The 57,246-nt window shown below is 56.6% G+C and carries 54 protein-coding genes and 1 riboswitch (1 of these 55 only partly in view); of the genes, 41 read left to right on the forward strand and 13 right to left on the reverse strand.

Annotated features, from left to right (window positions below):
* The 12 genes from dnaA (at nt 1) to EQM14_RS00060 (ending at nt 13,922) form a co-directional block, all read left to right on the forward strand.
* Nucleotides 1–1,314, forward strand: coding sequence for a chromosomal replication initiator protein DnaA (gene dnaA, locus EQM14_RS00005; protein ID WP_128741023.1), 1,314 nt, complete (start codon nt 1–3; stop codon nt 1,312–1,314).
* 306 nt (nt 1,315–1,620) lie between these two features.
* Nucleotides 1,621–2,730, forward strand: coding sequence for a DNA polymerase III subunit beta (gene dnaN, locus EQM14_RS00010; RefSeq protein WP_128741024.1), 1,110 nt, complete (start codon nt 1,621–1,623; stop codon nt 2,728–2,730).
* 12 nt (nt 2,731–2,742) lie between these two features.
* Nucleotides 2,743–2,961 (forward strand): RNA-binding S4 domain-containing protein, encoded by a 219-nt coding sequence (locus tag EQM14_RS00015; RefSeq protein WP_128741025.1) that lies wholly within the window; start codon nt 2,743–2,745, stop codon nt 2,959–2,961.
* On the forward strand, nt 2,958–4,034 hold the full coding sequence (gene recF / locus EQM14_RS00020) for a DNA replication/repair protein RecF (RefSeq protein WP_128741026.1): 1,077 nt from the start codon (nt 2,958–2,960) through the stop codon (nt 4,032–4,034). Before EQM14_RS00015 ends, recF begins: the two co-directional genes overlap by 4 nt.
* A 36-nt stretch (nt 4,035–4,070) precedes the next feature.
* Nucleotides 4,071–4,340 carry an extracellular matrix regulator RemB gene (remB, locus tag EQM14_RS00025; RefSeq protein WP_128741027.1) on the forward strand — a complete coding sequence of 90 codons (270 nt, stop codon included), beginning with the start codon at nt 4,071–4,073 and terminating at the stop codon, nt 4,338–4,340.
* Between the two features lie 12 nt (nt 4,341–4,352).
* Entirely contained in the window at nt 4,353–4,733 is a 381-nt protein-coding gene (locus EQM14_RS00030; protein ID WP_128741028.1) for a hypothetical protein, read from the forward strand.
* 15 nt (nt 4,734–4,748) lie between these two features.
* Nucleotides 4,749–5,048, forward strand: a complete 300-nt coding sequence (locus EQM14_RS00035) for a hypothetical protein (protein WP_128741029.1) — start codon at nt 4,749–4,751, stop codon at nt 5,046–5,048.
* Nucleotides 5,049–5,153: 105 nt separating this feature from the next.
* Nucleotides 5,154–7,094, forward strand: coding sequence for a DNA topoisomerase (ATP-hydrolyzing) subunit B (gene gyrB / locus EQM14_RS00040; RefSeq protein WP_128741030.1), 1,941 nt, complete (start codon nt 5,154–5,156; stop codon nt 7,092–7,094).
* Nucleotides 7,095–7,433: 339 nt separating this feature from the next.
* Nucleotides 7,434–8,066, forward strand: coding sequence for a hypothetical protein (locus EQM14_RS00045; RefSeq protein ID WP_128741031.1), 633 nt, complete (start codon nt 7,434–7,436; stop codon nt 8,064–8,066).
* A gap of 57 nt (nt 8,067–8,123) precedes the next feature.
* A complete protein-coding gene (gene gyrA / locus EQM14_RS00050; protein WP_128741032.1) occupies nt 8,124–10,667 on the forward strand; it encodes a DNA gyrase subunit A in 2,544 nt (847 codons plus the stop codon).
* Between the two features lie 13 nt (nt 10,668–10,680).
* Nucleotides 10,681–11,334, forward strand: coding sequence for a lysozyme inhibitor LprI family protein (locus EQM14_RS00055; RefSeq protein WP_128741033.1), 654 nt, complete (start codon nt 10,681–10,683; stop codon nt 11,332–11,334).
* 2,042 nt (nt 11,335–13,376) lie between these two features.
* Nucleotides 13,377–13,922 (forward strand): NUDIX hydrolase, encoded by a 546-nt coding sequence (locus EQM14_RS00060; protein ID WP_128741034.1) that lies wholly within the window; start codon nt 13,377–13,379, stop codon nt 13,920–13,922.
* Nucleotides 13,923–14,116: 194 nt separating this feature from the next.
* Here EQM14_RS00060 and EQM14_RS00065 read toward each other — a convergent pair whose 3' ends face one another.
* Entirely contained in the window at nt 14,117–15,391 is a 1,275-nt protein-coding gene (locus EQM14_RS00065; protein ID WP_128741035.1) for a DUF1015 domain-containing protein, read from the reverse strand.
* A gap of 660 nt (nt 15,392–16,051) precedes the next feature.
* On the opposite strand from EQM14_RS00065, the gene EQM14_RS00070 reads away from it, so the two are divergent.
* From EQM14_RS00070 to EQM14_RS00105, 8 genes are all read left to right on the forward strand, one after another.
* A complete protein-coding gene (locus EQM14_RS00070; protein ID WP_243112564.1) occupies nt 16,052–17,026 on the forward strand; it encodes an ABC transporter ATP-binding protein in 975 nt (324 codons plus the stop codon).
* Complete coding sequence (locus EQM14_RS00075) at nt 17,023–17,727, forward strand: ABC transporter permease (RefSeq protein WP_128741036.1); 705 nt, start codon at nt 17,023–17,025, stop codon at nt 17,725–17,727. Before EQM14_RS00070 ends, EQM14_RS00075 begins: the two co-directional genes overlap by 4 nt.
* A gap of 15 nt (nt 17,728–17,742) precedes the next feature.
* Complete coding sequence (locus EQM14_RS00080; protein ID WP_128741037.1) at nt 17,743–19,470, forward strand: Gldg family protein; 1,728 nt, start codon at nt 17,743–17,745, stop codon at nt 19,468–19,470.
* 2 nt (nt 19,471–19,472) lie between these two features.
* On the forward strand, nt 19,473–20,918 hold the full coding sequence (locus EQM14_RS00085; protein WP_128741038.1) for a DUF4340 domain-containing protein: 1,446 nt from the start codon (nt 19,473–19,475) through the stop codon (nt 20,916–20,918).
* A 107-nt stretch (nt 20,919–21,025) separates the two neighbouring features.
* On the forward strand, nt 21,026–21,706 hold the full coding sequence (locus EQM14_RS00090) for a SurA N-terminal domain-containing protein (protein WP_128741039.1): 681 nt from the start codon (nt 21,026–21,028) through the stop codon (nt 21,704–21,706).
* A gap of 25 nt (nt 21,707–21,731) precedes the next feature.
* The gene (locus EQM14_RS00095) at nt 21,732–22,094 is read left to right on the forward strand and encodes a VOC family protein (protein WP_128741040.1); all 363 of its coding nucleotides are present in this window, start codon (nt 21,732–21,734) and stop codon (nt 22,092–22,094) included.
* A 152-nt stretch (nt 22,095–22,246) separates the two neighbouring features.
* On the forward strand, nt 22,247–22,729 hold the full coding sequence (locus tag EQM14_RS00100; protein WP_128741041.1) for a DUF6323 family protein: 483 nt from the start codon (nt 22,247–22,249) through the stop codon (nt 22,727–22,729).
* Nucleotides 22,722–23,417, forward strand: coding sequence for a DUF6179 domain-containing protein (locus EQM14_RS00105; RefSeq protein ID WP_128741042.1), 696 nt, complete (start codon nt 22,722–22,724; stop codon nt 23,415–23,417). The genes EQM14_RS00100 and EQM14_RS00105 overlap by 8 nt, the downstream gene beginning before the upstream one ends.
* Here EQM14_RS00105 and EQM14_RS00110 read toward each other — a convergent pair.
* Nucleotides 23,407–24,138: a hypothetical protein gene (locus EQM14_RS00110; RefSeq protein WP_243112565.1), complete on the reverse strand. Its 732-nt coding sequence runs from the start codon at nt 24,136–24,138 to the stop codon at nt 23,407–23,409. The two genes, EQM14_RS00105 and EQM14_RS00110, sit on opposite strands and share 11 nt — an antisense overlap.
* Nucleotides 24,139–24,353: 215 nt before the next feature.
* Between EQM14_RS00110 and EQM14_RS00115 the strand changes: the two genes are divergently transcribed.
* Entirely contained in the window at nt 24,354–24,812 is a 459-nt protein-coding gene (locus EQM14_RS00115; protein ID WP_128741043.1) for a DUF2975 domain-containing protein, read from the forward strand.
* A 10-nt stretch (nt 24,813–24,822) separates the two neighbouring features.
* On the forward strand, nt 24,823–25,032 hold the full coding sequence (locus tag EQM14_RS00120; protein ID WP_128741044.1) for a helix-turn-helix domain-containing protein: 210 nt from the start codon (nt 24,823–24,825) through the stop codon (nt 25,030–25,032).
* Between the two features lie 128 nt (nt 25,033–25,160).
* Here the strand turns inward: EQM14_RS00120 and rbr are convergent, their stop codons facing one another.
* The 4 genes from rbr to EQM14_RS00140 form a co-directional block, all read right to left on the reverse strand.
* Nucleotides 25,161–25,700 (reverse strand): rubrerythrin, encoded by a 540-nt coding sequence (gene rbr / locus EQM14_RS00125; RefSeq protein WP_128741045.1) that lies wholly within the window; start codon nt 25,698–25,700, stop codon nt 25,161–25,163.
* A 360-nt stretch (nt 25,701–26,060) separates the two neighbouring features.
* Nucleotides 26,061–27,155 carry a redox-regulated ATPase YchF gene (ychF, locus tag EQM14_RS00130; protein ID WP_128741046.1) on the reverse strand — a complete coding sequence of 365 codons (1,095 nt, stop codon included), beginning with the start codon at nt 27,153–27,155 and terminating at the stop codon, nt 26,061–26,063.
* Nucleotides 27,156–27,174: 19 nt separating this feature from the next.
* Entirely contained in the window at nt 27,175–27,807 is a 633-nt protein-coding gene (locus tag EQM14_RS00135; RefSeq protein WP_128741047.1) for an O-methyltransferase, read from the reverse strand.
* Between the two features lie 1,618 nt (nt 27,808–29,425).
* Complete coding sequence (locus tag EQM14_RS00140) at nt 29,426–31,621, reverse strand: Tex family protein (RefSeq protein WP_128741048.1); 2,196 nt, start codon at nt 31,619–31,621, stop codon at nt 29,426–29,428.
* Between the two features lie 140 nt (nt 31,622–31,761).
* Between EQM14_RS00140 and EQM14_RS00145 the strand changes: the two genes are divergently transcribed.
* Entirely contained in the window at nt 31,762–32,166 is a 405-nt protein-coding gene (locus tag EQM14_RS00145; RefSeq protein ID WP_128741049.1) for a VOC family protein, read from the forward strand.
* Here the strand turns inward: EQM14_RS00145 and EQM14_RS00150 are convergent.
* Complete coding sequence (locus EQM14_RS00150) at nt 32,154–32,936, reverse strand: heparan-alpha-glucosaminide N-acetyltransferase (protein ID WP_128741050.1); 783 nt, start codon at nt 32,934–32,936, stop codon at nt 32,154–32,156. The two genes, EQM14_RS00145 and EQM14_RS00150, sit on opposite strands and share 13 nt — an antisense overlap.
* A gap of 146 nt (nt 32,937–33,082) precedes the next feature.
* Here EQM14_RS00150 and EQM14_RS00155 point away from each other — a divergent pair, with 146 nt between their 5' ends.
* From EQM14_RS00155 to EQM14_RS00175, 5 genes are all read left to right on the forward strand, one after another.
* The gene (locus EQM14_RS00155; RefSeq protein WP_128741051.1) at nt 33,083–33,475 is read left to right on the forward strand and encodes a thioesterase family protein; all 393 of its coding nucleotides are present in this window, start codon (nt 33,083–33,085) and stop codon (nt 33,473–33,475) included.
* Nucleotides 33,472–34,131: an HAD-IA family hydrolase gene (locus EQM14_RS00160; RefSeq protein ID WP_128741052.1), complete on the forward strand. Its 660-nt coding sequence runs from the start codon at nt 33,472–33,474 to the stop codon at nt 34,129–34,131. The genes EQM14_RS00155 and EQM14_RS00160 overlap by 4 nt, the downstream gene beginning before the upstream one ends.
* 25 nt (nt 34,132–34,156) lie before the next feature.
* Nucleotides 34,157–34,268: riboswitch (TPP riboswitch) on the forward strand.
* A gap of 68 nt (nt 34,269–34,336) precedes the next feature.
* On the forward strand, nt 34,337–34,909 hold the full coding sequence (locus EQM14_RS00165; RefSeq protein WP_128741053.1) for an energy-coupled thiamine transporter ThiT: 573 nt from the start codon (nt 34,337–34,339) through the stop codon (nt 34,907–34,909).
* Nucleotides 34,910–35,309: 400 nt separating this feature from the next.
* Nucleotides 35,310–35,837 carry an ECF transporter S component gene (locus EQM14_RS00170; RefSeq protein WP_128741054.1) on the forward strand — a complete coding sequence of 176 codons (528 nt, stop codon included), beginning with the start codon at nt 35,310–35,312 and terminating at the stop codon, nt 35,835–35,837.
* Nucleotides 35,838–35,845: 8 nt separating this feature from the next.
* Nucleotides 35,846–36,442, forward strand: a complete 597-nt coding sequence (locus EQM14_RS00175; protein ID WP_243112716.1) for a class I SAM-dependent methyltransferase — start codon at nt 35,846–35,848, stop codon at nt 36,440–36,442.
* Between the two features lie 1,318 nt (nt 36,443–37,760).
* Here EQM14_RS00175 and EQM14_RS00180 read toward each other — a convergent pair.
* The gene (locus EQM14_RS00180; protein WP_128741056.1) at nt 37,761–38,726 is read right to left on the reverse strand and encodes an IS30 family transposase; all 966 of its coding nucleotides are present in this window, start codon (nt 38,724–38,726) and stop codon (nt 37,761–37,763) included.
* 500 nt (nt 38,727–39,226) lie between these two features.
* Between EQM14_RS00180 and EQM14_RS00185 the strand changes: the two genes are divergently transcribed.
* A complete protein-coding gene (locus tag EQM14_RS00185) occupies nt 39,227–40,072 on the forward strand; it encodes a deoxyribonuclease IV (protein ID WP_128741057.1) in 846 nt (281 codons plus the stop codon).
* A gap of 34 nt (nt 40,073–40,106) precedes the next feature.
* Here the strand turns inward: EQM14_RS00185 and EQM14_RS00190 are convergent, their stop codons facing one another.
* Together EQM14_RS00190 and EQM14_RS00195 are read right to left on the reverse strand one after the other, a co-directional pair.
* The gene (locus tag EQM14_RS00190) at nt 40,107–40,613 is read right to left on the reverse strand and encodes a hypothetical protein (protein ID WP_128741058.1); all 507 of its coding nucleotides are present in this window, start codon (nt 40,611–40,613) and stop codon (nt 40,107–40,109) included.
* A 93-nt stretch (nt 40,614–40,706) separates the two neighbouring features.
* Nucleotides 40,707–40,976 (reverse strand): hypothetical protein, encoded by a 270-nt coding sequence (locus EQM14_RS00195; RefSeq protein ID WP_128741059.1) that lies wholly within the window; start codon nt 40,974–40,976, stop codon nt 40,707–40,709.
* 335 nt (nt 40,977–41,311) lie between these two features.
* Between EQM14_RS00195 and EQM14_RS00200 the strand changes: the two genes are divergently transcribed.
* The 12 genes from EQM14_RS00200 to EQM14_RS00255 all read left to right on the forward strand — a co-directional run bounded on the left by EQM14_RS00200 (nt 41,312) and on the right by EQM14_RS00255 (nt 54,552).
* Complete coding sequence (locus EQM14_RS00200; RefSeq protein WP_128741060.1) at nt 41,312–41,680, forward strand: DUF2089 domain-containing protein; 369 nt, start codon at nt 41,312–41,314, stop codon at nt 41,678–41,680.
* 29 nt (nt 41,681–41,709) lie between these two features.
* Entirely contained in the window at nt 41,710–42,153 is a 444-nt protein-coding gene (locus EQM14_RS00205) for an SHOCT-like domain-containing protein (RefSeq protein ID WP_128741061.1), read from the forward strand.
* Nucleotides 42,143–42,463, forward strand: coding sequence for a hypothetical protein (locus EQM14_RS00210; RefSeq protein WP_128741062.1), 321 nt, complete (start codon nt 42,143–42,145; stop codon nt 42,461–42,463). Before EQM14_RS00205 ends, EQM14_RS00210 begins: the two co-directional genes overlap by 11 nt.
* A 22-nt stretch (nt 42,464–42,485) precedes the next feature.
* Nucleotides 42,486–42,839, forward strand: a complete 354-nt coding sequence (locus EQM14_RS00215; RefSeq protein WP_164918891.1) for a phage holin family protein — start codon at nt 42,486–42,488, stop codon at nt 42,837–42,839.
* Nucleotides 42,840–43,033: 194 nt separating this feature from the next.
* Entirely contained in the window at nt 43,034–44,287 is a 1,254-nt protein-coding gene (locus tag EQM14_RS00220) for an MFS transporter (protein ID WP_128741064.1), read from the forward strand.
* 146 nt (nt 44,288–44,433) lie between these two features.
* Entirely contained in the window at nt 44,434–45,078 is a 645-nt protein-coding gene (locus EQM14_RS00225) for a TVP38/TMEM64 family protein (RefSeq protein ID WP_164918892.1), read from the forward strand.
* 818 nt (nt 45,079–45,896) lie between these two features.
* Nucleotides 45,897–47,525, forward strand: coding sequence for a biosynthetic-type acetolactate synthase large subunit (gene ilvB, locus EQM14_RS00230; protein ID WP_128741066.1), 1,629 nt, complete (start codon nt 45,897–45,899; stop codon nt 47,523–47,525).
* Between the two features lie 14 nt (nt 47,526–47,539).
* Complete coding sequence (gene ilvN, locus EQM14_RS00235) at nt 47,540–48,040, forward strand: acetolactate synthase small subunit (protein WP_128741067.1); 501 nt, start codon at nt 47,540–47,542, stop codon at nt 48,038–48,040.
* Between the two features lie 75 nt (nt 48,041–48,115).
* Nucleotides 48,116–49,117, forward strand: coding sequence for a ketol-acid reductoisomerase (ilvC, locus tag EQM14_RS00240; protein ID WP_128741068.1), 1,002 nt, complete (start codon nt 48,116–48,118; stop codon nt 49,115–49,117).
* A 1,685-nt stretch (nt 49,118–50,802) separates the two neighbouring features.
* On the forward strand, nt 50,803–51,768 hold the full coding sequence (locus EQM14_RS00245) for an IS30 family transposase (RefSeq protein ID WP_128741069.1): 966 nt from the start codon (nt 50,803–50,805) through the stop codon (nt 51,766–51,768).
* Between the two features lie 194 nt (nt 51,769–51,962).
* Nucleotides 51,963–52,796 carry a serine hydrolase gene (locus EQM14_RS00250; protein ID WP_128741070.1) on the forward strand — a complete coding sequence of 278 codons (834 nt, stop codon included), beginning with the start codon at nt 51,963–51,965 and terminating at the stop codon, nt 52,794–52,796.
* A 160-nt stretch (nt 52,797–52,956) separates the two neighbouring features.
* Nucleotides 52,957–54,552 (forward strand): ABC transporter substrate-binding protein, encoded by a 1,596-nt coding sequence (locus EQM14_RS00255; RefSeq protein WP_128741071.1) that lies wholly within the window; start codon nt 52,957–52,959, stop codon nt 54,550–54,552.
* 243 nt (nt 54,553–54,795) lie between these two features.
* On the opposite strand, the gene EQM14_RS00260 is transcribed toward EQM14_RS00255, so the two are convergent.
* The 3 genes in view from EQM14_RS00260 to EQM14_RS00270 are tightly spaced (at most 57 nt apart) and all read right to left on the reverse strand, a layout consistent with a single transcriptional unit that may run on beyond the window.
* Nucleotides 54,796–55,701 carry a glycine betaine ABC transporter substrate-binding protein gene (locus EQM14_RS00260; RefSeq protein WP_128741072.1) on the reverse strand — a complete coding sequence of 302 codons (906 nt, stop codon included), beginning with the start codon at nt 55,699–55,701 and terminating at the stop codon, nt 54,796–54,798.
* 57 nt (nt 55,702–55,758) lie between these two features.
* Nucleotides 55,759–56,601 carry an ABC transporter permease gene (locus EQM14_RS00265; RefSeq protein ID WP_128741073.1) on the reverse strand — a complete coding sequence of 281 codons (843 nt, stop codon included), beginning with the start codon at nt 56,599–56,601 and terminating at the stop codon, nt 55,759–55,761.
* Nucleotides 56,594–57,246, reverse strand: the 3' portion of a protein-coding gene (locus EQM14_RS00270; RefSeq protein ID WP_128741074.1) for a quaternary amine ABC transporter ATP-binding protein. The gene runs 550 nt beyond the window's last position; only the last 653 of its 1,203 coding nucleotides appear in the window; its start codon lies beyond the right edge, outside the window — the gene reads right to left on this strand; its stop codon occupies nt 56,594–56,596. The genes EQM14_RS00265 and EQM14_RS00270 overlap by 8 nt, the downstream gene beginning before the upstream one ends.

The following is a 57,246-nucleotide window of genomic DNA, read 5'->3' on the forward strand; positions in this document are numbered from 1 at the left end:
ATGGAATCGTTCACCGAGGTTTGGAACCTCGTCTGCGAGTACTGCAAAAGTAAAATAACGGAAATCGCATTTTCCACCTGGATCAGCAGGATTGAGCCCGTCACGCTCGATTTTACCGACGGGGTCGCGGTTCTGAGGGTGCCGAACGAACTGCACCGCCAGACGGTTCTCCATTATTATAACGCAATTCTGGAAGAAGCATTCAGGCAAATTTTCAGCCGCGAGATCCAGATCCGCGTCTGTGTCCCCGGAGAAATGGAAAGCGACGCAAAAAAGGAGGAACTGGCTGAGAACGAGGACAACTATGAATTCACCTTCGACACCTACATTGTGGGGCCGTCGAACAAATTCGCGCACGCGGCCTCCATGGCGGTCGCCAGCAAACCGGCCAGCCTGTACAATCCTCTTTTCATCTATGGAAACTCGGGTCTTGGAAAAACGCATCTGCTCTACGCGATCCGCAATGAGATCGGCAACACCAACCCCGCCATGAAGATCGTCTACATCAAAGGGGACGAATTCACCAACGAGCTGATTGAGGCCATCCGCCGGGGCACGACCGGCGAATTTCATCAGCGCTACCGGAAAGCGGACGTGCTTCTTGTAGACGACATCCAGTTTATCGCGGGCAAAGATTCCACGCAGGAAGAATTTTTTCACACCTTCAATACGCTTTACGAGGCGAAAAAACAGATCGTCCTGACCTCCGACCGGCCTCCGAAGGATATCAAGACTCTGGAGGAACGCCTTCTGACCCGGTTCGAATGGGGCCTGACCGCCGATATTCAGCCGCCGGATTTTGAAACGCGGATTGCCATTATTAAAAGAAAAGCGGAATTGCTGAAGATCACCCTGCCGGACAACGTCGTGGAATACATTGCGAACCGGCTGAAAAACAACATCCGCCAGCTGGAAGGCGCCGTCAAAAAAATGAAGGCGTACTCCCTTCTAAATGGGGAAACCATGAACATACAGACGGCTCAGGCCGCCATCAGCGACATCATCAACAACGACCAGCCCACCCCCTTCACCGTCGAGAAAATCATCGACGAAGTCGCGCGTACATTCGGGACAACCGGCGACGACATCCGTTCCTCCAAACGCAGCGCAAACATTTCCGGCGCCAGGCAGATGGCCATGTACGTCGTGCGGGAAATCACGCAGATGCCTATGACCTCAATCGGAAAGGAATTCGGAGGGCGTGACCACTCCACCGTCGTCTACGCAATCCAGCAGGTCGAGAAAAATATTTCCCGCGACGCTAAAATAAAGGCGACGGCAGAGGATATCATCAAAAACATCCGGGACCGTTGAATCGTGAAGAACCGATTCAACATTCCACAAAGCGGAGGAAAACTGTTCTTTTCCAAATTCAAAGTCCCTTCCGGATTTTAAACTTCTTTTCAACATTTCCCACAGAGTTTTCAACAGCATGTTAAATCCTCAAAAAAAATACATACTGTTAACAAATTTCCAACAGAAGAAAAAGAAAAACAAAAAGCTGAAAAAACCAGTATCCATGCGGATTTTCCAATAATTTCAACTTTTCAGCGCATACTACTCCTATTACTGAAAAAATCCATTTCTATCCATTCATATAAGGAAATGAGCGGTGAGATCATGAAAATAACCTGCGACAAGCAAAAGCTGAACGAAGCCGTGTTGAATATCCAAAGGGCGGTCTCCTCCAAATCTTCCATCCCTGCCCTGGAAGGAATTCTGATCCAGGCCAAGGACAACACCGTACAGCTCTGCGGCTACGATCTGGAGCTTGGCATCACAACTTACTTTGACTGCAATACCGAAGAAAACGGAAGCATCGTCCTGAGCGCCAGACTCCTCAGCGAAATCGTCCGCCGCCTCCCGGCGGCAACCGTCACCATCATGACGGATGAAAAACAAATGACAACCATCCAAAGCGGAGAAACCGAATACTCCATCGTCGGAATCCCCGCTCAGGAATACCCCGAACTCCCGGCCGTCGGCGGAGAAAACACCTTGAAAGTACAAAGCGGCATCCTGCGTAGCATGATTCGCCAAACCCTGTTCGCCGTGGCGGAAAACGACGCGAAACCAATCCACACCGGAACTCTGTTCGAACTGGAAACCGACTGCCTCCGGCTCGTTTCCGTCGACGGTTACCGGCTCGCCATCAGGGAAGAACCGATCAAATGCGAATCAAAAACAAATTTCGTCGTTCCGGGCAAGACACTCGGAGAAGTTTTAAAACTGCTTGGCGACGACGACAACGAAGTGGAACTTCAAATCGGCAGGCGCCACATTTTGTTCAGCATTCAAAACTACACAGTCATTTCACGGCTCCTGGAAGGCGAATTTCTCGATTATCGCGCCGCGGTGCCAAACGAATGCTCAACGGAGCTGAAGGTCTCGACGCAAAGTTTCATCAGCAGCGTGGAACGTGTTTCCCTTCTGATCACCGACCGGCTGAAAAGCCCGGTGCGGTGCATATTCGAAGAAAATGAGATCCGCGTTTCCTGCTCGACGGCAATCGGCCGCGCGAACGACAAACTCGATGCACAGATCACAGGCAGTTCGCTGGAAATGGGATTTAACAACCGCTTTCTTCTCGACGCGCTGCGCAACACGGAATGCGACGAGGTCCGTGTCCAGCTGAACGGACCTCTCAGTCCCATGCGGATTCTCCCCCGGGAAGGGAATGCGTTTTTGTTTCTCGTGCTTCCAGTCCGCCTGAAAAATACCGGAGAATGAAGGCTCGATAGGATGAAAGAAGAAAAGATCATCATACGGACGGAATTTATCCGGCTCGACTCTTTTCTAAAGCTGGCGGGAGCCTTTGAAACCGGCGGGCAGGCCAAATACGCCGTTCAAAGCGGTCAGGTGCTGGTAAACGGAGAGGTCTGCACCATGCGCGGGAAAAAAATGAGGCCCGGTGACCGCGCCCAGGTCGGGCAATCCGTTTATGAGGTATGCTCCCCGTGAAAGTTCAGCGGCTCTCATGGAAGAATTTCCGAAATCTCCCGGCCGGCGAATTTGATCCCTGCGGCGAAGTCAATGTGATTTTTGGGCAAAACGCGCAGGGAAAAACCAATCTCCTGGAAGCGATGTGGCTTTTTACCGGAGAGCGGTCTTTCCGCTCTGCGAAGGATGCCGAGCTGGTCCTCCGAGAAGAACCGTCGGCCCGGCTGAAGATGGATTTTTACAGTGAAGGGCGGGAGCAGACCGCGCAGATCACGGTGGCGGACGGCCGCCGCTCTGCGGAACTCAACGGTGTGCCGAAGGGAGCGTGTTCCGCCCTGACCGGAAAATTCTGTGCGGTCGTTTTTTCACCGGAACATCTTGCGCTGGTCCGCGGCGGCCCGGCCCTGCGCAGAAGCTTCGTCGATTCCGCTCTCTGCCAGATAAAACCGGGCTATGTGTCGCTTCTTTCCGGTTACAACCGCACGCTGTTCCAGCGCAATGCGCTGCTGAAAGATATTCCGCGCCACGCGGAGCTGATGGATACTCTGTCCATCTGGGACGACAGGCTCTGTCAGTTTGGGGAAAGGATCGTTCGCCAGAGGACGGCGTATCTCGACGCACTCGCCTCCCCCGCCGCCGGGTTCTATTCCGGAATCAGCGCGGACCGGGAAACCTTGTCGCTCCGCTATCTCAAAAGCGCGGATGATCTTCGGCAGACGCTCTCCGACAGCCGACGGGAAGACCTTTTGAACGGGCACACCGGAGCCGGTCCCCACAGGGACGACGTTGAAATTACCGTCGACGGGATGAGCGCGCGGGCCTACGCCTCTCAGGGACAGAAGCGCAGCGCCGTTCTCGCGCTGAAGCTGGCGGAGGCGGAACTGCTCAACCGCATGAACGGTGAAAGGCCGGTTGTTTTTCTCGACGATGTCATGAGCGAACTGGACTCTCAGCGGCAGGATTATCTTCTGAACCACCTTTCGGAATTTCAGGTTTTTCTGACATGCTGTGAACCCGGCGCGGCGCGGCTGATGAAAAGCGGAGCTCTGTTTCAGATGGAAAACGGCGTGCTTTCCGTCCGGCAACCGCTCTGAGACCGATCATTTTTCCAATGGGAAAGGAATCACGCCATGTATCTTCATTTAGGACAGGACACCGTAGTTCTCATGAAAAATATCATCGGAATTTTTGACATGGAGACATCGACGATTTCCAGAACAACGCGCGACACGCTCGCGGCGGCGCAGAAATCCGGAAATGTTGTGAATGTTTCGATGGAAATGCCGAAATCCTTCGTCCTTTGCAGAGAAGGGAATAAAACGACGTTCTATATTACGCAGATTTCATCTTCAACGCTGCTAAAACGAACCGGATTCACCGATGAAATTTCAAATCTTTAAAAAGGAGTCCACATGAAGAAGTTTCGAAAACCGCGCTGTCCTCACTGCGGGGATAAAATAGGTCTCGCAAACGCCTGGGTTTTGAAAACCCAGGGCGAATATCTCTGTCCCAAGTGCGGCGGTGTCTCTAATATCGTGCTGGACAGGCTTCTCTATTTGTTCGCGTTTCTCGCCATATTGGTCAGCGGCGTTTTTTTTACATTGGGGTTTGTCGGACTGCTGCCGCTGGATATCTGGCTGATTCTGTTGGTTCTGCTTCCGTTTCTGCTGTTTTATCTGATGTCTGTTTTTCTTGTGCGCCTGAGGAAACCCGCCGTGCGGAAACGTCCGGCTCCCCCCGGCACAGTCCACAAGCCGGACAGAAGAACGGGCGCCGCCGCGCATTGGCGCTAGAAAGAAGAAACCGAAATGCTGAAACTTCCCCTGTGCCCCTATTGCGGCGCGAGATTTCTCTATCCGGAGGTCAAAAAGTCGCGGAATAAAAAAAGCGGGGTCTGCCCGAACTGCGGTAAGACCTTCCGTATTTACAGCCGGACCGGCCGGGCTGTTTTGTACGCCCTATCCTCGTTTTTTTTGGTCGGGCTCGATTTTTTTCTGCTGACGATTCCCGCCATGAATTTGACGTTTCTTCTGGCAGTGACCGCGGCGGGGGTAGCGGGAATCAGGCTTCTGAATCCCTATACCGTCCGATACGGGCCGGATGCGTAGCGCCTTTTTCGCGTCTGCGGCGAACGTGGCTGAGAAATAAGGACGGCTGCCGTGCGTTAGAAAATTTTAAATGATACGATTTGTAGATCAACTGGAGGGTTCAACTTGGAGTTTGGCAAGGTCACACAGACGAACAGCGAATACGACGAAAGTGAAATACAGGTTCTGGAAGGACTGGAAGCCGTCCGGAAACGCCCCGGCATGTATATCGGCTCCACCGGGCCGCGCGGACTGCATCATCTGGTTTACGAGATTGTGGACAACGCGATCGACGAAGCTCTCGCGGGCTACTGCGACAAAATCGAAGTGGGAATCCTTCCCGGAGACGTGATCTGTGTCACCGATAATGGGCGCGGCATTCCTGTCGGCATCCATCACCAGGTCGGCATCCCGACCGTCACAGTTGTCTACACTATGCTGCACGCGGGCGGAAAATTCGGAGGAGGAGGATACAAGGTCTCCGGCGGGCTGCACGGCGTCGGCGCGAGCGTCGTCAACGCGCTTTCCGAGTGGCTGGAAGTTGAAGTTTTCAAGGACGGGGTCGTCTATTTTCAGCGGTTTGAGCGGGGAAAACCGGTCACGGAGCTGGAGCAGCGGGGAAAAACAGATAAAGTCGGCACTCGCGTCCGCTTTCAGGCGGACCCTGAAATTTTCAGGGAAACCACGGCTTATGATTATGAAACGCTGCAGACCCGGCTGAGGGAACAGGCGTTTTTAAACGCGGGGGTCCGCATTGTCCTGGCGGATGAACGGAACCCGGAGAACCGCCGCGAAGACGATTTTCACTACGAGGGCGGAATCAGCAGCTTTGTCGAATACATCAACAAAAAAAAAGCGGTCGAGGTCATCCATCCGGACGTCATTTATTTTTCCGCGATCGCGCCGGATGAATCCGCGACGGCGGAAGTCGCCATGCAGTACAACGATTCTTACAACGAGCTGATGCTTTCGTTCGCGAACGATATCCACACGACCGACGGCGGTACGCACGAGGACGGCTTCCGCCGCGCCCTGACGCGCGTGATGAACGATTACGGACGGAAATTCAATATTTTAAAAGAGAGCGACAAGAACCTTTCCGGCGATGACTTCCGCGAAGGGCTTACCGTCATTATCAGCGTCAAGCTGCGGGAAGCTCAGTTCGAGGGCCAGACCAAGGCGCGCCTTGGCAACACCGAGATCGGGACGCTGGTCAACTCGATGGTTTCGGAAAAGCTGTCGGTTTATCTGGAAGAGAATCCCGCCGCGGCGCGCGCGATTTTCGACAAGGCGATGGCGGCTTCCCACGCGCGAGAAGCTGCGCGGAAGGCGCGCGACATGGTGCGGCGCAAGTCCGCGCTGGAGAACGCTTCCCTTCCCGGCAAACTGGCCGACTGCCAGAGCCGGAACCCGGATGAAACCGAGATCTACATCGTCGAAGGCGATTCGGCGGGCGGTTCCGCGAAGGGAGGGCGCGACCGCCGGTATCAGGCGATTCTTCCCCTTTGGGGAAAGATGCTGAATGTGGAAAAAGCCAGGCTAGACAAAGTTTACGGCAACGAAAAGCTGATGCCGATCGTCACCGCGCTCGGCTGCGGCATCGGTGAGGAATTCGACCTGAACAAACTGCGCTACGGCAAAATCATCATCATGGCCGATGCCGATGTCGACGGTTCCCACATCCGCACACTGCTTTTGACGTTCTTTTTCCGGTTTATGAAGCCGCTGGTGGAAGAGGGCCATGTCTACCTTGCGCAGCCGCCGCTTTACCGCCTGACCAAAACAAAAAAGCACTATTATGCCTACACGGACAAAGAACGCGACCAGCTGATGAAGGAATTCATCTCCGGATATGATATTCAGCGGTATAAAGGCCTGGGCGAAATGGACCCGGAACAGCTTTGGGAGACCACGATGAATCCGGAAACCCGGATGATGCTGCGTGTGGAGGTGGAGGACGCAGCCGCCGCGGATGAGGCGTTCACCATCCTGATGGGCGATAAGGTTGAGCCGCGCCGGGAATTTATCGAGCAGAACGCGAAATATGTACAGAACCTCGATGTCTGAGCAGGGCCGCGGGATTTCCCGCGCGGCGTGTCCCCTGTCAGGGGAATGCTGCGAAGCGGCAAAGGGTGCGGCCGCCCACAGCGAGAGCCGCGCCGGAAATTTATCGAGCAGAACGCAAAATATGTACAGAACCTCGATGTATGACACAAAGGTTCACGCAAGCTAAATGTGTGGATACGCGGAGCGTTGAAACGGCGGATGCCGCAGATGCCGCGATATCTGACAAAGTTTGCGGAAGCGCTGCGGTATTGTAAATTCTGAAGAGAAGATGAAATTTTTAGATTGATGCGTCCGACATGATATGTGAAACAGCGGATGTGCAGAAGGAGTTTAACAGAGATGACCAGCCGTTCTACTGAAAACGAAAAAAATTCCAAACCTCCGGAACCGGAAGATTCCGGACCTCCTCAGCCGGATTTTCAGGAATCCAAGCTGGTGCCGGATGAGAGCGAAGCCTATGAGGAACAGCAGACCGGAATCGAGCTTTCCTATGTTTTGAAGAAAGAGGAAGTCTATGAATGTCTGAGATACTCCAGCCGTCTGCACAGAAATCGAAAGACCTTCGTTCTGGCAATGTCCGGCTCGGCGGCTTTGGCGGTCCTCTTTCTGGCCGCCGGCGCCTTTACATACCGCGGTTTCTACTATTTCTGCGCGGCTCTGTGCGCGGCTGTTATCATTGTGCTCGGAGTTTTTCCTTACAGAAAAAACGTGCTCCGGGCGCGGGAGGCCGCAGACGGGAATACGGTCCGAATGACGGTTTATCCGGATCGGATCGAGGTTGACCAAGAGGGCGGACTGTGGGAGATTCCGATGGACGGAACCGCCGGATTTGTACAGATCAAGGATCTTTTTGTGCTGTATGCGGCGGAAAAGATGCTGATGATCCCCGTGCGCTGCATCAAACCCCGCATTCTGCCGGACGTTCAGGCCATGATCGTGGCGGGAACCAGACCGAAGAAGCTGAAATTGTAAACAGGCGGCGCACGCTGAGCGCCGGACGCAACAAAATTGCAGGAGGAAGCCCCTGAAATGGATGAAATAGAAGAAAATAACAGAATTGTCAATGTGGACCTTGAAAAGGAAATGAAGAAATCGTTTCTCGATTATTCCATGTCCGTCATTGTTTCCCGCGCTCTTCCGGATGTGCGCGACGGGCTCAAGCCGGTCCACAGAAGAATCCTCTACACCATGTTTCAAAACGGCCTGATGCCGGACCGGGCTTACCGGAAGTGCGCCGATACCGTCGGCTCCGTTTTGGGCAGCTACCACCCGCACGGCGACGCTTCGGTCTACGACGCGCTGGTCCGCCTGGCGCAGGATTTTTCCATGCGCTATATGCTGGTGGACGGCCACGGCAACTTCGGCTCCGTCGACGGGGACCCGCCCGCGGCTTACCGTTACACCGAAGCGCGCATGAGCAAGATCGCGCTGGAAATGCTTCAGGATATCGACAAGGAAACCGTCGATTTCCAGCCGAACTACGACGACCGCCTGAAAGAACCCGTCGTTTTGCCGAGCCATTTTCCGAATCTTCTGGTCAACGGCTCGACCGGCATCGCCGTCGGCATGGCGACCAACATCCCGCCGCACAACATGCGGGAGGTCATCGACGGCGTCTGCACCCTGATCGACAACCGCGGCGCGACGCTGGACGACCTGATGCAGAGCATCAAGGGCCCGGATTTCCCGACCGGCGGCATCATCATGGGCCGCAGCGGGATCCGCGCCGCCTATGGCACGGGCCGGGGCCGGATCATCGTGCGCGCCCGCGCGGAGATCGAGGAGGAAAAGAACGGCCGTTTCAACATCATCGTGACCGAACTGCCCTACCAGGTCAACAAGGCGAGGCTGATCGAATCCATCGCCGACCTGGTGAAGGAGAAGCGGATCGAGGGCATTTCCAATATCGAGGACCATTCCGACCGCGAGGGAATGCATATCGTCGTCACGGTCAAGCGCGACGCTTCCCCACAGATTGTTTTGAATCAGCTTTATTCCTTCACACAGATGCAGTCCACGTTCGGCGTGAACATGCTCGCGATCGTCGACGGCGAGCCGAAGACGCTGACGCTTCGGGAGCTGCTGCTCGAATACCTGAAATTCCAGGAGGACGTTGTCCGCAGGCGCACGCAGTTCGACCTGAGAAAGGCACAGGAGCGCGCCCATATTCTGGAGGGCCTCAAAATCGCGGTCGACAACATCGACGAGGTCATCCACATCATCCGATCCTCCAAAGCCATTCCGGAAGCGCGCGCCCGCCTGACCGAGCGCTTCGGCCTCGACGACGTGCAGACGCAGGCCATCGTTCAGATGCCGCTCGGCCGCCTGACCGGGCTCGAACGGCAGAAGCTGGAGGACGAGCTTGCCGCCCTGCTGGTTAAAATCACCGATTACGAGGATATTCTCGCACATGAGGAGCGCGTGCTCGCCATCGTCCGGGAGGAAGCCACCGCCGTGCGCGACAAATTCGGCGACGAGCGCCGCACGGAAATCGCGGCGGTCACGGGCGAGGTCGATATCGAGGACCTGATCCCCGATGAGGAATGCATGCTGACCATGACCAGCTTCGGCTATGTCAAGCGCCAGAAGACGGACATCTACCGCACGCAGCGGCGCGGCGGCCGCGGCGTTTCCGGCATGACGCGGCGCGAGGAAGACGCGGCGACGGATATGTTCGTGATCGGTTCGCACGATTATGTGATGTTCTTTACAAACCTCGGGCGCGTCTACCGCCTGAAATGCTATGAGATTCCGGAGGGAGCGAGAACCTCCAAGGGAATCAATATCGCGAACCTGCTGCCCATCGCGCAGGAGGAAAAGGTCACCTCGATGATCCGCGTGCCGGAATTCGACGAGGAGAGCTTCCTCGTCATGGTGACGAGGAACGGGATCATCAAGCGCACGGCGCTTTCCGCCTACGATACCGCGCGCAAGGGCGGCGTCATCGCGATCGACCTGGACGAGGGGGACGAGCTTTCCTGGGTCCGCATGACGAGCGGCGGGGACGATCTTCTTGTCGCGACAAAACAGGGCATGGCGATCCGGTTCAATGAGCAGGACGCCCGCGCCATGGGCCGCGCGACCCGCGGCGTCAAGGCGATTTCGCTCTCGGAGGGCGACTGCGTCGTCGGCATGGTGGTGCTGGTTCCAGGCACGCTGGTGCTGACGGTTTCCGAAACCGGATTCGGCCGCCTGTCCCCGGAAAGCGATTACCGGTCCCAGTTCCGCGGCGGCAAAGGGCTGCTGAACTACCACACGGAGCACTACGGAGATGTGGCGGCGATCCAATCGGCCGGCCTCAGCGACGATGTCATTCTGATTTCCTCCGACGGGATCATCATCCGCATTCTCGCGGAGTCGATCCGCCAGTGCCAGCGCCCGAGCAAGGGCGTCCTGCTGATGCGCCTGACCGAGGACAGCCGCGTCGTCACGGTGGCCTGCACCGCGCACGACGACGAGGAGGAAGCGGAAGAAGCTCTGGACGACGGAAGCGCGGACGAGGGTTCCGACGACGCTTCGGAGGAATCGGAAGAAGAGGGACAACCGGAAAACGGTCCGGAAGAGGAAAAATAAAGGAGGACCGCAGATGAAACACAATCTGCCCGTATCCATTTTCGCGGGGGCATTGGCGCTGGCTGTCCTGCTGCCGGGCTGCTCCCTGTTCCACAAATCCCAGCAGACTTCCGCGACGCCGGAAAGCTCGCCGTCTTCCCTGTCATCTTTCCCGGCTTCCTCCCTGCCCGATTCGTCGAGCGAAGACCCGGTCTCCGGGCACGTCGTAACACCCAACGAGCCGGCGGATTCCCAGCCGGGACGCGTGCTGACCATCACGACCGACAGCGAGGCGTTCAACCAGAAATTCGCGGGCAACCCGGTCGACAAAGCCTATATCAAAGAGTCGGACCAGGCTGTTTCCACCGTCGACATGGTCAACGTATCGCGGAAATACGCCGGGCTGTGGCAGAAAGAAATCGACCATGCGTGGAGCGGGCTTCAAAAGAAAATGAGCGCGGATTCCAGCGGCAAGCCCGCCGAGCTGAAAGCGGAACAGCAGAAGTGGGAGGACGGGAAAGACGCCGCGCTGAAAAAGATCACCAGCAGCGCTCTCTCCGCGGGAGGCAGCATGGCGGAGGTCAACGCGGCTTCTCAGGAGATGGACTTTTACCGCAGCCGCGCGGCGCAGCTCTACCGCGAGCTTTACAATTACGATAAAAATTATTCCTACGCTTTTACAGGCTGAGCGGCGTATCGCTGCATCTACGCCCCGCCGTTCAGAAAGGCAAAAATTTGTTTGCTTTGTTTGGCGGGACGGAGGTTTAATACTCCCGAAAGCTGAAGCCGGGAACGCCGTAGGCCCGGACCATCCGGTCAGGACGGCCCGCAGATTGGAACGGCAAAAATCCGCTTGTTTCGTTTTGCGGGACAGAGTGGAAATCCTCCCGGAAGCCAAAGCCGGGAACGCCGTAGGCGCGAAAGACACTGTGTGTCCGGCCTGAGGACAAGCATTTGTACTTTGTATTGTCTTGAAATAATTCAACGTATTGTTATAAAAAAATCGGGAGCGAAGCGCCGTTCAGGCTAAACGCTCCGTTCCCTGTTTTGCCGGCGGAATTTCTCACTGCGCCGGGTATGGTTGGGTTTTCTTTTGTCCGCATTCTTCTCTCACAAAATTCATTCCGCCGGCGGGCGGCGTGACGCCGCACCCAACGGCCCACCGGTCAGCTGACTGTGAAACGGTCGGCTGAGACGGGTGGGACGGAGGGAAGAAACTCCCGGCAAGCGGAAATCGCGTCCGCCGTTGGCACGTTCGTCCAATGGACCGGCGGGTCCGCGCAAGGGCTTTGCCTTTGGGAGATTCCCCAGACCGTCCTGCCAAACGAAGCCGAAACATTTCACTGTTCTGTATGGCAGGCCGTAGATGCAACGGTACGTTGCCCGCAAGGCAACAAAAAGCGCCGGTACGGAATTTGATCATTCCATACACCGGCGCACGCGCAAATACAGGAGGAAAAGGAGGATCGTCCTTCCCCCCTCTGTACAAAAACAGAAAAAGCAAGTATAATAGGTCCTGCAATGCGCGGTGAATTCCGTGGTATATGGAGGTTGGTTCTCCGTATGCAGGAGGCGGGTGCTTTCGACACCTTGCCTCTGCATTGCACTCTTTATTTACCTTGCAAATCTATTATAATCCTATATTTACCAAAATTCAACTAGTAATCTTTATCTTGATATTTTATGTTTAGGTTTAAGGCCCGGTCCTCTTAACCCAAAATTTATCTTAAGGCCGGATTCCTATGGGCCTATGGACCGGTTCCCCTTATCCCAAATCTCATCTAATTTTCTTTCTTTGTGCTCAGGCCGCGCGGGGACGCACAGCGTCTTACTCGCCTACGGCGGATCATGACTAAGGATAGTAGTCAGAAGCAGTCTTGCACTCACCTTTGGTTTTCACTCAGCGAACTCTGAGTGGAAAACATGCATGCAGGCTCAGCCTGCCCGAAAGGAAGCAAAGTACGGGTGGGGGCAGCGTGCCGCTGCATCTACGATTCACGTTCCCGGAGCGGCGAAAAACAGGGAAGCAACGATGCTTTTTCAGCCGTGTATGCCGTAGGCGCGTCCGGACCGGATGGTCCCCCTAACACCCCCCGGGAGCCGTCAAAAAGATTTTTTCTGTTCTTCTAACAACAGCTTTTCATGGACGACGGGGGCTGAAGAGCCGAAGCCACAGGGTATATAAAAGGAAGCCGAAAATTTTCAGTAAATGATTTTTTCTCACTCAGCTAAAAACCGGGAACGTTCAATGAGAAGAACTCGCCTGATAACAGAACCGTTTTGCATGACAGGTGCCGGGGGGTGTTGGGGGGAACGTTTAGGTGCCCCTCCCGTTGGGAAGTTGAAGTTCTTCGTCTTTGTTTTTCCTGATGCTTCGACCGGGGGACCAAAGTTGAGAGGTCAATTCAACAACTCTGTTTCTTCTTTTCAAGGCCGCGTAGCGTGTAAGACGCTTTGCGTCCGTCTGATTACGAAAGTACGGGCCCGCGCGGCCTGAGCGCAAAGAAAAAGGGATAGAAGAAATTTCGGTTAAGCGGCACTTGCCACAGGTAAAGAAAATAAGAGAAATTTAGTATTAAGAGTCGCCGGGCATCAGGCCCGAAAAAACAGACCCGCGCGGCCTGAGCGCAGAAATAAATAAATTGAACCAGAGTAACGCAGGTCAAAAACGTTTGAAATACATATAGAAATATGATTTTATAAAAATACTGTTTGTAAGGCTGGTACAAAATGAAACTGACCGAAAAGACACTGGATCAAAACTACATTTACCGCGGCAAAATCCTGGATCTCCATGTGGACAAAGCGGAGCTGATCAGCGGGCGCGTCGTAACGCGCGAATGTGTCGACCACCGAGGCGGCGTGAGCGTCGCGGCCCTGACGGATCAAAATGAAATGCTGTTTGTCCGACAGTACCGCTACCCCTACCATGAGGTGGTTCTGGAGGCCCCTGCCGGGAAGCTCGAAAAAGGAGAGGACCCTTTCGAGGCCGCAAAGCGCGAGCAGCGCGAGGAAACCGGGACAACCGGCAGGAACTACCTGGATCTCGGCAGGATGTACCCCTCCCCCGGCTACACCAACGAGGTGATCCACCTTTACGCCTGCCGCATCGAATCCAGCGGGGACCTGAGCCTCGACGAAGGGGAGTTTCTGGAAGTCAAAAAAATTCCTTTGAAGAAAGCCGCACAAATGGTGCTGGACGGCGAGATTCCGGACGCAAAAACCCAGGTGCTGATTTTGAAGACCATTCAAATGGTGAAAAACGGAAAAATATGATACAATATGTATTATAATTTTAGATATTGACGATAAGTTTATTTTCACATCGATCATTCGAAAGGTTTTCAACATTTTTTTCGCTTTCTGTTGAAAAAAATGCGGGAATTTCCGCCGGAAATCAAAAGGCCCGCCCTCCGCGTGACGCGAAAGGCAGGTCTGTGCCGCAGGCGCATTCCGGATAAAATGTCCGTTCAGCCGATCTGGTTCATCACAAGGCCAGTGATCAGCTTTGGATAAAAATAGGTGGATTTCTGAGGCATCTTTTCCCCTGCCGCGGCCACGTCGCGGATTTCCCGCACGCGCGTCGGGTTCAGGAGGAACGCGCACCGGCTTTCGCCTTTTTGCACGGAGGCGACGGCCTCCTCCATCGAGCGGGTGTAGGCGAGGTTTTTCTGGTTTGCCATGTTTTCCCGGTCGATGCCAAGCAGACGCTCCAGAATCAGCGAGTGCAGAACGGAGACGTCAAGCCCGCGGTATGCCTCGCTTTTTTCCGGCAGAAGCTCCGCCATGACGGAATTGTCCTTCAGGATCAGCAGGGTCCACTCCTCCCCGCCGCAGTAACAGGCGAACGCTTTTTTTCCCTGCCGGTACAGCGCGTCGAGGTTTGCGGAGATTTCGCCGAGCGGAGAACGCGGAATCACGTCGAAATAGGCTTTGCAGGCAGAAAGGAGGCGCTCCGCGCTGAATTCCGTCAGGCCGCGCACCATGCGGTGAGTCGGGAATACGACCAGCCCGTCGTTTTCCATGTCGACCAGCATCATCATGACATAGTCTTCGCCTCCGGCCGCTTCGCCCTGTCCGCGGAGGGCGTTGCGGTAGTTGAGGGCGGTTTCGTAGCGGTGATGTCCGTCCGCGATATAGAGCTTCCGGTCCGCGAAGTCTTCGCAGACCGCCCGGATGGCGACGGGATCGTTGACCAGCCACATCCGGTGGGTCACGCCGGCGCCGTCGCGGAACTCGTAGCGCGGCTCCCCGGAGGAAAGCGCGTCGATCCGGCCGCGGGTGGTTTGACTTTCGTCATTGTAAAGCGAATAGATCTGGCTGAAGTTGCAGCCCGTCGCGCTCATCAGGTTGAAACGGTCCTGTTTTGCCTTGGAAAGGGTTTCCTCGTGCGGAAGGATGATCCCCTTTGAAAATTCCTCCAGCCTGACAAGACAGACGATCCCCTTGATCTTTTTGGTTTGTCCATAGGCCGTGAATTCCTCTTCGTAAAGATACAGGCCGGGGTCGGTGTCGCGGCGGAGAATCCCGTCTGAAATCCAGCTTTTCAGGGTCTGTCCCGCCTCGGCGTAGGGGTCTTCCCCCTCCCTCGGCAGCTCCAGGCGGATGACGTTGTAGGGATTTTCCAGGAGAAGCGCCCGGCGTTCCTCCTCGCTGATGATGTCGTAGGGCGGGCAGGTCAGGGAGGAAACAGCGCCCGCTTTGTCCGCGAAGCGCAGGGCGCGGAAAGGTTTGATTTCAGCCATTGCAAAGTCTCCTTGCCATTTTATTTTTTATCGCATTACGACCGTTTTTGACAGCATACCACAGCGTCTTTCTTACCTATGGCGATCCCGGCTTTCGTTTTCGGGAGTTTCCGGTCTCTGTCCCGCCCGCCTCAATCGGCTTTTTACCGACTGCCGGCTGGCGGCCGGCCTGACCGGATGGTCCGTGCCTATGGCGATCCCGGCTTTCGTTTTCGGGAGTTTCCGGCCTCTGTCCCGCCCGTCTCAGCCGGCTTTTTACCGACTGCCGGCTGGTGCCGGCCTGACCGGATGGTCCGTGCCTATGGCGATCCCGGCTTTCGTTTTCGGGAGTTTCCGGTCTCTGTTCCGCCCGTCTCAGCCGGCTTTTTACCGACTGCCGGCTGGCGGGCCGGCCCGACCGGATGGTCCGGTAAGCTATAATGGGGCACATGCGAGTTACGCGCTGAAAATCAGATGCGTTCCAAGTCGTGGACGCCGTAGGCGCGAAGATGCAGCGGTACGCTGCCGGTATGCTGTTATTATACCGGAACGCCGTTTTGATGTCAAAGACGGAATGTTTATAAAAAAACAAGGAATAATTTAAAAAATGTTTACATTTCTCTAATTTCAGATTGCTAGAATGAAAAAGTACGTTTGATATGATGCAACAGGAGGGACATAATGATGATTGAGGTTCAAAACCTCACGAAACGCTACGGGGAGAACATAGCCCTGAGCAACATCAGTTTTTCCGTCGGGGAGAACACCGTCATCGGTTTTCTCGGCCCGAACGGCGCCGGAAAGTCGACGGCCATGAATATCATCACCGGTTACCTTTCCGCCAGCTCCGGCTCGGTCAAGGTGGGCGGGTTCGACACGGTGGACCAGCCGAACGAGGCAAAAAAGCTGATCGGCTACCTGCCGGAGATGCCGCCGCTTTATCCGGACATGACGGTAAGGGAATACCTGAATTTCGTCTATGAGCTGAAAAAAGTGACCCTGCCCCGGGAAAAGCACCTCCGTGAAATTTGCGCGCTGGTGAAAATTCTGGATGTCAGCAAGCGGCTGATCGGCAACCTTTCGAAAGGCTACCGGCAGCGCGTCGGCCTTGCCCAGGCCCTGATCGGAAACCCTCCTGTTCTGATACTGGACGAGCCGACCGTCGGACTGGACCCCAAGCAGATCATCGAAGTGAGGAACCTCATCAAGGGCCTCGGAAAGAACCACACTGTCATCCTCAGCTCTCACATCCTTCCGGAGATCCAGGCGGTCGCGGACCGCATTCTCGTCGTGAACCGCGGCAAGCTAGTCGCGGACGGAACGCCGTTTGAGCTGGAGCACAGCATGTCGGCGGAGCACCATCTTTCAGTCCGCATGGAAGGGGCGTCCGGGGAGATTGAGAAAGCCCTGAACGGCATGAAATTTGTGGAGGGCGTCCGGAATTTCGGCGAAAAGGAACCGGGCGTGTGGGAATATGAGATCTCAGTCAAGGAAGGCGAAGACCTGCGCAGGCCGCTGTTCGCGCTGGCGGCAAAGCGGAACTGGCCGGTGCTTTCCATGACGAGCTCCGACCTGTCGCTGGAGGACGTGTTCCTGCGGCTGACCGGCTCGGCCTATTTACAGGATAATCTGACGAAAGGCGGGGATGCGCAGTGAAGGCAATTGCAAAGAAGGAACTCAAATCTTATTTTCTGTCCCCCATCGGGTATGTGTTTGTCGGGGTCATTCTGCTCCTGTTCGGCTTTTATTACTATCAGGTGCTGCGCATCGGCTCTTCGTCCTATATCCCGCAGGTCTATTCGACGCTGTTCATCTGGAGCATGATGCTTCTGCCGATTCTGACCATGCGCAGCTTCAGCGACGAGATGCGCAACCACACGGACCAGGGATTGCTCACCGCGCCGGTCGGGGTGGGGGCCATCGTGTTCGGCAAATTTCTCGCCGCGTTCCTCGTGTTTGCCATTGCGATGCTGCTGAGCCTGATTCCAGTCGTGATCATCTCGTTTTTCGCCTCGCCGGACTGGGCGACCATCCTGGGGACCGTTTTCGGTTCGCTTCTGTACGGCGCGGCCATGATCGCGATCGGGATTTTTATTTCCTCGCTGACGCAGAGCCAGATTGTCGCGGCGGTCGCGACGTTCGGCGTTTCGATTTTTCTTCTGGTCATCAACCAGATGAGCAGTCTGGTCGCCAATACTTTTTTTTCCAGTCTGATTACGGGGATTTCGTTTGACAGCCGGTACCAGCCGTTTGCCAAAGGGATTTTAAATCTTTCGAGCATCGTGTTCTTTCTCAGCGTCATCGCGGTTTTCTGGTTTCTCACCGCGCGCAAGCTGGAAAGCAAAAGATGGGGTTAAGGGGGAGTTATTGAGATGAATCAGGAAAAAGACCCGCGCACGGGCGCGCTTCTCCCGGAGGAAGAAACCCCCGAAGGGAACACGAAGGCCGAAGGCGAACAGGCCGGGACCGAAAACCGGGAGGAAACCGCCGCGCCGCAGGGTGAAGAACAGGCCGCCGGGCAGAAGCCGGAGGCGGAGGAAAAAGCGGATGGCCCGGCGGAAGAATCAAAGAAAGAAAAGAAAAAGGCGGGAAAACCCAGGAAAGGCCATTCTGAATTCATGAAAAGCAGCAAATTCCGGCACGGCTCCATTTCCACGGCGTTCACGGCCGGGTTTCTCGTCGTGGTCGTTCTGGTCAATATCCTGGTCGGCATTCTCGGCCAGCGCTTCCCGTCCGTCAATTTGGACCTGACCAAGACCGGCTCGAACTCCCTTTCCGCCGAAGGGCTGAAAGTGGTGGATAAAGTGGATCTTCCGACCAATATCACGATCTGCGCAACACAGCAGCAGGTGGAGGGCGACCAGATCTATTCCGACCAGGGGATCCAGTACAGCCAGGTCGGCAGCCTCCTTTCAAAAATCGCGGAGCGCAACTCAAAAATCACGGTCCAGTATGTGGACCTCGATAAAAATCCGACCTTTGCCGCGGAATACCAGAGCGACAGTATCGCGGCCGGCGACGTGATCGTGAAAACGGACAAACGCTATCGGATTCTGGCCTACACCGATCTTTTCAATATCCAGTACTCCAGCGACTACACCTCTTCCCAGGTGTACTCCAATGTGGAGGGCGCGCTGGTCTCCGCGCTGAACGCGGTCATTTCCGACAAGCTGCCGACCGTGGCCTTCGACACGGGGCATTCGGAAAAGCAGGACATGTCCGCTTTTAAAAAGCTGCTGGACAACAACAGTTTTGAGACCAAGGATTTCAGCCTCCTGACAGACAAGATTCCGGACAATACGCAGATGATCGTTCTCGGCGAACCGGCCAAGGATTATACGGACGACGAGATCAAAAAGCTCTCCGATTTCCTCGGCAGCAAGACCCTTGCGGGGGACCGTTCCCTGATGGTGACGTTCGCGCCGAGCCAGGCGGAGATGCCGAAGCTTGCCACTTTCCTGGAGGAATGGGGAATCCAGGTCCCCGCTTCCGTGATTGTGGAATCGGATCAGTCGAAGTTCATTTCAAGCAATCCGATCTACATTCTTTCAGATATTCAAAGCAGTCTGCAGCTGAAACCGTCGAGCGACGGCAGTTCCCCGGACTACGGATATTTCATCACGCCGCAATCCAGCCCGGTCAAGCTGCTGTTTGAAACAAAGGGCGGCAAGACGACTTACCCGCTCGCGAAAAGCTCCGATTCCTGCTATCTGGTGGACAACAGCACGAAATCGACCGACAATCTGCCGAAGCAGTCCAGCAACACGGCCGCCCTTTCTCAGGAAACGGTAAAAAACGGCGATAAGGACTACAACGCCAGCGTGATCGCAATCGGCAGCTCCGCGCTCTTTACGGACGGCATCATCAATTCCAGCGCGTTCGGCAACGGCACCTACATGGTCGATCTTGCCAAATACGCGACGGGAACCTCCGATTCCTCTTCCGAAGTCCAGATCACCGCGAAGCCGCTGAACGCGACGGATATCACGGCGACGGCCCAGGTCAGCACCTTCCTCGGGCTCGGCGTATTCATGTTTCTGATTCCTCTGATCATCGTCGTCCTCGGCATCTGGGTCTATCATAAGAGGAGGCATCTGTAAGCATGAGGAGCAACATCAGAAACTTGATCATTGTCGCGGTCTGCATCGTCGTCCTCGGCGGCGCCCTCCTTACCCTGAAACTGACCGGAAACGACAAGGCGGCCTCCTCTTCCGCCTCATCCACGGCCAGCATCGAGCTTGTGTCGAAAAAAAGTGAAGATGTTGTTTCCATGAACGTGGTAAACGAAAAGGGAAGTTACACTCTCATCCCTGTCAAGACGCCGGCGGCGTCCGGAGCTTCTTCGGCTTCATCGGGAGATTCCGGGCCGGCCTACACCGTCAAGGAGCTCGGCGGCTGCCCGATCAATACCTCCGCGACGGAATCCGTCGTGAAAAACGGATTCAGCCTGGTCGCGAGCAAGAACCTCGGCACGGTCAGCAATCTGGAGGAGTTTGGACTGAAAGATCCGCAGGCGACCGTGAAGGTCCAGTTCCGGGACGGCAGCAGCTATGATTATAAGATCGGCAAGACGTCGGCCACGGATTCCTCCGCCTATTACATGTGCGGGCTGAATTCCGAAAATGTCTATATCGTCTCGGTCGATCAGGGGCTGCTGGAGGACGCGGGCTATTTCGTCAGCAAGGATATTCTCGCCATCACGAACTCCTCGGGGGAAAACAACTTCACCAAAATCGCGCTGAGCGGCGCGAACTACCCGCAGCCCGTCGCGTTTTCCGTTTATAAGACCGACCTGAGGATCTCTTCCCCTTCGGCTTACACCGCGGATTCCACCAAGCTTTCCAGTCTGAAAAGCGCTCTTGCCAGCCTGACGGCCGATTCGGTGGAAGCCGTCAATCCGGACGCGGCGGCGCTGAAAAAGTACGGGTTCGACAGCCCGACGGCGGTTGCGCAGTTTTCGGTCAACGGAGCGAATTATACCATCACCGCGGGGGCGAAAGACGGGGACGGCTATTATGTGATGCTGGGCGGGATCAACGTGGTTTACAAAGCCGCCTCTTCCGGCATCGAGGCCTGGGCGCTGCAGAGCCTGTATGATCTGAGAAGCAAAACGATCCTGGCGCCGGACGTTGAAACGGTCAAGTCACTGACGGTCACCGTGGGGAGCAGCAAAAATGTTCTGAACCTCACGCGGGCCAAGGACGAAAAGCAGTCCACCGAAGACACGACGTACTATACGTATAAAGTGACGGGCAACGCCGGAAAATCGCTGGATTACGACACGAATTACAAGAATTTCTTTACGAAGCTGACCGGTGTCTCCATTTTGCAGGAAGCGTCGGAAAAGCCGGCCGGCAGCCCGGTGCTGACGGTGCAGTACCAGTATTTCGACGGTTCCAGCGCGGATACCGTTGAATTCTACCAAAGCGGCAACCGCCGCTACACCGCCGTTTTAAACGGGCAGGTGTTCGGTATTGTCGCACAGGATGATATTGACGCGGTGACCGAAGATATTGCTGCGCTGGAGAACGGCAAGGCCGTCGGCTGAGAATTCATATGAAAGAGGACGGGCGAATCGCCCGTCCTCTTTCATGATTTTTTCGGTTTCGCTTGAAACGCCGCTGACCGGATGCTACAATCGGAGCAGAGAAACGAATGGGAAAGGAAATGAGATTTTCATTGAAAAAGAGCCGCCTCCTTCCGATCGTTTTCGGCAGTGCCGTGATGATCGCCGCCTGCTGCGCGGTTGCCGCCGCAAACGGAAGTTTTCCGTGGAACGCAATGAAATGGCAAACGGATTCGGGCGAGGCCGTCGAGGCGTATGTCAACGGGGAGCCGATCCTGAAAAAAACGCTTGACAAAGCGATTGGCGACACGAGAAAAATGGAAGAAATAACGGCGCGTCTTTTTCCGTCGAAACAAAAATCTTCAAAGAGTGAATCAGAGGTTCTAGACGACCTGATCAAAGCAAAAGTGCTGGAGCAGGAAGCGGAAAAAGAGGGAATCACCGTCACGGACAGGGACGCGCTGGATTCCCTGCGCGCGACGGACCGACAGATTCAGGACCTGATGGAAAACGGGTCGGAGGAGGAAAAGAAAAATGCGAAGGAGTCGTGGGATACACTGACTTCCGTCGCTTCCGCCCTCCATGAAAGCATGGACCAATATGAAAAGAATGCCGTGCCGACGGAGCGCAATATCCTGATCCAAAACAGGCTTTATCAAAAATACGTTGCCGGACATTCCAGCATGACCGAGACAAAACAGGAGATGTGGGACGGCCATGTTGCCGAACTGATGAAAAAAGCGGATGTGAAGCACAGGGACAGTCCCTAAAATGGATTTGGCGGAGGTTGAACCGATGAGTTTGTCATTTCATCTGACATCCCTTTATGTTTGCGTAAAAGATATGGAACGGGCGATCCGTTTTTATGAAATCCTGTTGGGGCAAAAGGTGACGAAAAAAGATCCGGTTTACAGTGTGTTTGACATCAACGGCTTCCGGTATGGATTATTTGCCAACGAAAAAAGGAACGAACAGCACAGTTGGGGAAACAGCTGTCTGCCCAGTCTGGAGGTAACCGACATGGATTTGGCTTTGAAAAGGCTGGAAGAGCTGCATTGCCCGATTGTCTTTGCACCGACGGTCATCGGAAAAAATCAAGTTCTGGAATTTCTGGACAGCGAGGGGAATCAGGTTGAGCTCACTTGTCCGTTTAACTAAAAAAGAAATAGAAAAAGCCGGCGTCCCTTGACAGGGATACCGGCTCATGTTATACTTTTATTTAGCACAATAATACATACTAATACAATATATAGTATAGCACAAGAGATACCAAATGTCAAGAACTATTTTAAAGGAAAGGAGAAATTTTTTTGGAGTTTCAGCTTTCCTCTTTTTTGAGGCCTTCGGCGCTGGACGATGCCCGGACGGCGGAAAATCTGCTCACATTAAATGAGGAAACGCAGGAATTCGGGCTTGAATTGTCGCGGGAGGACGCGCTGGCGCTGGCGGAAACGAGGCGAATCGCGCTGCAAGCGAGCGGGCGCGTGGAATTCGGTACCCCCGTGCTGGAAAAGATCATCCGGGCGTTCAGCCGGTCCCGCTATTTATACCAATACGATTATGCCCCGGCGCTGCACGAACTGCTCGAAGCGTTTTTTCTGCTGAAGAATGAGACCGAAGACCGCTTTTCGGACGATAACCTGGTGGATTTTCTGTTCGACTGCTTTGAATCCCGCTACCGTGGCTCGCTGGAGATGTTCCAGGGACCGGAGCTGGAACAGCTGCGCAGGCTCCTGCTGTTCGGCGCGGAAGAGGAGAAAGACGATTGGGACGGGGAGGACAAAGATGAATGAATCCTTTCTGGCCCGCGCGGGATTGAGCGCGGAGGAATCGGAACGATTTCGCGCCGGCCTGCTCTGGGCGCTGGCGGATCAGCTAAGCCGCTATACCGCCGGACAGAGCAGTTCCGTTCCGGAGGAAGCGGCCGAAAATGTCCTTGAATCCATGCTGTACTGCGTTTCCGTCGAGCTTTCCTTCCGGCCCGACCCAGCCGCCGCGCTGCGGGCTGTCCTCCCGGACGAGCTGTTCCGCTGCGGCTGCGAACGGGTCAAAGGCATGGTGTCCGACCTGAAGGTTTTGTACCGGGAAGTGCTGAAAACCAGAATTCCCACGGAACTGATCGTTTACAACGCCACGCTGGACGGGGCAGTCCCCGGATTTTTTAAAAGCTATGACCCGGAGTACGCGGCGCATGAAAACGGCGCGCTGACCGGATTCCCGGACTATCCCCTGCTTTGCGGCGACAAAAGCCGCGGCGGCGTCCTGTACATGAGCCATTACCTGGAAGAATTGCTGCGCGAGAACCGATTCTGCGCGCGGTACAAGAAAAATTACATCCGGGCCGTCCTGACGCTGCACGGGCAAAAACATCGGCTGGATTACCGTGAAATGATCGTCAATATCCCGGAGCTTCTTCTGGAGCGGGAACACGCCCCGAAGCCGTACCGGCTGCCGGAGGAGCAGGAATCCGTTACGGATTGAACAGCAGGCCCGCGAGATGATCGGTCCGTTTCCCGCCGAGACGAAGACCCTTGACGCAGTAATGGCAGTATGCGACAATCCGGTCGGTGGTGATTTTTTGGCAGTGCTCCTGCATCAGCCTATTCTGTTCCTCCTCCGGAAGCGGAATGAATTTTCCCTTTGCGTCCATAACGAATCGTTTCGGCGCCAGTTTCAGATTCCTTGCCGGAGAGGGCGCGTACAGGGAAACGCCGCAGAACTGCGTTTTTTCGTAATTTTCCTCCTGCTCCACAATCTCCACGTTCATTTTCCGAAGCAGAGCGCGGACCGCTTTCTGCTCGGCGAGGTTGTCGCGCGAACGCCAGCAATCCTGCACTGTCATTTTTTCATGCGAGTAATCCGGAAACGGGAATTCCTCGTCCTGTAAAATCAGCTCCCACAGGGAGAGCCGTTTCACCTGCGGCATTGTCTCCTGAAAGATGGCCGCGCAGTTGTGGCAGACATAGACCATTGTGTCGCCCTCGGAAAAATTCTGAAAATCCGGCGTCGCCCTCCAGCGGGGACGCAGCCATTCCGGCATCTGCGCCGTAAATTCCTCCAGCTTGTAGTTGGGGACGCAGCACCGTATGATTTCCATATGAAACCGCCGTTCTAAATACTCCTGGATTTTCTCGCTTAATTCCGGTTTCTCCCTGGTAAACACGCAGCTTGCCACATATTTGCAGTTCCCGATGTCCATCATTCTCATTCCTCCCGAATTTTTCAAAATTCTTTTACTATTTTATGATACATCTTTTTTGATCTATGATATAGTTCAAAATACTGATATTTACGATAAACATTAATTTATTATTGAAAATCATTAATATTCGTGCTATACTAAGACCAAATTGAGTGTGGAAGGTGTTTTCTATGAATCAAAACTTTCTGAAAATTTAAAAAAGCGGAAAGATCGTGTTGGCTGCGGTAAGAATCGTGCAGGCAATCATTGCCCTGTCCGTCGCCCTTTCCCTTCTCACTGCTGTTCTGCCCGGCACGTTCTTTGCTCCTCGGATGGACAGAACAGGCGGCTTCTGGATTATCACTTTCTCAAATGTGTTTACGAACGTTGTTTTCCTTGCCGTTTTGTTTTTAATGGGCCGGTTTTTACAGACCCTGAAAGACAAATCCCCTTTTGTGAGGGAGAACGTCAAAAAGCTGAAGCTCGCGTCCGGTTTGCTGATTGCGGTGGAACCGGTCCAATTCATTTTTCAATCGGTTTCCAACGCCGTTCGTCCGGCGGCCAACGGGCAGAAAGAGGTTTTGATTACGTCCTTCGGCGGAATCATTTTTGTTCTGGGCCTGGTCGTGTTTTGCCTCTCGCTTGTTTTTGAATACGGAATCGAGCTTCAAAAGCAATCCGACGAAACTTTGTGAGGGTGTGAAAATGGCGATTATTCTCAGGTTGGACCGGGTGATGGCGGATCGGAAAATCTCTTTAAAGGAACTGTCCGAAAAAGTGGGAATCGCAAATGTCAATCTGTCCAAAATGAAAACCGGTAAAATCAGCGCGATCCGTTTTTCAACGCTCAACGCGATTTGCAGGGCTTTGGATTGCCAGCCCGGGGAGATCCTGGAGTATCGGCGGGATGACTAGAGCTTGTTTGTAAATGGAAATAACGTGATTCGGCAAGTTCTCTGAACCCAAAGAACAGCTAAAATAACAAACGGGAAAACGCGTAAATAGCGTTTTCCCATTTGTTATAAACATGTTTAAAATTGCAATCAGTAGTTAACAGCCCTGCGCTCAAAATAAGCCTGGGGATGTTTGCAGGCCGGGCAAACCTTCGGGGCGGTTTTGCCCACATAAACATAACCGCAGTTGCGGCAGACCCATACGGTTTCTTCCGCGCACTGGAACACGAGGTTGTCTTTCAGGTTTGCGGTCAGTTTTGCGTAGCGTTCCTCGTGCGTCTTCTCGATGCCGGCAACCAGGCGCATCGTGGCGGCAATTTCCTTAAAGCCTTCCTCTTCCGCCGTGTCGGCGAAATTTTTGTACATGTCTGTCCATTCATAATGTTCCCCGGCGGCCGCGTCCAGCAGATTGTCCGCGGTCGGCTTGATCCCGCCGCCGTTCAGACACTTGAACCACAGCTTTGCGTGCTCTTTCTCATTGTTCGCGGTCTCCTCAAAAATTCCGGCGATCTGCTCATAGCCTTCCTTTTTTGCCTGAGACGCGTAAAAAGTATATTTGTTTCTTGCCTGTGATTCTCCGGCGAATGCCGCCAGCAGATTTTTTTCGGTTTTGCTTCCTTTGAGTTCCATGTGTATTTCCTCCTAATACTTTAAATTTAACCGGGCGAATCCGGTTCTTTTCTGATGTTGGCATTAGTATATCACGCCGTGAAAGAAAAATCAATACAATAATAGGAATTATTATTAATTTTTATGAAAAATCTTTTCTAGTGGAACCTGCATATTTGCCGCGCGGCCCGCCGTTCAGAGCGCTGTAGAACAATTTCGTTTGGCGGGAACGGAGGCTGAAAACTTTCCGTTCCGCCAAACCGGGTTCGATAATCGTCCAGCCGGGATGCGGCTCCGCCGGTCACGGTACACATTGAAGCGGAACAAAACCACGTCGCTGTCCCGGGCCGTTCGGCCTTTCGCGGCTCCGCCGGTCACGGCTTACACATTGAAGCGGAACAAAACCACGTCGCCGTCCTGCATGACGTATTCTTTTCCTTCACTTCTTACCAGTCCTTTTTCCTTTGCGGCGGCCATCGATCCGCAGGAGATCAGGGTGTCGTAGGAGACGACCTCGGCGCGGATGAAGCCGCGTTCAAAATCCGTATGGATTTTCCCGGCAGCCTGCGGAGCCAGGGTTCCCTTTTTGATCGTCCACGCGCGCACCTCCGGCTCTCCGGCGGTCAGAAAGGAGATAAGCCCCAACAGGGCGTAGCAGGCGCGGATGAGGCGGTCCAGGCCGGATTCGGACAGTCCCATGTCGGAGAGGAACAGCTCTTTTTCCTCCGGCTCCATGCCGCTGATCTGCGCTTCGGTTTCGGCGCAGATCGGCAGAACGCCCGCGTGCTCGTTTTCGGCGTGCTCCTTTACGACTTTGAAATACGGGTTCTGCTCGATTCCATCGGAAAAATCGCCCTCGCTCATGTTCGCGGCGTAGATGGTCTGCTTGTTGGAAAGCAGCGAAACAGAGGCGAGCAGCGCGGCCTCGTCCTCCGTGCACTCCACGGTCCGGGCGGCTTTCCCCTCGTTCAGAACGCCCTTGACCCTGCGGAAGAAGTCCAGCTCCGCCTGGTATTTTTTGTCGGCCTTGATCATTTTCTGCGTGCGCTCGATGCGCCGGTCCAGCACCTCAAGGTCGGAGAGGATCAGCTCCGTGTTGATGGTTTCGATGTCGCGTTTCGGGTCGATGCCGCCGTCCACATGGACGATATCGTCGTCCTCAAAGCAGCGCACCACATGGACGATGGCGTCGCATTCGCGGATATTTGCGAGGAATTTATTGCCGAGCCCTTCGCCTTTGGACGCCCCGCGAACCAATCCGGCGATGTCCACGAATTCGATGGTGGCGGGCGTGTATTTTTTCGGGTGGTACAGTTCGGCCAGCTTATCCAGCCGCTTGTCCGGAACGGCGACCACGCCGACGTTTGGCTCGATGGTGCAGAACGGATAGTTCGCGGCCTGTGCGCCCGCGTTCGTAATCGCGTTGAACAGCGTGCTTTTGCCGACGTTCGGCAGTCCGACGATTCCCAGTTTCATTGTGTATCCTCTCTCTTTTTCAGTCTTTTTTCACGGCGCAGATCAGGCCGTCCCCAATCGGCAGCAGCGTGCTGACAAGCTCCGGCGAGGCCGCGACCTGCCGGTCGAACTTCTCCATGGGAGCGACAAGATCCTGCCATTTTTCATCGAGGTCCATCGCGGGGAACAGCGCGTCGTCAGCGAGAAAAATGCCGCCCGGCGCCAGGACCCGGATGCACTCCGGCAACAGGCGGGAATACAGGCGTTTGTCCGCGTCCTGGAACACAAGGTCGAACGAGCCGGAGCCCAGCGCCGGAAGCAGGTAGAGCGCGTCGCCCTCCCGGACCGCGGCGACGGAATCGACTCCCGCCCGGCGAAAGTTTTCCCGCGCCTGTGCCGCGGCCTTCGGATCGTTTTCCAGCGTGATGATCCTGCCGCCGTATTCCCGCGCGGCCAGCGCCATATTTGTTGCGGAATACCCGATGCTCGTGCCGATTTCCAGAATCCGCTTCGGCTTCTTCATGGCCAGAACCAGCCGGAGAAAACGCGCGACGTCATCATCCACCACGGGAATAAAATCCTTCCATTCCGTCAGCCGGACGAATTCGTCTTTTGTCAGCGTCTCTTTCCGCCGGTAAAGGGATTCGATGAATTCACCTGCTTTTTCATCCATAATCCTGTCCCCTCTTTTCAACCATATTATAAAGCCTTGTGGAAAAAATCGCAACGTGCGGCGGTACCTTTTGTCCTCGGGCCGGACAGGGACGCACTTATGCGCTCGGGCCGCACAGGCCCTTCCTTTCGGCTCCGTCCGAAAGGAGGCAAAGTTCGCACGGGGGGCAGCGTACCGCTGCATCTACGCTTTCCTTTCCCGGAGCGGCGAAAAACAGGGAAGCAACAATGCTTTTTAAGCCGTGCATGCCGTAGGCGCGTCCGGACCGGATGGTCCCCCTGACCCCCCCAGGAGCCGTCAAGAAGTTTTTTCTGTTCTTCTAACAACAGCTTTTCATTGACGACGGGGGCTGAAAAGCTGAAGCCACAGGGTATTTACCTAAAAGCCGAAAATTTTCAGAAAATTACCTTTTCGCACGTAGCTAATAACTTGGAACGTCCAATGGGAAACTCTGGCTTAATAACAAAACTGTTCTTCATGACAGGTGCCGGGGGGCGTCGGGGGGGGACGTTTAGGTGCCCCTCCCGTTGGGAAGTTGAAGTTCCCCCCGACTCAGGCTTTGCGTACTTTCGTCTGATTACGAAAGTACGGGCCCGCGCGGCCGGAGCGCAAAAGAGAAAATAAGAAGAAATAACAGGTTAAGGGGAACCGGGCCTCAGGCCCGCAGAAATCCGGCCTGAGGACAGAAAGATAAATTAAGATGAATTTTGGGTTAGGGGCATTGGCCAAAAAATTTATAAACAAATATTAAAGAAAGATTTTTAGTTGAATTTTGGTAAATTAAGGATTATAATAGGACTTGTAAGGCACAATAAAAAGTGCAAAGCAGGGACAGGGTGCTGACACACCCCGCCCCCTGCATATGGAACGAGGGTCCATACACAGCGGTTTTTACCGCGCATTTGCAGGTATATTATACCTCTTTCCCCTTGTTTTGTACAGAGGGGGGGAAAGCCGGGGACGAAAAAACGGACCTGCTTTTCACGCGCGCCGGTGTATGGAATGAAAATTTCCGTACCGGTGCTTTTTTGTGCCCTGCAGGCAGCGTGCCGCTGCATCTTCAGCCTGCCGGACAGAACAGCGAAAATTCGCAGCTCGGTTTGGCAGGACGGTTCCGGGACTCTCCCGATGGAACATTGCGCATTTTCAAACCCCGGCTCCCAAAGCGTTGGGAGCCGCAGGCGCGAAAGACACTGTGTGTCCGGGCCGAAGGGAGCGGCGGCACGCCGCCGGGTTTCCTGTTTCCGGCCGGGGGCGGGGAGTGCAGAGCAGAACGCGTGAAAAGGAATTTACATTTTAAAGGCCGGTTAAAGGCCGGTCTTCCGCTTTGCCGAAGCCCCTGACGGGGAACGGTCCGGCGGGGGAAGACGGCGCGCACCATGCCGGTGCATTACAGTGTATGTGAGGAAGTTTACTTGATTCCCCGGTCCATCCCATGGCCCGCCCTCCGGAAAACAGGGGCCGCAGACCAAAGGCCGCGCGAATGCCGATGCATCCGCGCGGCCTGATTTTATTCCCATTTATCCGGTCGTGCCCACGGTGGACACACAGCGTCTTTCGCGGCTCCGCCGTCCACGCCTTTCGCCTTCGGGAATTTCTTCCCGCTGTCCCGCCTGTCTCAGCCGACCGATTCACCGTTTGCTGACCGGCGGGCCGTAGTCCGCGGCGACTCGCCGCCGCGCATGGTCAGGGAGATGCGCTGCTTTTTCACGTCGACCGACAGCACCCATACCTTGACGATATCCCCGACCTTCAGCACCTCCGAGGGATGCTTGATGAACCGGTCGCAGATCTGGGAAACGTGAACCAGCCCGTCCTGATGCACGCCGATGTCGATAAACGCGCCGAAGTCGATCACGTTGCGCACCGTCCCGGTCAGTTCCATGCCGGGTTTCAGATCCTCCAGCTTCATCACGTCGGTGCGGAGCAGAGGCTTCGGCAGCTCGTCGCGCGGGTCGCGGCCCGGGCGCTGCAGCTCCGCCACGATGTCGAGCAGCGTCGGCACGCCCACGCCGGTTTCGGCAGCGGCCTTTTCCCGGCCAATCCGCTCCACCTTTTCCGTGAGGCCGGGGAAACTGCCGCGCCTGATTTCCGCCGCGCTGTAGTCGCACAGCTTCAAAAGCGCCTTTGCCGCCGCGTAGGACTCCGGGTGCACGGCGGTGTGGTCGAGAAGGTCCTCGCTTTCCGGTACGCGCAGGAATCCGGCGCACTGCTCGAACGCCTTCGGGCCGAGCTTCGGCACTTTGAGCAGCTCTTTCCTGCTGCGGAACGCGCCGTTTTCCTCGCGGTACCCCACGATGTTTTTCGAAACCGCGGGCGTGATTCCGGCGATGTGTTCGAGGAGCGACGGGGAGGCCGTGTTCAGGTCGGCCCCGACCGAGTTGACGCAGTCCTCCACCACGCCGGAAAGCGCGGAATCCAGCATCTTTTTCGGCATGTCATGCTGGTACTGCCCCACGCCGACCGCCTTCGGGTCGATTTTGACCAGCTCCGCCAGCGGGTCCTGGAGCCGCCGCGCGATCGAGACCGCGCTGCGCAGCGTCACGTCGAACTCCGGGAATTCCTGCGCCGCCAGCTTGCTCGCCGAATACACCGACGCGCCCGCCTCGCTGACCACCATGTAGGAAACGCCCGCGTCCAGCTCGCGGATCACCCCGGCGGCGAATTCCTCCGTCTCGTGGGACGCGGTGCCGTTCCCGATCGCGATGACCTCCACATGATGTTTTAAGATCATCCGCCGCACGGTTTCCTTCGCCTCCTCCACCTTCGCCTGCGAGTGGGTCGGGTAGATTACCCCGGTGTCGAGCACGCGCCCGGTCGCGTCCACCACGGCGACCTTGCAGCCCGTGCGGTACCCCGGGTCGAGACCCATCGCGACCTTGCCGCGCACCGGCGGCTGCAGGAACAGCTGGCGCAGGTTGACCGCGAACACCCTGACCGCGGACTCGTCCGCCGCCTCCGTCAGGGAGTTCCGGATCTCCCGCTCGATGGACGGGAAGATCAGCCGGTCGTAGGCGTCTTCGCACGCGGCGCGGACCGCGCGGGCGCAGGGCGTGTCCCCCCTGACGCACTCGGAAAAGACGATGGACAGCCCCCGCGCCCGTTCCAGCTCGACGGACAGTTTCAGAAAGCCTTCCTTTTCCCCCCGGTCGGCTGCCAGCACGCGGTGCCCCGCGATTTTATTCACCGGCTCATGAAAATCATAATACGGCGCGTAAACGCTGTCTTCCTCCGGCTTTGCCGCCTTTGAAACCAAAATGCCGTGGGCCGACGCGACCACGCGCAGCCGGCGGCGGATCTCCGCGTTGTCGGAAACGCGCTCCGCGAGAATGTCGAGCGCGCCCGCAAGCGCGTCCTCCGGCGTTTCGACCCCTTTTTCGGGATTCACATAGGATTGGGCGAGAAGGACCGGTTCGCCCGGCCCCTGCTTTCCGATCTGTTCCGCGAGCGGCTCCAGCCCCTTTTCCTTCGCCACGGAGGCGCGCGTTTTGCGCTTGGGTCGGAACGGGCGGTAAATATCCTCGATCTCCGCCAGCGTCTCCGCCTTTTGCAGCTCCGCCGTCACTTCCGGGGTCAGAAGGCCCGTTTCCTCAATCAGCGTTTTGACTTCCTCCCGGCGCTTTTCCAGCGAGCGCAGGTAGTCGAGGCGCTCCGCGATCTCGCGCAGAACCTGGTCGTCCAGCGAGCCGTGCGCCTCCTTGCGGTAGCGCGCGATGAACGGAATCGTGTTTCCGGCGTCGATCAGCTCGACGACGTTTTTCACCTGCCATTCCTGTAAGTTGAACCGGCGGGTCAGTTCGGTGATCGGATCCATGGGAATCCCTCCAAAAATCATGAAATAGCCGTTCTTTTCGGACAGTGAATATGGTAAAATATAGAAAATCGATTTTCCCGCGCGGCGCCGGAAATCCGTCTTTGCGGGCACACGGCGGGAAAAAACGGAGGAGTCTGAGTATGACCATTACCCACGCGGCAATTTACACTCTGAACCTGGAAAGACTGAAAGACTTCTACTGCCGGTGGTTCGGCGGCGAGGCCGGGCCGGCGTATGAAAACCCTGAGAAAGGCTTTTCCTCCCGCTTTGTCCGTTTCGGGCAGGGCGCGGCGCTGGAACTGATGCACCGCACACACCTGAAAGAATCCGTGCGCGGCGAGTTTACCGCGGGCTACGCGCACCTCGCGTTTTCCGCCGAATCGGAAGAAGCGGTGGAAAATCTGACAAAAAAGATGCGGGCAGGCGGCGTTCCCGTGGTGAGCGGCCCCAGGCATACCGGCGACGGCTGCTTTGAAAGCTGCGTGCTGGACCCGGACGGAAACCGGGTGGAGATCACGGCGGAGCCCAAGGTTCAGGAAAAATAGGACGCGGCCTGTTTGAGCAGCAGGCACAGCCCGTAGATGACCGGCTGGTGGAACAGGTACAGCACAAGCGCGTGGCGCCCGAACCAGGAGAGAACGGGGACCTGCGAGCGGTAGGCGATTTCCGGGAATCTGCCCGCCCCGGCCAGCTTGCCGACAAAGGTCCCCGCCGCGAAAACGAAAATCCACGGCAGCATGGGGAAATAATCGGAGCTTTCAAAGCCGGGGCCGGGGAAGCCGAGCGGCGCGAGCCAGGCGGAAGCGTAGAGTCCCTCCGGCAGCGGTATGCCGAGGCCCCGGCCGCAGCCCAGGGTTCCGTACGGAACGCCGCGCGTCAGGAAATAAAGGGCAAAGCAGACGAGGACCGGGACCCACGAAAACCGGAAGCGGTCGGCATAAGGCTTGAGAAGGCCGAACAGGATCATGCACACCGCGAGGAAATGCAGCACGCCGAACGTGATGACGTCCTCCGGCAAAAAAATCCAGGTGACCAGCGTCACGCCGAGCGCGACGGCCAGCAGCTTTGTCCCGCGCGCTAAATTGGAATGCGTCAGGTTGGAGGCGATGCCGGAGATAAACAGGAACATCCCGGCGAAAAAGGGTTCCGCGGGCATGAAGAACCGGAAAAAATAAATCCCGACGTCGTTTCCGAACAGATACCCGAACGTGTAAAAGCCGTGGTAAAACACCATGCAGAACACGGCGAAACCGCGGAGCTCGTCCATTAAATAAATCCTGCCGCGCCCGTTCGGCGCGGCGCTTTTTTCCGGCATTTGGCCGCCTCCCCGTCTTAAAATTGAACCCGTGAAAAGGATGAAATCTTCCGCTGGATATGTTATAATGGCAGCGGAGACGGCCCGGAACAAGAGGCCGTGCGAAAGAATCGTATTATTATATCATGCATCAGGAGGGAATTACAATGCCGGACACCCGATTGACAAAGGAATTCACCGTTTCTCAGGAAATGCTCGCCTCGCGCATGGGCAGCGGGCTTCTGCCCGTATTGGCAACGCCGATTGTCGCGGCCTTTTTCGAAAACACGGCGATGGAGATCGCCGCGGGGTATCTCTCGGACGGCGAAACGACCGTCGGCTCGAAAATCACCGTGGAGCATCTGGCTCCGACGGCGCCTGGCTGCAAGGTCACGGTGACCGCCGAACTGGAAGAGCATGAAAAAAGGACGTTCCGGTTCCGTCTGGAAGCGCGCGACAACGCGGGAGTCGTCGCGACGGGGACGCATGTGCGCGTCAGCGTGGCGGGCGAGCGGTTTATGAAGAAGGCGGAAGAGCGGAAAAACACGGTGGCTCAATGAGCCTTCGCTGTGATCTGATCCTGTTCGACCTGGACGGCACACTGACGGACTCCGGGCCGGGGATCACCAACGGGCTGAGGGAAGCGTTCCGGCATGTCGGCTGGCCGGTCCCCGGGCCGCAGGTGCTGCGCCGGTTCATCGGTCCTCCGCTCCTCAACATGCTGAAGGAACTTTTTCCCCGGATGACGGAAAAGACGACCGCCGAGCTGATCGGCGACTACCGCAGATACTACGCGGAGCGGGGCGCCTTTGAAAACGAGGTATACCCCGGCATTTTCGATCTTCTGGACGAGCTGCGGCTGGGCGGGGCAAAGCTGGCGGTCGTGACCTCGAAGCCCGCGACCCCGACAAAGCGAATCCTGGATTATTTCGGCCTTTCGCCGCATTTTGATTATGTCTCGGCGGAGAGCGACTCCGACCGCGGCAGCGGCAAGGAGTTTCTGATCCGCCCCGCGCTGGAGCACTTCGGCGTTCCCGCGTCCCGCGCCGTCATGATCGGCGACACGAAATACGACGCGGCGGGCGCGCGCAGGGCGGGCACGAACTTTGTCGGGGTCCTGTACGGATTCGGCACGCGGGAGGAAATGGAGCGCGAGGGCGGGGAGCATTTTTCCAGAACGGTGGAAGACCTGCGCGGATTTCTGATTGACAAATAGCGGTTCCTGTTGTATGATGATTTTGAAAATTGAAAAGGGGTGCTGGGTATTTCCCGGCTGAGAGCAGGCGAAGCGACGCCTGAAACCCATAACCTGATCTGGATAATGCCAGCGTAGGAAAACGAAAATCACGCTCCGCGCAGGCCGCGGGGCGTTTTTTTGTTCTCCATAGCGGAATTCCGGACAAAATGGAGGGACAAAAGCAATGACAAATGAAAAGAGCAATTCCGGCATGAACGCCGCCAACCTGCGGCTGGTGGAAAGCGCGATCATGCTGGCGCTTGCAACGGTGCTGAGCCTGATCAAGGTGTACCAGATGCCGCTGGGCGGGTCGGTGACGCTGTGCAGCATGCTGCCGGTGCTGCTGATCGGCTACAAATACGGGTTCAAATGGGGGGTCCTTACGGGATTTACCTACGGCGTGATCCAGCTCCTGCTGGACGTCGCGGCGGTGATGTCCTGGGGCCTGACTCCCGTCGCGGTGGCGGCGTCGTTCGCATTCGACTACCTTCTCGCGTTCACCTGCCTGGGCCTTGCGGGCATCTACGGCAAGAGCTTCCCGAAATTCGTCGCGGGGATGTTCACGGCGGTCTTCCTGCGGTTTTTGAGCCATGTGATCTCCGGCGTGACGGCCTACGCCTCCTGGCTGCCGGACGAATGGCACGGCCACCTGTGGCTTTATTCCATCGCCTACAACGGCTCGTACGTTCTTCCCGACTTCGCCGTCTGCCTTGTGGTCGGCGCGCTGCTCTACAAGCCGCTCAGGCGTTTCCTCTGAGCGGCGTGCCGCCGCTCTCTTCAGCCTACCCCTGAAAACGGAGCAATTTTTCAGTTTTTCCGGGTAGGACTGTTCCGGGAATCTCCCGGCGGCGGGACGGAGGTTGGCAACTCTCCAAAACCAAAGCCGGGAACGCCGCAGGCGGGAAAGACGCTGTGCGTCCGCCGCAGGCGCGTCCCGACCGGAGGTCCGCCGCAGGCAAGAAAGACGCTGTGCGTCTTGACATTCTTCGCCTGCTGGGATAAAATAAAAACAAAGAAAGCCACGAAGGCTTTCGCCCATCGGTAAAATTTCAGTAAAATTTCATAATTGCAATCATAATGAAACCATGAAGGGAAACCGTATGAAACGGTCTTTTCACGGTTTCATTTTTTATTTTATCAGGAAAGAGTTGTGAATCATGAAAAAATCAATGACGGTAAACCTCACCGGCGCGGCGCTCTGCATCGCCCTCGGCCTGATTCTGCCGGTTCTGTTCCACATGGTGGGGGCCGGTTCGGTCTTTCTTCCCATGCACATTCCGGTTCTGCTCTGCGGCCTGCTGTTCGGCTGGCAGTACGGCGCCGTCTGCGGTTTGATCGTGCCGCTGCTTTCCTCCCTGCTGACCGGGATGCCGCCCATTTTCCCGACGGCGGCCGCCATGATGCTGGAGCTTTGCGCCTACGGCCTTCTGACCGGTCTGTTTTACAGAAAGATGCGCTGGAACGTGTACCCCGCATTAATCTGCGCCATGCTGGGCGGAAGAGTGGTTTCCGGCGCCGCGAACGCGGTTTTCCTGGGAATGGCGGATAAGCCCTACGGATTCGCCGCCTTCCTTTCCGCTTCGTTCGTGCAGGCCGTTCCGGGAATCATCATCCAGATCGTCTTTATCCCCGTGATCGTTCTGGCTCTGGAAAAGGCGAGCGTATTTAGAAGGGAAAGGGCTTAGTCGAATTGATGGAGACAGCATCTCAGACCGGGGAAATCAGGGAATTTTTCGACCGCTGCGCGGAGACATGGGACTGCCTGGACCGCGGCAGACCGGAAAAGATCGCGGCGATCGTGACATTGTCCGGAGTAAAAGAGGGCTCCCGCGTGGCGGATATCGCCTGCGGGACGGGGGTCCTGTTTCCTGAAATCCTGTCCAGGAATCCCGCGTTTCTTCTTGGAACGGACCTTTCGGAGAAAATGATCGGCCGGGCGCGCGCAAAGTTTTCCGACGGGCGGCTGCGCACGGTGGCCTCGGACTGCTTCGAGCTCCGCGAATCGGGGTTCGACACCATTCTGATTTACAACGCGTACCCCCATTTCCCCGACAAAAAGCGGCTCGCGGAAAAGATGGCCTCCATGCTGAGGAAGGGCGGAAGGCTGATGATCGCGCACGGAACGGGCCGGGCTGCCATCAACGGCCGCCACAACGGAAAGATGACCGGCCGCATTTCCTGGGAACTGCGGTCCGCGGAAGAAGAAGCCGCGGAATTTTCCGGGCTGTTTCAAATCGATATGACGGCAGACACGGAGGAAATCTATTTCTTTTCCGGTTTCAGAAAATAAAAGCGGCGAGTCGCCGCAGACTACGGCCCGCCGGTCAGCAAACGGTGAATCGGTCGGCTGAGACAGGCGGGACAGCGGGAAGAAACTCCCGTCGGCGTGCCGCCGCACCTACAGCCCGCCGGTCGGAACGGCAAAAAGCCGTTCGCTTTGTTTAGCGGGACGGAGGTTAGATACTCCCGAAAGCGAAAGGCGGCGAGTCGCCGCGGACTACGGCCCGCCGGTCAGCAAACGGTGAATCGGTCGGCTGAGACAGGCGGGACAGCGGGAAGAAACTCCCGTCGGCGTGCCGCCGCACCTACAGCCCGCCGGTCGGAACGGCAAAAAGCCGTTCGCTTTGTTTAGCGGGACGGAGGTTAGATACTCCCGAAAGCGAAAGGCGGCGAGTCGCCGCGGACTACGGCCCGCCGGTCAGCACACAGAAGAAGGCGGGCTGAGACAGGCGGGACGGAGATAAGAATCTCCCGAAGGCGAAAAGCGTGGACGGCGGAGCCGCGAAAGACACTGTGCGTCCTTGTCTGCCAAAAGGCAAATATTTTCATTTTGTATTATAATTGAGGAATACAACGGATTGTTAATAAAAATCGGGAACGGAGCGCCATCAGGTAAGGCGCTCCGTTCCCTGTTTTGCCGGCGGAATCTCTCTCACTGCGCCGGGATGGTCGGGTTTTCTTCTGTCCACATTCTTCTCTTCACACTTACCGGAATTCCGTCGGCGGGCGGCGTGACGCCGCGCAGCCGCCGAGGGGTTCAGCCTCGGCCGGGCGCGGCAATCGCCGCCCGCAAGGCAACAAAAAGCGCCGGTACGGAATTTGTCATTCCATACACCGGCGCGCGCGCAATCAGGTCAGGGGATCATCCTTCCCCCCTCTGTACAAAAACAGAAAAAGGAAGTATAATAGGTCCTGCAATGCGCGGTGAATTCCGTGGTATATGGAGGGTGGTTCTCCGTATGCAGGAGGCGGGTGCTCGTAACACCTTGCCTCTGCATTGCGTTTTTTATTTACCTTGCGATTCTATTATAATCCTTAATTTACCAAATTTCAACAGGTAATATTTGATTTGATATTTTATCGGTTTTTGAGTGCTTGGCGCCCGGGCCTCTTAACCCCAATTTTTTCTATTCTATCTTTTTGTCCTCAGGCCGGATTCCTGTGGGCCTATGGCCCGGTTCCCCTTAACCTTATTTTTTCTTTGGCCGGGGCGCGGGTGGCGATTATATGTTTGCCTTTAGCAAGTGCCTCTTAACCCAAAATTTCTTCTATTTTCTTTTTCTGTCCTCAGGCCGGACAGGCCCTTCCTTTCGGCTCCGGGTGAATTGTCAAGTGAAGTGCAACAGATAAGAAGAAATGACTTCAGCAGGAGTTTTCCAATTCAAACATTTACGCGGGCGGTCGTTGAGACGCTCCATGACAAATGCCACGGCTTCTGGGGTAAGTTCTGTAAAACGGGTTCCTCTGGGGAAAAACTGACGAATCAATCCGTTCGTATTTTCCACAGTTGGCTTCTGCCACGGAGAGGCTGGGCGAGTGTAATAATACAACGCTTCAAAGCGGCTCTCAAATTCACGGTGGCAGTTGAATTCGATCCCTCGATCCGACGTTACCGTGCGGAGCGGAACCTTTCCGCCTTCAAAGAAGAACTCAAAGCCCCGCATGACTTCTTCCCGTCTGATGTTGCGCAGGACGGCCAGGCAGCAGTATCGACTTTTTCGGTCGGTCACATTCAGCAAATAAACGCGTTTTGCTTGTCCGAACACGATCGTGTCAGCTTCCCAGTCTCCAAGTCTCTTTCTGCGTAGAACTTCTTTGCTTCTCTCCCGGATTTCCCGCGCCCCGGCCTTGTACCCACGAGTTTCTCCATGCTGACGGCCATAGTGACGCAGTTTCATCGTAAGTTGTACGGAACGTGGCAGCAAGTCCGCGCGTAGCGACCGATATATGCTGCTGTGCGAGATTTTCATGTCCCGGTCATCCGGATAGTCTAACCGGATTCTTCCGGCAATTTGTTCGGGCGACCATGACAATTCAAGCTTTTCGGATATGTAAGCTGTCAGACGTGGGTTTTGATACAGCCTCTTCCGGCGGCATTCCATTCGCCGTTCAAGGTACCGGGCCCGTGCCGGAACGCTAAGATATTTTTGTCCCGAACGGTTCCTCTTGATCTCCCGGCTGATTGTGCCCGGATCCCTTTGCAACCTGCGTGCAAGCTGCCTCATACTGATCCCGTTATTCCACAATTGGGCTATCAATGCGCGCTCTTTTGGTGTAAGATGGTGGTAGTCCATAAAAAGCCTCTCCTTCAGTGGTGTCTTTTCAACTCCTACTGTATCATGGATTTGGCTTTTTGTGGACTCTTTCTACCCTCCTGTTGCACTTGCTATTTTAATTCACCCTTGAACGAAAGGAGGGGCCTGCGCGGCCTGAGCGCAAGAGTAGAAGTAAGAAGAAATTAGGGTTAAGAGCCACCGAGCCTCAGGTCCGCAAAAGATCAGCCCGCGCGGCCTGAGCGCAAAGAAGAAAATAAGAAGAAATAAAAGGTTAAGAGCCACCGAGCCTCAGGCCCGCAAAAGATCAGCCCGCGGCCCGAGCGCAAGAGTAGAAGTAAGAAGAAATTAGGGTTAAGAGCCACCGAGCCTCAGGTCCGCAAAAGATCGGCCCGCGCGGCCCGAGCGCAAAGAAGGCTGAAGTCGTGACCGCCGTAGGCGCAAAAGACGCTGCGCGTCCGGCCTGAGCACAAAAAGAAAAAGGACCTTTGTCCCATATGATTCAGATAAGGAGAAAACAAATGCTGAAAATCGGCTGCCACCTTTCGGCGGCGAAAGGATACGCCTCGATGTGCCGCGACGCGCTCTCGATCGGCGCGAACACGTTCCAGTTCTTTACGCGCAACCCGCGCGGAGGCAGAGCCCGCGCGCTCGACCCGAAAGATGAAAATCAGTTCCTTCAGCTGATGCGGGAAAACAACATCGGTCCGGTCGTCGCGCACGCGCCGTACACCATGAACGTCTGCTCCGCCGACGAAAAGGTCCGCGCGTTCGGGTGTTCGGTGCTGGCGGACGATCTGGCGCGCATGGAGCGCCTACCCGGCAACTGCTATAATCTTCACCCCGGCAGCCACGGCGGGCAGGGCGCGGAGGAGGGTATCCGGATGATCGCCGGCGCGCTCAACGAAATTCTAACGCCGGAAATGCATACCACGGTTCTTCTTGAAACCATGGCCGGCAAGGGGAGCGAGGTCGGCCGCAGTTTCGAGGAACTGAGGGCGATTCTCGACCGGGTGGAGTGTTCGGAGCGGATCGGCGTTTGCCTCGACACCTGCCATATATTCGACGCGGGGTACGACATCGTCGGCGACCCGGACGGCGTGCTGGGGGAATTCGACCGCGCCGTCGGCCTTTCCCGGCTGCGGGCCGTTCATCTGAACGACAGCAAAAATCCCATCGGCAGCCGCAAGGACCGGCACGAGCGGATCGGCGAGGGGCGGATCGGCTTCGACGCCCTGCTCCGCTTCGCCCGCCATCCCGCCGTGCGGGATCTTCCGCTGATCCTGGAAACGCCGAACGACCTTTCAGGCCACGGAAGGGAAATCGCGGCAATTTCGGCGGCATGGAAAACCTCCGGAAATCCGTAAGGCAGCCGGGCCTGTTCCTGAATGGCATAAAAGACTAAGAAAGGCGGTATGCGGACCAAAAGGAATCTGTCAGCGTAAAGGCCACGCTCATCCCGTCCGAATTGTAGTAGAGGCTGACCACGTCCCCCTTTGTCAGGGAAACAACTCCGGTAAGGGTGACGGCGCTGCTCCCCAGGATGCCTCTGATCGACAGGGCCAGAACGCTGATATTGACAATCGGTAGTAATCCGCTGATCAGCTGGGCCGCGGCGGGGGAAGTCCTCCGGATGACGAAGAAAGGGTTGATGTCGTTTCCCAGCGAAATGGTGATGGCCGTGTTGGTGACATAATTTACCGTCGCCTGCATCGCGTAGAGGCCGGTGGCCGGAGCGGTATAATTCCCGCTGGCGGCGTTGAAGCTGGAACTGCTGAAATAGGGCGATGTGACGGTCCAGCCGGATAATACCGTGCTGGAAGAAACCGCGAACGAGGGCAGGGCGGCGGAGAAACCTTCGGCTGAAGCGTTCGGGCATGTGCAGGCCGGCTTAAAAAGTTGAAGCATAGGTCAAGTTCACTCCGTTTTTCAGAAATCAAGCCCGGCAAAAGGGTTCAATCTTATAGTATTCATCCCGCCGCCCGGGTTCCGCATAAACGCTCAAGGCCTCCGGATTTTTCCGGAGGCTTTTTTACGTTCTGTCCAGCAATTCCCGGATTTTGCCGATGATTTCCCCGTCTGTAGAATCATAATGCCCGCCGCCGCTTCCCTGTGCAGCAGCTCCGTGATACGGCGCTCCATGGCGTTTGCTTTTTGATTTGTTTCAGCCAGGTCAACCGCTTGGGGAAACGCCCGCAGAAACGATTCGGCCAGTTCGTCCCGCCTGCTCAGAAACAGCACGTCGCAGCCGTCGTAAGGAACAATTTCCATCCATGACCGCGCGCGGATTCAGCGGCACCGGCTCGTCCTGACAATAGCGCTGGCTCTCCCATTCCGGGAGCGGGTACCGCCGAAGCTCCTCAACCGGAATCTCCTTTGGGTAGGCGGAAAGGACCGCGGAAATAAAAGTCCTCTTTTCCCCGGCATGATTCCATATTAGCGTATTGTAGGGAAAAATAAAATCAAACGCATAAAACCTTCACATTTAAATATAAATAGTAAAAATTAAATAATTTAAGAATAAACTTAAAAATATTGATTTTAATATTGACATTATTAAGATTTGCCGCTATGATAAGACTGAAATAAAAAGCGGAGATGATCGAATGGAATACGCGGCGCCAACCAAATGCTCGGTCTGCGGGGCGGAGCTGCAGATCACGCGCCTGACCTGCCCGAACTGTTCGTCGGAAATTACGGGCGTTTTTTCTCCCTGCCGGTACTGTTCGCTGAACGAGCGGCAGAAGCTGTTTCTGGACACCTTTTTAAAGTGCCGCGGCAACATCAAAGAGGTGGAGCGGACGCTGTCCGTTTCATACCCGACGGTAAAGAACATGCTGGAAGAGCTGCTTGCGGCGCTTTTCCCCCAGGACCCGCCCGCCCCGGACCGTCCGGACCCGGAGGAAGTCCTCGATCTGCTGGAGCAGAAAAAGATCACGGCGGAGGAAGCGGCAAAGCTGCTTTCCGGAAAATAATCCTATCAAATTTTTCAGGAGGAATCCCCATGAACGGAAACGAGAAAACCCGCATCCTGAACCTGCTCCGCGACGGAGCGATCACGACGGAGGAAGCCGAGCGCCTGCTGGACGCGCTGGAGAGCCGCCGGGAGCCGGAGCCCGGACCGGAGCCGGTCGTTCTGAAGGACAGCCGCGGCCGCAAGCCGAAGAAGCTGCGGATTCTGGTCGACAACGCGGAGGCAAACAACGGAAAAGCGAAAGTCAACGTGAGCATCCCGATCTCCCTGATCCGGTCCCTGGGGCCGATCGCGCTTTCCAGCATTCCGAAGAAGACAAAGCAGGAGCTGGAAGAAAACGGCGTGGACGTCGCCTCCATCCTCTCACAGGTGGAGGAGCTGATCGAAAGCGGCGCGGATGAGGATTTCGTCAATGTCGACACCGGCGACGGAGAAGGAGAAGGTTCTTCGAAGGTCAGGATTTATGTCGAATAGGCCGGCGGTGCTGCTGTGGGTTTCGGTGAAAATCCGGAACGGCCCGGACAAACGGGGATTTTCGTTCGGCGTTCCGGTCCCGCTGTTCCTCCTGTTCCAGTGGACGGATATGGCGGAGGACGCGCTTACGCTCGCCCGTCTGTTCCCCGGCGCGCGGCGGTCCCTGGACCGGGTCCCGGTCTTCGATATTCTGCCCGCGCTCAGGCGGTTTGCCGAAGAGCTGTGCAGGACCGGACCGGAGGAGCTTGCCGACGTCGACGTGGAGGAACCCGGGGGGCGCCGGGTTCGGGTCAGGTGTTTCTTGAGATAAGCTGATGGAAAGTAGGAGCAATATGAGATTATTTGTCAAGTGGCTGGTCTGCGCGGTCTCGCTGTTTCTGGCCGCGAGGCTTTTTCCGGGAGGTTTCGTCCTTTGGGGCGGATGGGCGGCCATGATCGCCTGCGCCACCATTCTCTGGTTATTGAACATCTTTCTGCGGCCTGTGCTGCAGGTCCTGGCGCTGCCGTTCACCCTTGTGACCTTCGGGCTGTTCAGCCTTGTGGTCAACGGGATCGTGGTCGCGCTGGCGGCCGCGCTGATTCCCGGAATCGTCATTCGGGGTCTGGGAGTCTGCGTGTTTATCTCCCTTCTGGTTTCGGCAGGCAACCTGTTGTTTGCCCGGAGATCGCATTGGCGCGCTGATTAAGATACGGAAATACAATTGAATTTTTGAACGAAATAAACGTCGGCTGGGCGCTGAAAAATCAGACGTCCGGCGGACGCCGGGGATCTTTTACGCTTTTTTTCGCTGTCAATTTCGCCGTCCGCCGGCTTTCGGCGTCCGGCGCAAACTCTTTGGCGGGAAGCGCAAGGGGATTTTCGAGAAAGGAAGACAGTCAAGTGAAACATCGGGAAAAGATGTGGAACTCCAGCTTTTTGATCCTTTGGCAGGGACAGCTTGTCTCTACGGCGGGCGATGCGGTTTACAGCATTGCGCTGGGCTTCTGGGTGCTGGCCGCCACGGGCTCCACCGCGCTGATGGGAACGCTGATGGCGGCCTCCACGCTGCCCGGCGTGCTCGTCTCCCCGTTCGCGGGCGTTCTGATCGACCGCTCGCATAAAAAGAGGCTGTTTATTTTGATGGATATCCTTCGCGGAGCCTGCGTCCTGCTGCTCGCGGCCGCGGCCTGGCGCGGCCGCCTCGCCGTGTGGATGGTGTTCGCGGCGGGGGTCATCCTGAGCCTGTGCGGCGCGGTGTTCCAGCCCGGAATCCTGTCCTCCGTGCCGGATCTTGTTCCGAGGGAAAAGATCGCAAACGCCAATTCCGCCTTTTCCGTCGTGACCTCCGGCTCCAACCTGGCCGGCAGCGTCGCGGGCGGATTTCTGTATCAGGCGCTCGGCGCGCCCGCGCTGTTTCTGTTCGACGGGCTGTCCTTTCTGTTTTCGGGCGGCTCGCTGGGTTTTGTCGGCATTCCGGACGGCAGACGGACCGAAAAGGTCAGCTTCCTTGAAGATATGAGAGACGGCTTTCGCTATATTTGGAGGCAGCCCGGACTCCGGCTGATTCTGGCGGCCGCCGCGGTGTGCAATTTCTGCTCGTTCGTCGGCATCACGCTGATCCTTCCGCTCTGCCGCGCCACGCCCTTTCTCGGTTCCGGCGGATACGGCGTGGTGACGGGCAGCTTTATGAGCGGCACGATGCTCGGCTTCATCCTGTTTTCCGTGGTCGCGCTGAAACCGGGGATGATCGTGCCGGCCTACGTCGCGGGATGCCTTGTCAGCAATCTGGGCTTCATCGCCGGGATCAACCAGAATTCGCTGTTTCCCATGGTCGTGCTGGTTGCTTTGGGCGGCTTTGCCAATTCGCTGATCAATGTTCTCTTCATGACCGCCGTACAGAGCTCGACCGCGCAGGAGGTGCGCGGAAAGGTGATGTCTTTTATGGCGATGATGACGCAGGGGCTGACCCCGTTCGCAATGGCGCTGGGCGGGATGCTGGGCGAGGCGTTCCCGCTGCGCGCGGTGATTTCCGCCGCGTTTGCCGGTTCGCTGATTTTTCTGCTGTTCACCGCCTTCAGCCGGAACTGCCGGGAATATATGGCCGGGGACGGAGCCGCCGCGGTTCCCGGAGCGGAAGACAAGCCGGAGCCATAATTTTGAATCCTGATTTTCTTTTCCCCATGAATTTTCCTCCTTTTCTGACGTATCATAAAAATGAGGAAAATTTTGGGAATGGCGGTGGGCGCTTGAAAACCGTTTTGATTCACAGAAAACCGCGCACCCGGCGGGGGGAGACCCTGTTGGGCATTCTGGTTGTTGCGGCCGGGCTTGCCCTTTTCATCCTTTTGACGGCGGCGCTGTGCCGGCCGGTGACGGCTCTGCTCTCGAACCCGGGCCTCATGCGCGCCGCCGTCCAGCAAAAGGGCTTTTGGGGGGTTTTGATGTTTTTCGGCGTCGAAGTCCTTCAGGGGTTCCTGCCGATCCCTCTCGAGGTGACGACGGTCGCCGCCGGCTATATTTTCGGCCCGCTGGGCGGCTTTCTTCTGACTGCGGCCTCCGTGCTCTGCTCCACCGCGCTGGTCTTTTATCTCTCCAAGCTGTTCGGGGAGCGTTTCTTTCAGTTTTTGTTTCCGCGCGGGAAAAGCCCGTGGATTCTGCGGGACGAAAAAGCGCGCGGCTGGGCGACCTGGATCGTGTTTCTGGTGCCCGGCCTGCCGAAACGCCTGTTCATCTTTTCCGCCGCGCTGGTGCCTCAGAGATTTTCGGATTTTCTGGTGATCTCCACCCTGGCCCGCATGCCCGCGCTGCTGGTCTGCTCTTTCGGCGGGCATGCGCTCGGCAGCGGGAACTACGGCCGAGCGGTGCTGCTGCTCTGCGCCGTGGCGGTGCCGGCGGCTGCGGCGTTCCTCATTTACCGCCAGGCGACAGGGAGGAAGAATAGATAGAAAAGAATGAGTATGATAAAATACAAAGCGGAAAAAAGCCAGTAAAGAAATTGAATTCGTTGTGCGGTGCGGCCCTGCGATTTTCTTTCATAATATATTTCTAATATTTTGGTTAATGCCAAAACGAGCAGCCAAAGAAAAAGCATGAAAATCGCAAAATCTTTCAAGGCGGACCACTTCTTTCTGAAAAACTTTTCGTCTTTCCCGGTTCCGCGCAGCGGCTGCGGACCATTTTCCTATTTTTCCGTGTGCTGACTTCCACACCTGTTTTCCCGGTTTTTTGCGCTGCGGGGCGGCGGCATCAAAAACGGGAATCGATGAATGAGGTACTTTAACATGATAGCGGCCGCGTCGAGCGCCGCCACATACCAAAACTCCGGAGGCGGGACCAAAAGCGCGCAGCTGGTCATCGCGAGGATGTTGGATAAAATGAAAACGGCCGTGTGCTTTTCCGTGAAACGGAGGCCCTTTCCACCCAAACGGCCTCGCAAGCCAGAAGTAGAATCGCGGCGGCTTTTGCCATGATGACAGTTAAACCCGGATCGGCCCAGAAGATAGCCTGTTCACCTCATTTCAAATCCCACTAATATACCGATTGGACCCCCCGTTTTGTTACACATTTTTCTGAAAAATTTTATAAATTCAGGTCACCGTGCGGCCGCTTCGGCGGCGCTGCCGTTCCGCGCGCGGCCCGCCTGGAGAAAAGGCGCAAAACACGGAGACTTTTCGCCTTTAGCCGATAAAAGTGTTGACTTGAGTCGGAAACCATTTTATAATGAAAAACAATACATTCAAACGAAAGCAAGGGAGTGGTACGTTTGATCACCGGAGCCGAAATCATGGTCAGATGCCTTGAAAGCGAGCAGGTCGGGCTGGTATTCGGCTATCCGGGCGCGGCCATCTGCCCTTTTTACGATTCTCTGTCCCAGTCGAAGATCCGCCATATTCTGGTGCGGCAGGAGCAGAACGCCGCGCACGCCGCGAGCGGCTACGCCCGCGCCTGCGGGAAGCCGGGCGTGTGCGTGGCGACCTCCGGGCCCGGCGCGACGAACCTGATCACCGGGATCGCGACCGCGTACATGGACTCGATCCCGCTGATCGCGATCACCGGGCAGGTCAACCAATGGCTCTTGGGACGCGACGTGTTCCAGGAAGCGGACATCACCGGCGCGTGCGAATCGTTTACGAAGCACTCCTATCTGGTCAAGGACGTTTCCGATCTGCCGCGCGTGTTCAAGGAAGCGTTTCACATCGCTTCCACAGGAAGGCCCGGCCCGGTCCTGATCGATATCCCGACGGACGTGCAGACGGCTGAGATCGGGTCGTTCGACTATCCCCAGAAGGCGGAGATCGCCGGGTACAGGCCGCGCACGCAGGGTCACGCCGTGCAGGTCCGCCGCGCGGCGGAGGCGGTGCGCAAGTCGAAGCGGCCGCTGATCGTCTGCGGCGGCGGGGTCGTGAGCGCCGCCGCGCGGGAAGAGCTGATCTCGTTCGCGCAGGAAAATCAGATCCCGGTGGTTTCCACCATGATGGGCCTCGGCGTGATGCCGATGGACAGCCCGCTCTACTTCGGCATGATCGGCATGCACGGGCACGAAAACGCCAACCGCGCGATTCACGCGGCGGACTGCATCCTGCTCTGCGGGGCCAGGGTCGGGGACCGCGCGGTCAACGATCCGGAAAAAATCACGGAAAAATCCATGATTATCCACATCGACGTCGACCCGGCGGAAATCGGCAAGAACATGGATGTGGATATTCCGATCGTCGGGGACGTCCGCCTGGTGCTGAAAAGCCTTGCGCAGCAGATGGGCGCCGCGCCGGAGACCGGCGAGTGGGTGCGGCGGCTGGCGCGGGACAAGGCGGAGTTCGTCCCGCACGGCACGCCGCAGAACGGCACGGGCTTTGTGGAGCCGCGGTCGTTCTTCCGCGCGCTTTCCGCCATGATGCGGGAAAACGCGATCCTGATTTCCGACGTGGGCCAGAACCAGATCTGGGCGGCGTCCAGCTTCAACGTGAAGCTGGGGCGGTTCCTCACCTCCGGGGGGCTGGGAACCATGGGGTATTCCCTGCCGGCGGCCGTCGGGGCAAAGCTGGCCAAGCCGGACCGGCAGGTGGTCTGCATCTGCGGGGACGGGGCGTTCCAGATGTCGATGTGCGAGCTTGCGACGCTCTGCGAAAGCGGCGCGGAGGTCAAAATCGTTTTAATGCAGAATTCCCGCCTTGGGATGGTTTGGGAACTTCAGAACAGGTATTACGGGGGGCGCTGCCCCGCGACGGAACTTGAGGGCAACCCGGATTTTGTCGCGCTGGCGGGGGCCTACGGCATCCGGTCGGCGCTGGCGGACTCCAACGGTTCCGCCGAGCGCCTCGCCCGCGAAATGCTGGAAAGCAGAGGGCCGTTTCTGCTGGTGTGCCGGGTCGATCCCGGCGCGCCGACGCTGTGAGGGAGGGGAGCCGCATGAAACACACTCTTTCCGTTCTTGTGGAGAATCAGCCGGGCGTCCTTTCCCGCGTGGCGAGCCTTTTCGCGCGCCGGGGCTTCAACATCGACAGCCTCGCCGTCGGGACGACGCAGAACCCTAAGATCTCCCGCATGACCATCCTGGTCGACGGCGACGATCATCTCGTGGAGCAGGTGGAAAAGCAGCTGAACAAGCTGATCCCGGTCATCAAGGTGAAGGTTCTGGAGCCGGGGGCGTTCGTCAGCAGCGAACTGACGCTGGTCAAGGTCGCCTGCAAGCCCAAGCAGCACGCGGAGGTGCTCAACGTCGCGCGGCTGATGGGCGCGGACGTGATCGACGTGGCCGCCGCCTCCCTGACCCTGCGGTTCGCCGGCGACGAGGAGCGGAGCCGCACCCTGCTGGAGCTGCTGACGCCCTACGGCCTGCGCGAGGTCGTGCGCGCCGGGTCGATCGCAATCGAAAAAGGGTCCGGGGTATTAAAGAACAATAAGGAATAACAGCGGAACACCTATGCAAAGCCATTATTCTTTATTTAATAAATTTATAGCCGAAAGGCCAGGGGGAATGTAAAAATGCCAAAGATCTATTATGAATCCGACTGTGACATCAATCTGATGAAGGGAAAGACAGTCGCGATTATCGGCTATGGCAGCCAGGGCCACGCGCACGCGCTGAACCTGCACGACAGCGGAGTCGACGTCATCGTAGGCCTTTACGAAGGCAGCAAGAGCCGCGCGAAAGCGGAAGCCGCGGGGCTGAAGGTCCTCACTGTGCCGGAAGCGACCAAGGCCGCCGATATTATTATGATTCTGATTCCGGACGAGAGACAGGCCGACATGTATAAAAAGGACATCGAGCCTTATCTGACGGAGGGCAAGGCCCTCGCGTTCGCGCACGGCTTCAACATCCACTTTAAGCAGATCACGCCGCCGAAGAACATCGACGTGTTCATGATCGCCCCGAAGGGTCCGGGCCACACGGTCCGCAGCGAATACACGGCGGGCAAGGGCGTGCCGTGCCTGATCGCGGTGGAGCAGGACTACACCGGCCACGCGCACGACATCGGCCTGGCGTACGGCGCGGGACTCGGCGCGGCGCGGGCGGCCATCATGGAGACGACGTTCAAGATCGAGACGGAGACCGACCTGTTCGGCGAGCAGTGCGTGCTGTGCGGCGGCGTGACCGCCCTGATGAAGGCCGGGTTCGAGACGCTGGTCGAAGCGGGCTACGCGCCGGAAAACGCCTATTTCGAGTGTATCCATGAAATGAAGCTGATCGTAGACCTGATCTACCGCGGCGGGTTCTCGCTGATGCGCTACTCGATCTCCGACACGGCGGAATTCGGCGACTACGAGACCGGCAAGCGGCTCATCACGGACGAGACAAAGAAGGAAATGAAGAAGGTCCTCTCCGAAATCCAGGACGGCTCGTTCGCGTCCAAGTGGATCGCGGAAAACAAGAACGGACGCGCGCATTTCAGCGCCTGCCGCCGCATCGAGGCCGAGCATCAGCTTGAGTCCGTCGGCAAGGAGCTGCGCAAAATGTATTCTTGGAACAACGACCCGATCGACTGAGCAGCGTACCGCTGCATCTTCGGCCCGCTGGTCGGAATCTCCCGAAAGCGAAAGCCGGGAACGCCGTAGGCGCGAAAAGACACTATGTGTCCGCCGTAGGCGCGAAAGACACTATGTGTCCGCCGGGCGCGAAAGACGCTGTGCGTCCACGATTCAGATAGCCCGCCGAAGCGTATGCTGTGGGAATAAAATCAGGCCGCGCGGATGCATCAGCATTTGCGCGGCCTTCTGTCGGCGGCCCCCGTTTGGCGGACCATGGGATGGACCGGGGAATAGAGAACTTTCTTACATACACTGTGCCCAATGCACCGGCATGCCCGCGCCGCTCCCCTCGCCGGACTGTTCCCGTCAGGGCTTCGGCCAATGGAGGAAGGGCGCTCCGAATTTTAAACTTCTTTTCACGCTTCGCACTCGCTTTCCCGCCCGGCCCCGTTCCGGGCGGAGAAAGCCGGCCCGTTTCCCTCAAGGGGAAGAACCGCCGGCGGGCGGCGTGCCGCCGCTCCCTTCAGCCCGCCGATCGGAACGGCAGAAAACCGTTCGCTTTGTTTGGCGGGACAGAGGTTGGGAACTTCCGATAGGCGAAACCGCGTCCGCTCGTTGGCACGTTCGTCCGGAGAACCGGCGCGCACGCAAGGACTTTGCCTTTGGGAGACTCCCTGAACCGTCCTGCCAAACCAAGCCGCAAATTCTCGCCGGTTCTGTATGGCAGGCTGAAGATGCAACGGTGCGTTGCCCGCAGGGCACAAAAAAGCACCGGTACGGAAATTTTTCATTCCATACACCGGCGCGCGTGAAAAGCAGGTTGTTTTTCGCTCCCGCCTTTTTCCCCCCCTCTATACAAAAAGAAGAAAAAGAGGTATACTATTACCTGCAAATGCGCGGTTTTTACCGCTGTGTATGGAGGCTGCTTCTCCGTATGCAGGGGGCGGGGTGTTCCACCACCCTGTCCCTGCTTTGCACTTTTTATTGTGCTCTACGATTCCTATTATAATCCTGTATTTACCAAAATTCAACTATAAATCTCTTCATTGATCTTGTTTATGAATTTTTGTTGGTCCAAGGCCCGGAGCCCCTTAACCGAAATTTCTTCTATTATCTTTCTTTGTCCTCAGGCCGGACGGCCCCGTACTTTCGTAATCAGACGAAAGTACGCAAAGGCTGAGTCGGGGGGGACTTCAACTTCCCAACGGGAGGGGTACCTAAACGTCCCCCTGCACCCCGGCACCTGTCATGAAGTAACAACGAATTCTTACGCAAGTGCTTCCCATTGAACGATTCCCAATCTTACGCCGTATGTAAAAAGGTAACTTTTTGAAGAATTTCAGCTTTTAGGTAAATACTTTGTGGCTTTAATTTTTCAGCCCCCGTCGTCCATGAAAAGCTGTTGTTAGAAGAACAGAAAAAATCTTTTTGACGGCTCCTGGGGGGTTCAGGGGGACCATCCGGTCCGGACGCGCCTACGGCATGCACGGCTTAAAAAGCATTGTTGCTTCCCTGTTTTTCGCCGCTTCGGGAACGTAAATCGTAGATGCAGCGGTAGGCTGCCCCCCGTGCGAACTTTGCCTCCTTTCGTTCAAGGGTGAATTAAAATAGCAAGTGCAACAGGAGGGTAGAAAGAGTCCACAAAAAGCCAAATCCATGATACAGTAGGAGTTGAAAAGACACCACTGAAGGAGAGGCTTTTTATGGACTACCACCATCTTACACCAAAAGAGCGCGCATTGATAGCCCAATTGTGGAATAACGGGATCAGTATGAGGCAGCTTGCACGCAGGTTGCAAAGGGATCCGGGCACAATCAGCCGGGAGATCAAGAGGAACCGTTCGGGACAAAAATATCTTAGCGTTCCGGCACGGGCCCGGTACCTTGAACGGCGAATGGAATGCCGCCGGAAGAGGCTGTATCAAAACCCACGTCTGACAGCTTACATATCCGAAAAGCTTGAATTGTCATGGTCGCCCGAACAAATTGCCGGAAGAATCCGGTTAGACTATCCGGATGACCGGGACATGAAAATCTCGCACAGCAGCATATATCGGTGGCTACGCGCGGACTTGCTGCCACGTTCCGTACAACTTACGATGAAACTGCGTCACTATGGCCGTCAGCATGGAGAAACTCGTGGGTACAAGGCCGGGGCGCGGGAAATCCGGGAGAGAAGCAAAGAAGCTCTACGCAGAAAGAGACTTGGAGACTGGGAAGCTGACACGATCGGGTTCGGACAAGCAAAACGCGCTTATTTGCTGAATGTGACCGACCGAAAAAGTCGATACTGCTGCCTGGCCGTCCTGCGCAACATCAGACGGGAAGAAGTCATGCGGGGCTTTGAGTTCTTCTTTGAAGGCGGAAAGGTTCCGCTCCGCACGGTAACGTCGGATCGAGGGATCGAATTCAACTGCCACCGTGAATTTGAGAGCCGCTTTGAAGCGTTGTATTATTACACTCGCCCAGCCTCTCCGTGGCAGAAGCCAACTGTGGAAAATACGAACGGATTGATTCGTCAGTTTTTCCCCAGAGGAACCCGTTTTACAGAACTTACCCCAGAAGCCGTGGCATTTGTCATGGAGCGTCTCAACGACCGCCCGCGTAAATGTTTGAATTGGAAAACTCCTGCTGAAGTCATTTCTTCTTATCTGTTGCACTTCACTTGACAATTCACCCAAGACCGAAAGGAGGGGCCTGCGCGGCCTGAGCGCAAGAGTAGAAGTAAGAAGAAATTAGGGTTAAGAGCCACCGAGCCTCAGGTCCGCAAAAGATCGGCCCTGTCCGGCCTGAGCGCAAAAAATCCCTCGTCCGCCGCAGGCAGACAGGAAGCATCATAACCGGAAAACAGAAAGGACGGAAAATGAAGATGCAGGCTTTGGATCTGAACAAGCTCAATCAATTCTGCAAGAGAGAAATCGGCCGCTCCGGCGCGCGGGTCTCCCTGCTGGTCCACGACCTGACGGAGGGAAGGGACCTGATCTCCATCGAGGCCGGGCACCGGGTCGTTTCCGCCAGCACGATCAAGACGGCGATCATGCTCGCGGCTTTCCGGCTCGTTCTGGATGGAAAACTGAGCCTGTCGCAGACGGTCCGGGTCCCGGAGGAAGAGGTCCTTGACGACACCCTCGTGTTCGACGCCGGGATGCGGGAATGCTCGCTGGAAGAAATGATTACCTGGATGATCGTCAACAGTGACAACACCGCCACCAACGTTCTGATCGACGTTGTTGGAATGGAGGCGGTCAACGGCTTCTGCGCTTCGCTCGGGCTGAAATCGACCGGCCTTCAGCGTAAAATGCTGGATGGCGCCGCCGTCCGCTCCGGCCGGAACAACTACACCAGCGCCGCGGACCAGCTTCTCATCTACTCCGCCCTTTTCCGGGAGTCCATCCTCACACCGGGGCTGTGCGGGCTGGCGAAAAGCATCCTGCTGCGCCAGAGGGACTGCACCATGGCTCTGCGCTATCTCTGCGGCGGGGAATCCGTTTCCTTCGCGCACAAGACCGGCGGCCTCGACTTCCTGAGGCATGACGCGGGCATTTTCGATCTGCCCGGGCAAGCCTACTATTTCGGCTGTTTCGTGACCGGCTGCATGGAGGAATCGGACGAAAATCCGGTCGCGGAACGCCTGATCGGAACGCTGAGCAAAGCGGTTTACGAATCTTTCGCCGCGAAAAAATGTAATACAATGTAATTTTTATACTTGCTTTTAGGCACTATATAAATGTTCCCACATGATATTATTTATAATTATAGATTTACTTCGCAAGGAAGAGCAAGGGTGCTCGGCTGGCTGCCGGGCACCCTTTTGCTATCAAACGGGTTTTTACAGGAATGAAAAGGAGAGGTTACCTATGAAAAAGAGGAAAAGGCTTTTGGCGTTCCTCCTGTCGGCTGTCCTTCTGGCCGCGGCGGCGACGGGCTGCGGTCAGGCAAATTCCGGCGGAACGTCCTCATCCGCCTCCGGCGGCTCGGCTTCCTCCGCGAAGAGCGAGGCGGGCGACACGATTCTGTACGGGGCTTCCGCCGATCCGCGCGGACTGGACCCCGCGCTGGTCGACGACATCCAGTCGGTCAAGGTCATGAGCAACATCTACGAGGGTCTGCTCAAGTACAAAAGCGATTCCACCGACATCGAGCCCTGTCTGGCGACCTCCTGGGACGTCAGCGACGACGGGCTCACCTACACGTTCCATCTCCGCAAGGGAGTGAAGTTCCAGGACGGGACGGATTTCAACGCCGACGCGGTCGTGTTCAACATCGAGCGCCAGCTTCCCCCGAAGGTGGAAAAGGACATGGGCTACGCCTCCTTTGTCTACGGCTCCGTCAAGGACGTCAAGGCGGTCGACGAAAGCACGGTGCAGATCGGCATGAAGGAACCCTGCACGCCGTTCCTCCGGAATCTTGCCATGAATCTGGGGGCGCCGCTCGTCAGCCCGAAGGCGCTGCAGGACAGCAAGAACAATGTCAACGAAACTCCCTGCGGGACGGGTCCCTACAAATTTGTGAAATGGGATAAGGACCAGGATATCGTTCTGGTGCGGAACGACGATTATTGGGGCGGCAAAGCCAAATGCAAAAACGTGATTTTCAAGACCATCAAGGATAATTCCGCGCGCGTCGTCGCGCTGAACAACGGGGAAGTCGACATCATCGACGACTTCGACCACACGGTGGTGGACCAGATCACCGCTGCCGGAGACAAGGTGGAGAAAACTCCCGGCATGAACATCAACTACCTGATGTACAACTGCACCCGCGCGCCGTTCAACGACCCGAAGCTGCGGGCGGCGGTTTCGGCCGCGATCAATGTGCCGGAGCTGGTCCAAAGCCTGTATCAGGGGTATTCCGAGGCGGCGACCTCCATTCTCCCGACCTTCATGCCGGGCTATGACAAGAGCATCTCCCAGGTAGCCTACGATCCCGATTCGGCGAAAAAGACGCTTCAGGCGGCCGGAATCAAAAAGATCAGCATAACGACCTACTCCAGCGCCCGCCAGTACAATCCGGCGACCGGACAGACGCTCGCGGAGGCGGTCCAGGGGTATCTTTCCAAGATCGGGATCACCTGCACCATTGATTCCTACGACTGGACGACGTTCAAATCCAAGCAGGAGGAGGGCAATTTCGACATCTGCTTCGGCGGCTGGATCGGCGACAACGGCGACCCGGACAATTTCCTCAATCTGCTGTCCGACCAGGACCCGGGCATGAACGTCGCGCGCTACAACGACAAAACCTACACGGACCTGATCACAAAGGCGGTAAAGATGCCGGACGGGGCCGACCGGAACGCGGTCTATGTTCAGGCGCAGAAATATGCCGCGGAACAGGCGCCGTGGCTGCCGATCTCCCACGCGATGATCCTCTACGCGGTCAGCCCGAACGTGAAGGGGTTCAGTCTGCACATGACCGGCATGACGATGCTCGCGAACGTATCCAAGGGCTGAGCAGCGTACCGCTGCACCTACGGCCCGCCGGTCAAAACGGCAAAAATCCGTCTGCCTTGTTTGGCGGGACGGAGATTGGAATCTCCCGAAGCGAAAGCCGGGAACGCCGTAGGCGCGAAAAGACACTATGTGTCCGCCGCAGGCGCGAAAGACACTGTTCGTCCGGCCTGAGGACAAAAAGAGGAGCCGTCCCGCAGCGGGTCGGCTTCTCTTTGTATAAACAAAAAATAAAATTACACCTTGTTATGATTTCGCGGGCAGCCATGCCTTGACGGTGTCCTCGTTGTCGTTCATCCAGGCGCGGGCCGCTTCAAGCGGGTCACTGGCGTCCTCGACGGCGCCCATCAGATCGCCGAGCTGGTCGCTGGTCATCTTGAATTTCGTCAGAAATTCCGCGACTTCCGGCGCGTCCGTGTCAAGCCCTTTGCGGGAGAGCTTGTGGATGGACTCCGCGCTGCCGTAAACGCCTTTCGGGTCGTCGAGGAACTTCAGGTCCCACTTGGCGAACATCCAGTGGGGCTGCCAGCCCGTCACGACGATCGGCTGTTTCTGGTCGATGGCTTTTTTCAGCGCCGCCGTCATGGTCGGGCCGCTTCCCGGCATCAGCTTGTAGCCGAGGCCGTATTCCTTGATCGCCTTGTCGGTCGCCGTCATGATCCCCGCGCCGGAATCGATGCCGACGATGGTTCCGTCGAAATCCGATTTCGCATTGTTCAAGTCTTCGATGCTGTTGATTTTGACATAGGACGGGACGACAAGCCCGATTTTCGCGTTGTCGAAGCTGACTCCGTAATCCTTTAGCTCAGAGCCGTATTTCGCCATATAATCCTTGTGGGTGACCGGTAGCCAGCAGTCCAGGAAAACGTCGGTGCTGCCGTTCGCCAGCGAGGCGAACAGGGGCGCCACGTCCGTTTGGACCTGCTTGACCTCGTATCCCATTTTATCCACCAGGATCGCGTTCATCAGGTTCGTCATCGCGATTCCTTCGGACCAGTTCACATAGCCGATCTGAATCACCGGCTTCGACTTTCCGCCGCCGGAGGTTTTGCTTCCCGCCGCGGAGCTCTCCTCGCCGGGCTGCGAGCAACCGGCCAGCAAACCCAAGCATAGAATTCCCGTTAGGAAGACCGCTGCAATTGATTTTTTCATTTCAATCCCCTTTCTGTATTTTATATCTGAAACCCCAAAGGACGTTTTTTGATGAGGCTATTTCGCGTTGAGCTTTTTGGCATTGGACTTCCCAAGCCCCTGCGTGATGCGGTCCAGAACCATGGCGAGGATGACGACGGCCAGCCCGCCCTCGAATCCCTCGCCCACCTTGAGCTGGGTGATACCCTGCAGCACGATGATGCCGAGGCCTTCGGCGCCGATCATGGAGGAGATGACCACCATGGAGAGCGAGAGCATGATCGTCTGGTTCAGCCCCGCCAGGATGGTCGGCATGGCGAGCGGGATCTGCACCTTGAACAGCATCTGGTTCCCCGTGCAGCCGAAGGAGCGCGCCGCCTCGATCACGTCGCCCGGCACCTGCCGGATTCCCAGGTTGGTCAGCCGGACGGCGGGCGGCATGGCGAAGATCACGGTCGCGACCGCGCCCGGCACCACGCCGAGGTCGAAGAAATAGACCGCCGGGATCAGATACACGAAAGCCGGCATCGTCTGCATAAAGTCCAGAATCGGCCTGACGATGCGGTTGACCGTTTCGCTGCGCGACATCCAGATGCCAAGCGGGATCCCGATGACCAGCGCGATCAGCGTGGAAGTCACCACCAGCGCGAGCGTTTCCATGGTCTCCGTCCACAGGCCGATCGAAACGACGATCAGCAGGCCGGCGGCGGTAAAGATCGCGGTGCCGCGTCCCGCCAGGCGCCACGCGAGCAGCGCCAGGATCAGGATCATGACGTAAAACGGCAGCCAGCCGAACAGCGTTTCAAAAGAGGTGATGACCCAGAGCAGGACCATTTTGATTCCGCCGAAAAATCCGGCCCAGTTGGCCGTCATCCAGTCGATGGCCCTCTCCACCACGTCCCCGATCGGAAGTCTAATCATTTTCATTCTCCTCTCCGAGGATCCCCGAAAGAACGGATACTTTCATGATAATGCCCATTACCTTCCGTTCCCCGTCCACCACCACGATCGGGTATCTGGAATTGATGACCAGAGGAAGGAGCGCCTGGATGGATGTGTCCGGCGGAACGGTCGCTACATTCGTGTCGATGGCGCTCTTGATGCTCTCCGGGTCGTGGGCTCCCGATTTGAGCAGCTCCACCGCGTTGTCGATGGAAAGGATCCCCTTCAGGTGGCGCTCCCGGTCCACGACGAAAATGCTGGAGATGGAAGCCTCCCGCATCTTGCGCACCGCGACCCGGACTCCGTCCTTCGCGTAGGCGATCGGGTCCGGCCGCTTCATGATGGTGGAGGCGGTCACGACCTTGACGCGGTTGACGTCCTGCACAAATTCCCTGACATAGTCGTCGGCCGGGTTCGTGAGGATGTCCTCCGGGGTGCCGGTCTGCACGATGACGCCGTCCTTCATGATCGCGATCTTGTCCCCGAGCTTCAACGCCTCGTCGAGGTCGTGCGTGATGAAGATGATCGTCTTGTGCATCCTGGCCTGCAGCGCCAGCAGTTCGTCCTGCATCTCCTTTCGGATCAGCGGGTCCAGCGCGCTGAACGCCTCGTCCATCAAAAGGA

The organism is Caproiciproducens sp. NJN-50, from assembly GCF_004103755.1.
Classification (GTDB): domain Bacteria; phylum Bacillota; class Clostridia; order Oscillospirales; family Acutalibacteraceae; genus Caproicibacter.

What these genes read in the sequence shown, in the direction of transcription:
- dnaA (WP_128741023.1), top strand. Translation starts at nt 1, where the DNA reads ATGGAATCGTTCACCGAGGTTTGGAACCTCGTCTGCGAGTACTGCAAA.
- dnaN (WP_128741024.1), top strand. Translation starts at nt 1,621, where the DNA reads ATGAAAATAACCTGCGACAAGCAAAAGCTGAACGAAGCCGTGTTGAAT.
- EQM14_RS00015 (WP_128741025.1), top strand. Translation starts at nt 2,743, where the DNA reads ATGAAAGAAGAAAAGATCATCATACGGACGGAATTTATCCGGCTCGAC.
- remB (WP_128741027.1), top strand. Translation starts at nt 4,071, where the DNA reads ATGTATCTTCATTTAGGACAGGACACCGTAGTTCTCATGAAAAATATC.
- EQM14_RS00030 (WP_128741028.1), top strand. Translation starts at nt 4,353, where the DNA reads ATGAAGAAGTTTCGAAAACCGCGCTGTCCTCACTGCGGGGATAAAATA.
- EQM14_RS00035 (WP_128741029.1), top strand. Translation starts at nt 4,749, where the DNA reads ATGCTGAAACTTCCCCTGTGCCCCTATTGCGGCGCGAGATTTCTCTAT.
- EQM14_RS00045 (WP_128741031.1), top strand. Translation starts at nt 7,434, where the DNA reads ATGACCAGCCGTTCTACTGAAAACGAAAAAAATTCCAAACCTCCGGAA.
- gyrA (WP_128741032.1), top strand. Translation starts at nt 8,124, where the DNA reads ATGGATGAAATAGAAGAAAATAACAGAATTGTCAATGTGGACCTTGAA.
- EQM14_RS00055 (WP_128741033.1), top strand. Translation starts at nt 10,681, where the DNA reads ATGAAACACAATCTGCCCGTATCCATTTTCGCGGGGGCATTGGCGCTG.
- EQM14_RS00060 (WP_128741034.1), top strand. Translation starts at nt 13,377, where the DNA reads ATGAAACTGACCGAAAAGACACTGGATCAAAACTACATTTACCGCGGC.
- EQM14_RS00065 (WP_128741035.1), bottom strand. Translation starts at nt 15,391, where the DNA reads ATGGCTGAAATCAAACCTTTCCGCGCCCTGCGCTTCGCGGACAAAGCG.
- EQM14_RS00070 (WP_243112564.1), top strand. Translation starts at nt 16,052, where the DNA reads ATGATGATTGAGGTTCAAAACCTCACGAAACGCTACGGGGAGAACATA.
- EQM14_RS00080 (WP_128741037.1), top strand. Translation starts at nt 17,743, where the DNA reads ATGAATCAGGAAAAAGACCCGCGCACGGGCGCGCTTCTCCCGGAGGAA.
- EQM14_RS00085 (WP_128741038.1), top strand. Translation starts at nt 19,473, where the DNA reads ATGAGGAGCAACATCAGAAACTTGATCATTGTCGCGGTCTGCATCGTC.
- EQM14_RS00090 (WP_128741039.1), top strand. Translation starts at nt 21,026, where the DNA reads ATGGGAAAGGAAATGAGATTTTCATTGAAAAAGAGCCGCCTCCTTCCG.
- EQM14_RS00095 (WP_128741040.1), top strand. Translation starts at nt 21,732, where the DNA reads ATGAGTTTGTCATTTCATCTGACATCCCTTTATGTTTGCGTAAAAGAT.
- EQM14_RS00105 (WP_128741042.1), top strand. Translation starts at nt 22,722, where the DNA reads ATGAATGAATCCTTTCTGGCCCGCGCGGGATTGAGCGCGGAGGAATCG.
- EQM14_RS00110 (WP_243112565.1), bottom strand. Translation starts at nt 24,138, where the DNA reads ATGATGGACATCGGGAACTGCAAATATGTGGCAAGCTGCGTGTTTACC.
- EQM14_RS00120 (WP_128741044.1), top strand. Translation starts at nt 24,823, where the DNA reads ATGGCGATTATTCTCAGGTTGGACCGGGTGATGGCGGATCGGAAAATC.
- rbr (WP_128741045.1), bottom strand. Translation starts at nt 25,700, where the DNA reads ATGGAACTCAAAGGAAGCAAAACCGAAAAAAATCTGCTGGCGGCATTC.
- ychF (WP_128741046.1), bottom strand. Translation starts at nt 27,155, where the DNA reads ATGAAACTGGGAATCGTCGGACTGCCGAACGTCGGCAAAAGCACGCTG.
- EQM14_RS00135 (WP_128741047.1), bottom strand. Translation starts at nt 27,807, where the DNA reads ATGGATGAAAAAGCAGGTGAATTCATCGAATCCCTTTACCGGCGGAAA.
- EQM14_RS00140 (WP_128741048.1), bottom strand. Translation starts at nt 31,621, where the DNA reads ATGGATCCGATCACCGAACTGACCCGCCGGTTCAACTTACAGGAATGG.
- EQM14_RS00145 (WP_128741049.1), top strand. Translation starts at nt 31,762, where the DNA reads ATGACCATTACCCACGCGGCAATTTACACTCTGAACCTGGAAAGACTG.
- EQM14_RS00150 (WP_128741050.1), bottom strand. Translation starts at nt 32,936, where the DNA reads ATGCCGGAAAAAAGCGCCGCGCCGAACGGGCGCGGCAGGATTTATTTA.
- EQM14_RS00155 (WP_128741051.1), top strand. Translation starts at nt 33,083, where the DNA reads ATGCCGGACACCCGATTGACAAAGGAATTCACCGTTTCTCAGGAAATG.
- EQM14_RS00160 (WP_128741052.1), top strand. Translation starts at nt 33,472, where the DNA reads ATGAGCCTTCGCTGTGATCTGATCCTGTTCGACCTGGACGGCACACTG.
- EQM14_RS00165 (WP_128741053.1), top strand. Translation starts at nt 34,337, where the DNA reads ATGACAAATGAAAAGAGCAATTCCGGCATGAACGCCGCCAACCTGCGG.
- EQM14_RS00170 (WP_128741054.1), top strand. Translation starts at nt 35,310, where the DNA reads ATGAAAAAATCAATGACGGTAAACCTCACCGGCGCGGCGCTCTGCATC.
- EQM14_RS00175 (WP_243112716.1), top strand. Translation starts at nt 35,846, where the DNA reads ATGGAGACAGCATCTCAGACCGGGGAAATCAGGGAATTTTTCGACCGC.
- EQM14_RS00180 (WP_128741056.1), bottom strand. Translation starts at nt 38,726, where the DNA reads ATGGACTACCACCATCTTACACCAAAAGAGCGCGCATTGATAGCCCAA.
- EQM14_RS00185 (WP_128741057.1), top strand. Translation starts at nt 39,227, where the DNA reads ATGCTGAAAATCGGCTGCCACCTTTCGGCGGCGAAAGGATACGCCTCG.
- EQM14_RS00190 (WP_128741058.1), bottom strand. Translation starts at nt 40,613, where the DNA reads ATGCTTCAACTTTTTAAGCCGGCCTGCACATGCCCGAACGCTTCAGCC.
- EQM14_RS00195 (WP_128741059.1), bottom strand. Translation starts at nt 40,976, where the DNA reads ATGGAAATTGTTCCTTACGACGGCTGCGACGTGCTGTTTCTGAGCAGG.
- EQM14_RS00200 (WP_128741060.1), top strand. Translation starts at nt 41,312, where the DNA reads ATGGAATACGCGGCGCCAACCAAATGCTCGGTCTGCGGGGCGGAGCTG.
- EQM14_RS00205 (WP_128741061.1), top strand. Translation starts at nt 41,710, where the DNA reads ATGAACGGAAACGAGAAAACCCGCATCCTGAACCTGCTCCGCGACGGA.
- EQM14_RS00210 (WP_128741062.1), top strand. Translation starts at nt 42,143, where the DNA reads ATGTCGAATAGGCCGGCGGTGCTGCTGTGGGTTTCGGTGAAAATCCGG.
- EQM14_RS00215 (WP_164918891.1), top strand. Translation starts at nt 42,486, where the DNA reads ATGAGATTATTTGTCAAGTGGCTGGTCTGCGCGGTCTCGCTGTTTCTG.
- ilvN (WP_128741067.1), top strand. Translation starts at nt 47,540, where the DNA reads ATGAAACACACTCTTTCCGTTCTTGTGGAGAATCAGCCGGGCGTCCTT.
- ilvC (WP_128741068.1), top strand. Translation starts at nt 48,116, where the DNA reads ATGCCAAAGATCTATTATGAATCCGACTGTGACATCAATCTGATGAAG.
- EQM14_RS00245 (WP_128741069.1), top strand. Translation starts at nt 50,803, where the DNA reads ATGGACTACCACCATCTTACACCAAAAGAGCGCGCATTGATAGCCCAA.
- EQM14_RS00250 (WP_128741070.1), top strand. Translation starts at nt 51,963, where the DNA reads ATGAAGATGCAGGCTTTGGATCTGAACAAGCTCAATCAATTCTGCAAG.
- EQM14_RS00255 (WP_128741071.1), top strand. Translation starts at nt 52,957, where the DNA reads ATGAAAAAGAGGAAAAGGCTTTTGGCGTTCCTCCTGTCGGCTGTCCTT.
- EQM14_RS00260 (WP_128741072.1), bottom strand. Translation starts at nt 55,701, where the DNA reads ATGAAAAAATCAATTGCAGCGGTCTTCCTAACGGGAATTCTATGCTTG.
- EQM14_RS00265 (WP_128741073.1), bottom strand. Translation starts at nt 56,601, where the DNA reads ATGATTAGACTTCCGATCGGGGACGTGGTGGAGAGGGCCATCGACTGG.